48 protein-coding genes (1 of these 48 only partly in view) are annotated in these 57,671 nt (G+C 65.1%); 16 read left to right on the top strand and 32 right to left on the bottom strand.

Translation table 11 applies throughout. The features are described from left to right. Both AC3WN8_RS03905 and AC3WN8_RS03900 read left to right on the top strand, forming a co-directional pair. Positions 1 to 1,523 carry the 3' portion of an LVIVD repeat-containing protein gene (locus tag AC3WN8_RS03905; RefSeq protein WP_492668074.1) on the top strand. It extends 244 nt beyond the left edge of the window, so the window shows 1,523 of its 1,767 coding nt (coding positions 245–1,767); its start codon lies off the left edge, out of view; it ends in the stop codon at positions 1,521 to 1,523. A 37-nt stretch (positions 1,524 to 1,560) separates the two neighbouring features. Then, the gene (locus tag AC3WN8_RS03900; protein WP_492668073.1) at positions 1,561 to 2,511 is read left to right on the top strand and encodes a discoidin domain-containing protein; all 951 of its coding nucleotides are present in this window, start codon (positions 1,561 to 1,563) and stop codon (positions 2,509 to 2,511) included. A 98-nt stretch (positions 2,512 to 2,609) separates the two neighbouring features. Here AC3WN8_RS03900 and AC3WN8_RS03895 read toward each other — a convergent pair whose 3' ends face one another. From AC3WN8_RS03895 to AC3WN8_RS03845, 11 genes are all read right to left on the bottom strand, one after another. Further along, complete coding sequence (locus AC3WN8_RS03895) at positions 2,610 to 3,737, bottom strand: alpha/beta fold hydrolase (protein ID WP_492668072.1); 1,128 nt, start codon at positions 3,735 to 3,737, stop codon at positions 2,610 to 2,612. Between the two features lie 78 nt (positions 3,738 to 3,815). Further along, a complete protein-coding gene (locus AC3WN8_RS03890) occupies positions 3,816 to 5,027 on the bottom strand; it encodes a diguanylate cyclase domain-containing protein (protein WP_492668071.1) in 1,212 nt (403 codons plus the stop codon). A gap of 236 nt (positions 5,028 to 5,263) precedes the next feature. Continuing rightward, the gene (locus tag AC3WN8_RS03885) at positions 5,264 to 7,222 is read right to left on the bottom strand and encodes a serine hydrolase domain-containing protein (RefSeq protein ID WP_492668070.1); all 1,959 of its coding nucleotides are present in this window, start codon (positions 7,220 to 7,222) and stop codon (positions 5,264 to 5,266) included. A 166-nt stretch (positions 7,223 to 7,388) separates the two neighbouring features. Then, the gene (locus AC3WN8_RS03880; protein ID WP_492668069.1) at positions 7,389 to 7,565 is read right to left on the bottom strand and encodes a hypothetical protein; all 177 of its coding nucleotides are present in this window, start codon (positions 7,563 to 7,565) and stop codon (positions 7,389 to 7,391) included. After that, the gene (locus AC3WN8_RS03875) at positions 7,562 to 7,732 is read right to left on the bottom strand and encodes a hypothetical protein (protein ID WP_492668068.1); all 171 of its coding nucleotides are present in this window, start codon (positions 7,730 to 7,732) and stop codon (positions 7,562 to 7,564) included. Before AC3WN8_RS03875 ends, AC3WN8_RS03880 begins: the two co-directional genes overlap by 4 nt. Positions 7,733 to 7,918: 186 nt before the next feature. Then, positions 7,919 to 9,328: an amidohydrolase family protein gene (locus AC3WN8_RS03870; protein WP_492668067.1), complete on the bottom strand. Its 1,410-nt coding sequence runs from the start codon at positions 9,326 to 9,328 to the stop codon at positions 7,919 to 7,921. A gap of 30 nt (positions 9,329 to 9,358) precedes the next feature. Next, positions 9,359 to 10,771: a CapA family protein gene (locus AC3WN8_RS03865; RefSeq protein WP_492668066.1), complete on the bottom strand. Its 1,413-nt coding sequence runs from the start codon at positions 10,769 to 10,771 to the stop codon at positions 9,359 to 9,361. 98 nt (positions 10,772 to 10,869) lie between these two features. Beyond that, positions 10,870 to 11,889: an alpha/beta hydrolase gene (locus tag AC3WN8_RS03860; protein ID WP_492668216.1), complete on the bottom strand. Its 1,020-nt coding sequence runs from the start codon at positions 11,887 to 11,889 to the stop codon at positions 10,870 to 10,872. Between the two features lie 57 nt (positions 11,890 to 11,946). Continuing rightward, a complete protein-coding gene (locus tag AC3WN8_RS03855; RefSeq protein ID WP_492668065.1) occupies positions 11,947 to 15,228 on the bottom strand; it encodes a TonB-dependent receptor in 3,282 nt (1,093 codons plus the stop codon). A gap of 75 nt (positions 15,229 to 15,303) precedes the next feature. Further along, positions 15,304 to 16,281: a FecR family protein gene (locus AC3WN8_RS03850; protein WP_492668064.1), complete on the bottom strand. Its 978-nt coding sequence runs from the start codon at positions 16,279 to 16,281 to the stop codon at positions 15,304 to 15,306. After that, a complete protein-coding gene (locus AC3WN8_RS03845; RefSeq protein WP_492668063.1) occupies positions 16,278 to 16,820 on the bottom strand; it encodes an RNA polymerase sigma factor in 543 nt (180 codons plus the stop codon). The genes AC3WN8_RS03850 and AC3WN8_RS03845 overlap by 4 nt, the downstream gene beginning before the upstream one ends. Positions 16,821 to 17,132: 312 nt before the next feature. Here AC3WN8_RS03845 and AC3WN8_RS03840 point away from each other — a divergent pair, with 312 nt between their 5' ends. From AC3WN8_RS03840 to AC3WN8_RS03815, 6 genes are all read left to right on the top strand, one after another. After that, the gene (locus AC3WN8_RS03840; protein ID WP_492668062.1) at positions 17,133 to 19,772 is read left to right on the top strand and encodes a winged helix-turn-helix domain-containing protein; all 2,640 of its coding nucleotides are present in this window, start codon (positions 17,133 to 17,135) and stop codon (positions 19,770 to 19,772) included. A gap of 150 nt (positions 19,773 to 19,922) precedes the next feature. Further along, entirely contained in the window at positions 19,923 to 22,148 is a 2,226-nt protein-coding gene (locus AC3WN8_RS03835) for a TonB-dependent receptor (protein ID WP_492668061.1), read from the top strand. A 16-nt stretch (positions 22,149 to 22,164) separates the two neighbouring features. Next, positions 22,165 to 24,231 (top strand): hydantoinase/oxoprolinase family protein, encoded by a 2,067-nt coding sequence (locus tag AC3WN8_RS03830; RefSeq protein WP_492668060.1) that lies wholly within the window; start codon positions 22,165 to 22,167, stop codon positions 24,229 to 24,231. After that, a complete protein-coding gene (locus AC3WN8_RS03825; protein ID WP_492668059.1) occupies positions 24,228 to 25,907 on the top strand; it encodes a hydantoinase B/oxoprolinase family protein in 1,680 nt (559 codons plus the stop codon). Before AC3WN8_RS03830 ends, AC3WN8_RS03825 begins: the two co-directional genes overlap by 4 nt. A gap of 33 nt (positions 25,908 to 25,940) precedes the next feature. Next, positions 25,941 to 27,083 carry a pepsin-like aspartic protease gene (locus tag AC3WN8_RS03820; protein WP_492668058.1) on the top strand — a complete coding sequence of 381 codons (1,143 nt, stop codon included), beginning with the start codon at positions 25,941 to 25,943 and terminating at the stop codon, positions 27,081 to 27,083. 42 nt (positions 27,084 to 27,125) lie between these two features. Then, positions 27,126 to 27,944 carry an avidin/streptavidin family protein gene (locus AC3WN8_RS03815; protein WP_492668057.1) on the top strand — a complete coding sequence of 273 codons (819 nt, stop codon included), beginning with the start codon at positions 27,126 to 27,128 and terminating at the stop codon, positions 27,942 to 27,944. Between the two features lie 136 nt (positions 27,945 to 28,080). On the opposite strand, the gene AC3WN8_RS03810 is transcribed toward AC3WN8_RS03815, so the two are convergent. Then, complete coding sequence (locus tag AC3WN8_RS03810; RefSeq protein ID WP_492668215.1) at positions 28,081 to 28,977, bottom strand: NAD(P)/FAD-dependent oxidoreductase; 897 nt, start codon at positions 28,975 to 28,977, stop codon at positions 28,081 to 28,083. 146 nt (positions 28,978 to 29,123) lie between these two features. Between AC3WN8_RS03810 and AC3WN8_RS03805 the strand changes: the two genes are divergently transcribed. Beyond that, complete coding sequence (locus tag AC3WN8_RS03805; protein ID WP_492668056.1) at positions 29,124 to 29,597, top strand: Rrf2 family transcriptional regulator; 474 nt, start codon at positions 29,124 to 29,126, stop codon at positions 29,595 to 29,597. Between the two features lie 6 nt (positions 29,598 to 29,603). On the opposite strand, the gene AC3WN8_RS03800 is transcribed toward AC3WN8_RS03805, so the two are convergent. Next, the gene (locus AC3WN8_RS03800; RefSeq protein ID WP_492668055.1) at positions 29,604 to 30,887 is read right to left on the bottom strand and encodes an MFS transporter; all 1,284 of its coding nucleotides are present in this window, start codon (positions 30,885 to 30,887) and stop codon (positions 29,604 to 29,606) included. A 154-nt stretch (positions 30,888 to 31,041) separates the two neighbouring features. Between AC3WN8_RS03800 and AC3WN8_RS03795 the strand changes: the two genes are divergently transcribed. Together AC3WN8_RS03795 and AC3WN8_RS03790 are read left to right on the top strand one after the other, a co-directional pair. Then, entirely contained in the window at positions 31,042 to 31,578 is a 537-nt protein-coding gene (locus AC3WN8_RS03795) for a DUF4269 domain-containing protein (protein ID WP_492668054.1), read from the top strand. A gap of 88 nt (positions 31,579 to 31,666) precedes the next feature. Beyond that, positions 31,667 to 32,107, top strand: a complete 441-nt coding sequence (locus tag AC3WN8_RS03790; protein ID WP_492668053.1) for a hypothetical protein — start codon at positions 31,667 to 31,669, stop codon at positions 32,105 to 32,107. 60 nt (positions 32,108 to 32,167) lie between these two features. On the opposite strand, the gene AC3WN8_RS03785 is transcribed toward AC3WN8_RS03790, so the two are convergent. Continuing rightward, entirely contained in the window at positions 32,168 to 32,731 is a 564-nt protein-coding gene (locus tag AC3WN8_RS03785) for a GrpB family protein (protein ID WP_492668052.1), read from the bottom strand. A gap of 218 nt (positions 32,732 to 32,949) precedes the next feature. Between AC3WN8_RS03785 and AC3WN8_RS03780 the strand changes: the two genes are divergently transcribed. Then, positions 32,950 to 33,645, top strand: a complete 696-nt coding sequence (locus AC3WN8_RS03780) for a cysteine hydrolase family protein (RefSeq protein WP_492668051.1) — start codon at positions 32,950 to 32,952, stop codon at positions 33,643 to 33,645. Position 33,646: 1 nt separating this feature from the next. On the opposite strand, the gene AC3WN8_RS03775 is transcribed toward AC3WN8_RS03780, so the two are convergent. The 7 genes from AC3WN8_RS03775 to AC3WN8_RS03745 form a co-directional block, all read right to left on the bottom strand. Further along, the gene (locus AC3WN8_RS03775) at positions 33,647 to 34,639 is read right to left on the bottom strand and encodes an alpha/beta hydrolase family protein (RefSeq protein WP_492668050.1); all 993 of its coding nucleotides are present in this window, start codon (positions 34,637 to 34,639) and stop codon (positions 33,647 to 33,649) included. Between the two features lie 99 nt (positions 34,640 to 34,738). Continuing rightward, complete coding sequence (locus tag AC3WN8_RS03770; RefSeq protein ID WP_492668049.1) at positions 34,739 to 35,110, bottom strand: hypothetical protein; 372 nt, start codon at positions 35,108 to 35,110, stop codon at positions 34,739 to 34,741. Between the two features lie 161 nt (positions 35,111 to 35,271). Continuing rightward, positions 35,272 to 35,961: a LuxR C-terminal-related transcriptional regulator gene (locus tag AC3WN8_RS03765; RefSeq protein ID WP_492668048.1), complete on the bottom strand. Its 690-nt coding sequence runs from the start codon at positions 35,959 to 35,961 to the stop codon at positions 35,272 to 35,274. A 230-nt stretch (positions 35,962 to 36,191) separates the two neighbouring features. Next, on the bottom strand, positions 36,192 to 36,446 hold the full coding sequence (locus AC3WN8_RS03760; RefSeq protein WP_492668047.1) for a hypothetical protein: 255 nt from the start codon (positions 36,444 to 36,446) through the stop codon (positions 36,192 to 36,194). Between the two features lie 157 nt (positions 36,447 to 36,603). Beyond that, positions 36,604 to 37,881, bottom strand: a complete 1,278-nt coding sequence (locus AC3WN8_RS03755; protein WP_492668046.1) for a dicarboxylate/amino acid:cation symporter — start codon at positions 37,879 to 37,881, stop codon at positions 36,604 to 36,606. A gap of 7 nt (positions 37,882 to 37,888) precedes the next feature. After that, a complete protein-coding gene (locus tag AC3WN8_RS03750; RefSeq protein WP_492668045.1) occupies positions 37,889 to 38,533 on the bottom strand; it encodes an O-methyltransferase in 645 nt (214 codons plus the stop codon). A gap of 37 nt (positions 38,534 to 38,570) precedes the next feature. After that, entirely contained in the window at positions 38,571 to 39,065 is a 495-nt protein-coding gene (locus tag AC3WN8_RS03745; protein WP_492668044.1) for a GNAT family N-acetyltransferase, read from the bottom strand. A 115-nt stretch (positions 39,066 to 39,180) separates the two neighbouring features. On the opposite strand from AC3WN8_RS03745, the gene AC3WN8_RS03740 reads away from it, so the two are divergent. Continuing rightward, entirely contained in the window at positions 39,181 to 40,311 is a 1,131-nt protein-coding gene (locus AC3WN8_RS03740) for a zinc-binding dehydrogenase (protein WP_492668043.1), read from the top strand. Positions 40,312 to 40,384: 73 nt separating this feature from the next. On the opposite strand, the gene AC3WN8_RS03735 is transcribed toward AC3WN8_RS03740, so the two are convergent. The 3 genes from AC3WN8_RS03735 to AC3WN8_RS03725 form a co-directional block, all read right to left on the bottom strand. Then, complete coding sequence (locus AC3WN8_RS03735; RefSeq protein WP_492668042.1) at positions 40,385 to 42,898, bottom strand: TonB-dependent receptor; 2,514 nt, start codon at positions 42,896 to 42,898, stop codon at positions 40,385 to 40,387. A 101-nt stretch (positions 42,899 to 42,999) separates the two neighbouring features. After that, complete coding sequence (locus AC3WN8_RS03730; RefSeq protein ID WP_492668041.1) at positions 43,000 to 44,037, bottom strand: FecR family protein; 1,038 nt, start codon at positions 44,035 to 44,037, stop codon at positions 43,000 to 43,002. Further along, on the bottom strand, positions 44,034 to 44,540 hold the full coding sequence (locus tag AC3WN8_RS03725) for an RNA polymerase sigma factor (protein WP_492668040.1): 507 nt from the start codon (positions 44,538 to 44,540) through the stop codon (positions 44,034 to 44,036). Before AC3WN8_RS03725 ends, AC3WN8_RS03730 begins: the two co-directional genes overlap by 4 nt. Before the next feature lie 212 nt (positions 44,541 to 44,752). Between AC3WN8_RS03725 and AC3WN8_RS03720 the strand changes: the two genes are divergently transcribed. Continuing rightward, complete coding sequence (locus AC3WN8_RS03720) at positions 44,753 to 45,535, top strand: GntR family transcriptional regulator (protein ID WP_492668039.1); 783 nt, start codon at positions 44,753 to 44,755, stop codon at positions 45,533 to 45,535. 35 nt (positions 45,536 to 45,570) lie between these two features. On the opposite strand, the gene AC3WN8_RS03715 is transcribed toward AC3WN8_RS03720, so the two are convergent. From AC3WN8_RS03715 to AC3WN8_RS03680, 8 genes are all read right to left on the bottom strand, one after another. Continuing rightward, entirely contained in the window at positions 45,571 to 47,559 is a 1,989-nt protein-coding gene (locus AC3WN8_RS03715) for a cellulase family glycosylhydrolase (protein WP_492668038.1), read from the bottom strand. Further along, positions 47,556 to 48,425, bottom strand: a complete 870-nt coding sequence (locus tag AC3WN8_RS03710) for a phytanoyl-CoA dioxygenase family protein (protein ID WP_492668037.1) — start codon at positions 48,423 to 48,425, stop codon at positions 47,556 to 47,558. Before AC3WN8_RS03710 ends, AC3WN8_RS03715 begins: the two co-directional genes overlap by 4 nt. Next, on the bottom strand, positions 48,422 to 49,240 hold the full coding sequence (locus AC3WN8_RS03705; RefSeq protein WP_492668036.1) for a phytanoyl-CoA dioxygenase family protein: 819 nt from the start codon (positions 49,238 to 49,240) through the stop codon (positions 48,422 to 48,424). The genes AC3WN8_RS03710 and AC3WN8_RS03705 overlap by 4 nt, the downstream gene beginning before the upstream one ends. Further along, on the bottom strand, positions 49,237 to 50,040 hold the full coding sequence (locus AC3WN8_RS03700) for a phytanoyl-CoA dioxygenase family protein (protein WP_492668035.1): 804 nt from the start codon (positions 50,038 to 50,040) through the stop codon (positions 49,237 to 49,239). The genes AC3WN8_RS03705 and AC3WN8_RS03700 overlap by 4 nt, the downstream gene beginning before the upstream one ends. Before the next feature lie 77 nt (positions 50,041 to 50,117). Then, positions 50,118 to 51,488, bottom strand: coding sequence for an MFS transporter (locus AC3WN8_RS03695; protein ID WP_492668034.1), 1,371 nt, complete (start codon positions 51,486 to 51,488; stop codon positions 50,118 to 50,120). Then, a complete protein-coding gene (locus AC3WN8_RS03690) occupies positions 51,485 to 53,026 on the bottom strand; it encodes a carboxylesterase/lipase family protein (protein WP_492668033.1) in 1,542 nt (513 codons plus the stop codon). The genes AC3WN8_RS03695 and AC3WN8_RS03690 overlap by 4 nt, the downstream gene beginning before the upstream one ends. Beyond that, positions 53,023 to 53,931 (bottom strand): hypothetical protein, encoded by a 909-nt coding sequence (locus AC3WN8_RS03685; RefSeq protein WP_492668032.1) that lies wholly within the window; start codon positions 53,929 to 53,931, stop codon positions 53,023 to 53,025. Before AC3WN8_RS03685 ends, AC3WN8_RS03690 begins: the two co-directional genes overlap by 4 nt. After that, positions 53,918 to 56,173 carry a TonB-dependent receptor gene (locus tag AC3WN8_RS03680; protein ID WP_492668031.1) on the bottom strand — a complete coding sequence of 752 codons (2,256 nt, stop codon included), beginning with the start codon at positions 56,171 to 56,173 and terminating at the stop codon, positions 53,918 to 53,920. The genes AC3WN8_RS03685 and AC3WN8_RS03680 overlap by 14 nt, the downstream gene beginning before the upstream one ends. A 148-nt stretch (positions 56,174 to 56,321) precedes the next feature. On the opposite strand from AC3WN8_RS03680, the gene AC3WN8_RS03675 reads away from it, so the two are divergent. Both AC3WN8_RS03675 and AC3WN8_RS03670 read left to right on the top strand, forming a co-directional pair. Beyond that, positions 56,322 to 57,032, top strand: coding sequence for a phytanoyl-CoA dioxygenase family protein (locus tag AC3WN8_RS03675; protein ID WP_492668030.1), 711 nt, complete (start codon positions 56,322 to 56,324; stop codon positions 57,030 to 57,032). Then, positions 57,029 to 57,671: family 1 glycosylhydrolase (locus AC3WN8_RS03670; RefSeq protein WP_492668029.1), on the top strand; the 643-nt coding region annotated here is incomplete at its 3' end. The genes AC3WN8_RS03675 and AC3WN8_RS03670, both read left to right, overlap by 4 nt.

The raw sequence follows: 57,671 nt of genomic DNA, 5'->3' as shown, positions 1-57,671 counted from the left end.
TGGCGACGCCGCTGACCAATGATGCGCCGGCCTTTCCCGGACAGCTGACGCATTGGGATCAGAAAAGCTACGCGAAGAACGTCAAGGTTCTCGCTTTCTACCCCCATGTCACGTCGCCCTGGCATGCCTGGGCGAATGTCGCCGATTTCGGCGGGCGCCGATATCTCTACACACATGATCGCGACTATCTGCGGATCCTCGACGTCACCGATCCGCGCAAGGCGAAGATCGTCTTCTCCGAGGGCGGCGTCTGGAGCAAATCCGGATCGGGCGAGGAATTCGACGCCGCGAACGTCAAGAATTATCTCGGCGGCGCGACGATCGTGTGGAGCAAGGCGCTCGGCAAGAATGTGATCGTCGCATCCTACGAGATCGGCCGCTTCGGCATCTTCGAAGACAAGATGCGCCAGCCCGACAAGGTCGCCTCACTGCGCAACTATAATTCGCTCAAGGGCTTCAAGGTCTTCGCGATGAATGGCCCGCTGCCCGACCAGTGGGAATTGCTGGCGACGCGGACCACCGATTACAAGCATCCCGATGCGCCGATCGGCCAGCAGCAGGGCTCGGGCTCGCTCGATGCGCCGGCATGGTCGGGCGGCAAATATATGATACTCTCCTCCGCACCCGACGACAGCTATGCCCTCACCGAATATCCCGATTATCTGCATTCGCCGGGCTTCCAGCTCTGGGACATGTCCAACCCCGCCGATCCGAAATTCGTCTCGCAGATCGCGGTTCCCGGCCAGATCGCGGGCGACAAGGCGCATGAGGCGGCCTATCTCGCCAATCCGCGCGCGGGCAATCGCACTTCGTGGATGGGCTCGCGCAATCCGCTGTTCCTGCCGAAACCGATCGAGGATGGCGGCAAGCTCGGCTTTGGCGGCATGGGCGGCCTCGGCTTCTACAGCTTCGATCTCGCCGATCCCGCGCAGCCCAGGATGCTCGGCCATCTGAGCGTGCCGCCGAGTTTCGCCGGCACCGAATTCGATAATGTCGATGTCAGCCAATATGATCGCACCGGCTTCGTCTTTTCGAACGGCTATCCGATGAATGCGAGCTGTTTCGAACCCTATAAGGACATTTATTCGATCGATGTCCGCGATCCGGCCAATCCCAGGGTGGCCGCGAAATTCCCGCGGCCGACGCCGCCCAAGGGCGCGGGCTTCACCGATTATTGCCAGCGGCGCGGCAGTTTCGGCCCCAAGCGGTCGGGCGGCAACGGCCAGCCGCTTCATGGGCGGCAGGGCGTGGTCCCCTATGCCTTTTACAATGCCGGCATCCAGATTTTCGACGTCAAGGATCCGGCGAAGCCCAGGATCGCGGGCTATTTCGTGCCGCGTTTCCCGACCGCCGAGGAACTGCCCGAATATACGTTCGAGAACACGACCTTCGCGGTCTTTACCGAATATGACCGCAACATCATCTGGGCCTTTTCCACCAACGGGCTCTACGCGCTGTCGACACCGCTGCTCGGCGCGCCGAAGGCTGGGATGCCTGCGAAGATCTGGCCCGAACGCAAATAGTCGCGGCGGTCGCGCTGCTCATTTGAGAGGATTATCGATGCGGAACCATGCCCTGTTCGGTGCACTGCTGCTGTGCGCCGGCTGCACCTCGCAACCGGCCAATACGCCGGACAAGCCGGCGTCGGAACCCGAGCCGAACAATATCCTGCATATCACCGCCGGTGGGATCGCGATGGCGGATACGGGAGAGGCGAAGCGCCATTGGTCCGAATTCTCGATCAATCTCGTCGACGGCAGCCAGGGCTATGGCTGGATGTCCGAAAAGACCGTGACCTTTCCGCACGAACTGAAATTCGAACTGACCGGCCCCGGCAAGATCAGCGGCTTCGCGCTCGATTCCACCTTCGCGCCGGTCGCGCGCGAGGATGGCAGCGCGTCGGTGAGCGCGGAGGGCTCTCCGGTCCGTCGCTTCACCGTGCTGGGCGCCACCGCGTCGCCCGACGGCCCTTATTTCAAGATCTATGACGGCGAAGCGGCAAAGGACCAAAGATCGCGTTTCACGCTGAAGACACCGATTTCGGCGCGCTGGATCAAGCTGGTGGTGAAGGATAACTGGAATGGCGGCGGCCAGACCCGCCTGTCCGAATTCGAGATTCAGGGTGAGCTCGAAAGCCGCGGTGCGGGCGGTGTCGCCGATGTGAGCGGCTATTATACCCATGAATATGGCCCGATCCTGCTGCGCCAGGACGGCAACCGGATCCATGGCTGCTACAACAATGGCAATGGCCAGCTGGAGGGGGTGATCTTCGGACGCATCATGCGGCTCGGCTGGTATGAAGCGAGCGGCAACAGCATCGGCGCTGCGACATTGGTCGCGGCCAAGGATCAGCTCTACGGCTTCTGGTATCGCGAGGGCGGCCGCATGGGCAGCCCGTGGAACGCCGCCAAGGTCAGCGATCTCGCAAAGGCGGATCTGGGCACATGTCGCGACAAGCTTTATCCGAAACCGTCACCGGCGGTGGCGCAGGAGCAAGTCCGGCCGTCCTAGAGTCGACCCGGTTCAGGTCGAACCGGATCGACTCTAGATTTCCTTTGTCCTCCGTGATTTCCGAGTCGGCAGGTGATTCCACCTGCCTCGAAATCACTCTAGATACGCCCGCAATCGCTCGGCGCCGGCCGGCCGGCGAAGCGCGCGTCGATCCAGTCGAGCGTGACGCCGGCCGTGTCGGCTGCGCTGGTCTCATGCCCTTTGCCGACGATGTCGATGAAATGCACCGTCGCGTTGTTCCGGCAGAGCTTTTGCGCGAATGCGCGTGTCGTGGCGGGGCCGACGAGCACGTCCTTCGGGTTCTGCGCGATCAGGAACGGCACGCCATAGGGCCGTGCGGCCGGGCTGTTCTCGCGCGCGAGGCGGGCCCAGGGCTGAATGCGGCCGAGATCGACATTCTTCAGGTCGCGGCGGAGCACGAGCACGCCAAGCGCGGTTCCCAGCTTCGGTTTCTGGCCGATCTCGATGCAATTGTTGCGGGCAAGCCGGGTGATCACGCCCTGTGTCGACCGGTTGCCGAGCGTCGACAAGGGGGCGCCGAAATGCTGCGACCAGCTATAGGCGGCGAAGGCGGTGAGGAAGGCGCGGATCGACGGATCGCTGCCCGATGTCAGATTCTCGACGAGATCGGTCGCGGGCGCCGCGGCTGCGACCCCGACCAGTTTCAGGTCCGGCGCATAGCTCCGGGCAAGTTGCCCGCTCCACAATGCGGCATGGCCGCCCTGTGATTCCCCCCAGACGGCAAAACTATTGCCCGCCGCAGCATCGCGGATCCCGCGCGCGGCACGGACCGCGTCGAGCACCGACCGGCCCGTGCTGACGCCAGCGAGATAGCCGTGCGGCATTGCGCTGCCGAGGCCAGGATAATCGGGCGCGACCACGGTATAGCCGCGCTGGATCGCATCGCTCAGTCCCGGCGTCGCGGTAAAGAAATTGCGGCTGAGCGAGGGCGTGCATTTCTGCACGACGCCCCATGTTCCATGTGCCCAGGCAAGCACCGGCCGGGGGCGCGGCGGGGCCGCCTGTACCGGTGCGATGACCATGCCGGTCACCTCGACGGGTTGCCCGCGATCGTTCGTCGTCCAGTAACGGACGCGCCATGCCCGCGCGCCCGATGGCGCACCGGCAACCGGTTCCGCGCCGGCAAGCGTGCCCGGAGGGGCGGCAAGCGCGGGTATTGGGGCAACGCTCGTCAGCAACAGGGGCATGAGAAGGAGAATTCGCATCGCAACCTCCATGATCGGGCCTCGACCCTAACATAAGTACATCGGAAACGAGTGCGCCACGCCAGTGGAACATCCCGTTCAGGCGCTGCGCACGGTAACCGCTTCGTCCGGTGTGCAGAAATGGAGCTGGGCCTTGCCGCCGCGCTTCGAGCGGTAGAGCGCAAGGTCGGCGCAGGATGCGAGATGCTCGAGATCGAGCCCCTGTTCGGGCGCCATGGCGATACCGACGCTGACCGAGATATGCATGGTCTCTCCGTCGATCTCATAAGGCGCGCTCAGCCGCTTGATGATCCGGCGGGCAAGCAGTTCGGCTTCGCTGCCTTCGGTGATACCGCCCTGGACGACGACGAATTCGTCGCCGCCCATGCGTGCCACCGTGTCGGTTTCGCGCACCATCGCGGTCAATCTGGACGATACTTCCCTGAGCAGGGCGTCGCCGGCGGGGTGGCCATGAATGTCGTTGATCGCCTTGAAACCATCGAGGTCGAGGAAATGCAGCGCGAGCTGTCCCGACGATTGTGCGACGGGCAGGATGCTCTCGTTGAAGCGTTCGCGCAGCAGCAGGCGATTGGGAAGGCCGGTCAGCGCATCCTGTGTCGCCAGCTGGGCAAGGTCATGCTTGGTCGTCAGATGCTCCACCGCGGAGCGATAGAGATGGCCGACGGTGTTGAGACTGAGCGCGGTGACCATCGCCACCAGCAGCGCTTCGATCGCGAACAGTTCGGCATGCGCGGGGGTGTCATGACCGCTAGTTGCGTGCAGCGCTAGGCTGACGACGGTCGGTACCGCCGCCAGCAATACGCTGATCACGCAGATCATCGGCCGGATCGATATGCGGGAGACGATCCCGGCGCAGAAGCTGAAGACGAGGCTGACCGCGATCAGATGCTGGATCGGCGCGTGCGACAGGAGGACGCGAACGCTGAACGCGGCGAGTAACAGCGCGGACAGATAATTGCCGATCGCGTATCGGCGCTCCCATATGCGAAGTTCGTCCACGGTCCAGCGGCGGGTGTGACGGCGATAGCCGGTGATGCTGACGAAGCGGGCGGCGGTCACCACCGTCGCAGACAGTGCGATCAGGATCAGGGTGATGTCGTTGAACCGGTAGCCCAGAAATGCGGCGACGCCGATGAAGGCGGCACCCAGGGCGACGACGGGAAGCCGCATTTCGAACAGCATGTCGATCAGTTCGCGATAGACGGCATCCGGGATCGGCATCTGCGGACCCAGCCAGTTCCGCCTGGAGATACGCGGCGGAGCAGAACGACGGTCTGTGGGGCTCGTCATGCCGAAATCCTAGCGCAAAGCGGTTAACGACCCGTATCCCGATCACCGAAATCGTCGGCTTTGCAGAGACATATCGCCTGGGTGGGGCCGATTGTTCCGATGAGTCCTGCGAACGTGCGATGTCAGTGCAGGTGACGCGCGGCATGCCGTCATGAAGCTCATGAGCGACGCTTCGATGCGCATAGCGATCATGGGGGCGCCGGGGTGCGCGACGGAATCGCGCACCCCGGCGGACGTCATTGTTCGATGCCGATATGGATCAGGTGGAATGCCAATGCGCCCCACAGCACGATCAGCGCGGCCAGCGCGATGATCGCGCTCCAGGTGATCGACAGCTTCGATCCGCTTTTCCGGGCCAGCCACAGCCGGGCAAGCGCGAAGCCGGCAAGACCGGGCAGCAGGATCACTGTCGCCGCCTGCAGCGCATAGACGCCGCCGCCCATGGGCTGGCCGCGCATGTTGGACAGGAAATTGAACCAGATGCCGAGCGTGATCAGGCTCGCCGCCGACAGGCTGGCGACCGAGCGCTGGACGCCGAGCGTACGGCCCGTCGCGACGGCGCGCTGTGCGCCGTAATAGCGCCGCTGCACCCAGCCAATCGGCCAGGCAAGCGCGGCGAGCAGCAACACCACCAGGCTGGCGATCAGCGCGGGGCGCAGCCAGCTCGTATTCTCATACCATGGCACGCGCATCGCGACCGAGGCGGGGAAGCTTTGCGCGATCATCGTCACCCGGCCATTCTCGGCCTTGGCGCTCATCACTTCGTTGGTCTCCGCGTTGCGCCACAGCAGCGGGCCGATATTGACCCATTGATCGGGGCCGCCGCCCACGTTCAGCCAGTTCGGGGCCTTGAGCGACCCGTCCTTGTCGGCGGTCACCACCGATTGGGAGAAGAAGGTGAGCGCCTTGCGCAGTCCGCTGTCGTACCGGCGGCTGGCGACATAGGTGCCGGCCATCGCCTGGGCGTCGGCGATCGCCTGCGCCTTGTTGAACGGCGGGTCCTTGGGGGCCGGCGCCGGGAAATAGCGGCGCATGAACTCGGCGAGGATCGCTTCGCGGATCGCGCCCGTCGCGCCCTCGCGCCCGGCGCTGTTCATCGAGATGTAGAGCCCCGCCTTGGCGTCGGGGATCAGCCACATGCCGGTATGGAACCAGGCCGTGTCACCGCCATGCGAGATGATCCGCCGGCCATGGTTGAGCACTTCGATAAAGCCCAGCGACATGGCGGGGACGCCGGGAAAGATGTGCAGCGGCGAATTGTGCATCTGCCGTGCGGTTTCGGGGCGGAGCAGCCCCTGGCCGTCGTTCAGGTGCGCGATCATGAATTTGGCGATGTCGGGCGCGCTCGCGCTGCCCGATCCGGCGGGCGGCAGCGTGACGATCTCGAACGGCTTGGCCGATCCGGACGCCTTGTCGTATCCGGTCGCCATGAAGGGCTTGAGGTTCGCCGGCAGCGGCTGGCGCATCGTCGTATGCGCCATGCCCAGCGGCCCGAAGATATGCGCTTCGAGATATTCGTCGAAGGGCTGGCCGCTCACGCGCGCGACGACATAGCCGGCAAGGCCCGTCGCATAGTTGGAATAGGCCGGGGTCGTGCCCGGCGGGAAGATCCGCGCCGGGATCCACTCCTTCAGCTTGTCGCCGAGCGGCGGATAGCTGGCGGGGGCGGGAACGATCAGCCCGCCGCTCGCTTCCTCGAAACCCGCGGCATGGCTCATCATCAGCCGCAGCGTGATCGGCTTGCCCTGATAAGGTGGGATCTTGAAATCGAGATAGGTGTTCACGTCCGCATCGAGATCGACCTTGCCCTGCTCGACGAGCTGCATGATCGAGGTCCAGGTGAACAGCTTCGACATCGATCCGGGGCGGAACAGGGTGGTCGCGGGATCGACCTTCCGCTTGGATTTCAGGTCGGCATAGCCATAGCCCTTTTGCGTCAGTACCTGGCCGTCCTTGACGACCAGCACGACCGCGCCGGCGACGTCGCCGCGCTGCAATGCATAGGGCACGAAGCCGTCGAGCCAGGCATCGACATCGGTCTTGTTGAACGCGCCCGTGTCCGGCACCGCGGGCATGGCCCCGGGCGGGGACTGGAGTTCGGCGGGCGTCCGTTGCTTGGTGTCGGGCACCTGCGCCACCACCGCGCCGCCAATTGCCGCCGCAGCGGCAAGGCCGCCAAGCCATCGTTTCAGCATATTGCTCCCCTTTTCCATTGTTCGAAAAATTTTTCTGAACGGGAGCGTCATGTTCGGATTGGAGAATGTCAAGACTATTGGGGTAGAGTGCGCAAATGGGCCATAAACGGACCGGCCCGTGCCCGTCGCGCGCCGCGATCGGACGGGCGGCTGCGAGTCGCCGGGGTCAGTGCCCCGGGTCGCCGACGGGCTTTCGCGCGGCCAGGCGCAGCCAGGTTTCGGCGGCGGCGACATGGATGCGGGCGCGGTGGGGCAGCGTCTCCGCCTCCGCACTGCGCATCGCTTCGCGTGCGCGCTCGATCAGGACATCGCGGGTCTCGCGGACCGGGGTGCTCGCGGTCATCCGATCACCGGGTTCGGCGTCGGTGCCGCTTCATATTGCGCGCGTCGTTCATATTCGGCCGCAATGCGCGCATGCGCCTTGCTCGCGCAGCTATCGGTCGCGGTCTCGGCCCGTTCGCGCTCCTCGCGCGCACGTCTGCGGAAATAGTCGGGACTCTCTTCGATCATTTTCGTCTCCATCGCGGCCCCCCGCTTCAGAGTATCGTTCAGATCGGATTCGCACATATGCGGGCGGCCCATCCAGAGCCCGGCACCGCCCGATTGATGTGCGCTTCTACCCCGGAACGGATGCGGCGTCATTGACCTCGATCAAGCCGATGCGACAATCCGGTAAGCGCGAGCGACAAGCACGCCCTATTGCACGGCCGGCAACGGTTTCGGCGCATGTGCCGGCGTATAGAGGTGGCCGCCCTGCAGCATCAGCCGGCCGTTGACGAACGCCGTCGTCACTTTGGTCAGCGCATCGAGATCCTGATCGGGATTGCCGTCCACCACGATGATGTCGGCCAGTTTCCCCGGCTCGATCGTCCCCAGCCGATCGGCCATGCGCAGGATCTCGGCATTGGTCCTGGTCGCCGCGACCAGTGCCTCGCTGTTGCTAAAGCCGACCTTCACGAAGCCCTTGAGCTCCTCGATATAGGCATGGGGCATATAGTCGATCCAGTTGGTGATCAGGTCGGTGCCGACGCCCAGCTTCACCCCGGCCTTCCTCATCTTGCGCAGCATGTCGAGGATCGTCGTTTCGTTGAGTTCGAAGCGGCGCGACGTCGATCCGAAATAACCGCCGCTGCTGCGCTGGATGATGCGATAGGGGACAAGCGTGGGGACGGATGCGATGCCGCGCTTCGCCATCAGTGCGATCGCCGCGTCGGAACGGGGCAGGGGATGCTCGATCGAATCCACTCCGGCCTTCACCGCCATGTCGATATATTGCGTCTCGGAATCGACGGTCACCGGCAGGCCCAGCGAATGCGCCTCCGCCACCGCCGCGTCGATCTCCGCTTGCGAATATTCGCTGGCCAGCTTGATCAGGTCGGCGCCCTGCTTGAACTGGATGCGCACGGCTTCGCGCCAGCCATCGGGCCCCGACGCCTCGCGCACAGCATCCATCGGATTGGCGGGCCCCTTGTTGAGTGCGGCGCCATGGCCGCCCGTCGCGGTGATCAGCTGGCCCGCCGCGAACACGCGCGGGCCGGCGATGCGACCGGCGGCCTGCCATTGCTTGAGCAGGAAGGGCGCGTCGCCATGCGACGCGACGTCGCGCACGCTGGTGACGCCCGATTGCAGGAAGATGCCCATGCGCCAGATGCCGCGCAGCGCCGAATCCGCACCGCTCGAGACCGCGGCGCCATAGCCCGCATCGAAGCGTTCGACATAAGTCAGGTGGGTGTGCAGGTCGATCAGCCCGGGCATCACCGTCTTGCCGGTGATGTCGTAGACCACGGCGTCGGCGGGCCAGTTGCGCTCGCCCGCCTTCAGCACCGCCACGATCTTCTTGCCCTGCACGACGATCGTGGCGGGTCGCGCCGCCGCGCCGGTGCCGTCGAACAGCCGCCCGCCGACCAGCACGAACGATCCCTTGGGCGCGTTATAGTCGGTGGGAACGGGGATACGCAGCACATCGTCCGAGGTCGGCACCGACGGTGGCAGATAGGCGCTGCGATCGTTGATCGGCGGTGCATCGGGCCCGCCATTCTGCGCCATGGCCGGGACCGTCGCCAGTGCCGTTGCCGCCAGCATCAGGCGGAGCATCATCCTCGTCATCCCATTTCCCCTCTTGTGACGTGTCGGACGTCAGTCCGCGCTCAGGCGGATCAGGCCCACGCCGTTCTCGATCGCGATCTTCGTGCCATAGTCGGCGGACAGGCGCTGGAGCCGCTCCAGGATCCTTTGGCCGATCTTCTTGCTGGCGGTCCTGGGCACGCCGCGCGCCGCGCCGGTCAAATCGACGCCCAGGTCGATCGGATAGAGCCGGACTTCGCTCGCCTTGCCGCGCGCATAGCCGATCTTCGCGACCACGGCCTCGTAGAAGCGCGGATCGGCGAAGCTGCGCGTGTTGCGCGACTGCAGCAATTCGGGAACCGTGGTGCCGACCGGGTCGACGCCGAACTGGTCGAACACGTCGGCCGGCAACTGGTCGAGCGAATTGTTCATCATCGCGAAGTTGCCGAGTGAGTAGAAGATCACCTTGCCCTTATAGATCTCGATCCCGCGCAGCTGGTGCGGGCCGTGGCCGACGACGACGTCCGCGCCGCTGTCGATCATCTTGCGCGCCATCGGCTGCGCGAAATCGGCGGGTGCCTCGCTCTCGTTGTTCGGCTCGTGATTGTGGAGCGAGAAGATGGCGAGATTGCCGTTCTGATGCGCCTGGCGCACCGCCGTCATGTTCGCCTGCTGGTCGCGCTCGTTGATCTCGTAGCTATAGCTCAGCTTTGCCGGCGCACCGTCCCGCGCGATGTAGCGATTGCCCATCAGCGTCACCGGCTTGGCCGGATCGGTGCCCGCGATCGTGGCGAGCACGCGCAGATGGTCGGGCGAGACCAGGCCGCTGCGGATCGTGCGGATCGCGTTCACGCCCGGCCGCCCCGGCACTTCGCCCAGAGGATCGGATGCGCGCGACATCGGTGTGAAGCTGGTGGCGGCGGCGACCAGCCCGATGCGGCCATGCGCGGTATCGAGATAGCGCGGCGCGCGCGCGGCGGTCATGCTGGCGCCGGTGCCCGCATGGACCAGCTTCGCGGCGTCGAGATGGTCGAGTGTTTCGGCCAGCCCCTCCGCGCCCCAGTCGGTGGCGTGATTGTTGGCATGGCTCAGGATATCGAAGCCCATCGCCGCCACGTCGCGAACCGTCTCCGGCGCGGCGAACAGCCAGGTGCCGCCCGATTCCGCCTGGGGGCTGCCCTTGAAGCGCGTCAGGTCGATCGCCGTTGTCTCGAAATTGCCGAACGTGACATCGGCGCCCCGCAATATCTGAAGAATATCGGGGGCCTGGCGTTCGAGCGTCGCCAGCATCGGGCGCAGATAGATGATGTCGCCGGCCAGCGCGAGCGTGAAGCCGTCGGCGATCGGTGCGGCGGGGACGGGTGTCGGCACCAGCGGTGCGGAGGGCTGCTGCGCGGTCACGGGCGTCGCCAGGGCAGCCAGCAGGATCGCCGCAACGGCAGGACGGCCCGACACGATGCCGGCCGACGGCAGATATTTTCTCATCAATGCACCCCGTTGGCGACCGCTGACTCGGCCCGAGGGGAAACTGCAATCCTGATTGGAAAATATCAACTCGAATCAAGGGCATTTCGGGTCGACGTTCAGCGCTGGAACGCGAATTCCACTGCACGGCCGATGGCGGGCCAGACCGAGATGCCATGGCCCTGATCGGCAAAGAGCGCGAAATCGTCGACCTCATAGCCCGCGGCACCCTTCACCGACTGGAGCCGCGCGGACAGGTCGCGTGCATTGCCGACCATATTGGCGCGCGCGATCGCCGCGTTTCGTGCGGGAATATCGGCGGGCGGCAACGCCCTTGGTAGGCTGCTTTCATTGCCGCCCATGGTGATCAGTATCCGGGGCGTCGCCTTGCCGGCCTTTACCGCCGCGACGAAGCCGGCTTCCCCGGCGAGCACCGAACGGTTGTTCCACCAGATCGACGGGCTGGCGATGATGAAGCTGCGATAGGCCCCGGGGGTGGTGAACAGCGCGCGCAGCACCGCGAGGCCGCCGAGTGAATGGCCGAACAGCGCCTGGTTCGACGTGTCGATCGTCGTCATTGTGGCGATGCGCGGTTTCACGTCGACCTCGATCGTCTTGAGCAACTGATCGAGCCCGCCGACATCGCCGGATGCGTAGGGCGCGGGACCGGACCCCGCCTGCGCCGCAATCTCCGCATCGGTGACGGGCAGGGTCAGATCGTACATCCGCTCGCGGACGCGGGCACGGCTGACGGGATCAAGTGCCGCCTGCGCGGTCGATGGCGGGCCATGGCGGGTGTCGGACTCCGCGCCGAATTCGGGACTGTTGGGATAGCCGATGCCGACAACGACCACGTCGGTGGCGTTGCCGTTGATCCGCACCGCTTCGGCAGTGCTGCCGAAATAGCTGTTGCCGTCGAAGATATAGAGGACGCGATACCCCTTGGGCGGGGCCGGGCGAAACGGCAGCGCGACATTGATCCGGTAACGATGCCCGTTCACCGATGAGACGAAATCGATCGCGCGGCTGTTGGGGATGGCCACTTCGGCGGGTTGCGGTGGGGATGGTGATGGCGCCTGGGCGACCGCCGTCGCATGCCAGACGGTCGCGATCAGGATCAGTTTCGCCCACTTCATCATTGTCACTGCCATTCTCACCGAAAAAAGGGGGAAGGCATCGACGCCTTCCCAACGGGATCAAAAATTGATTTTGGCGCCCGCATAGAAACTGCGGCCGAAGATATCGTAGACCGAGCCGGCGCTCGGCGTCTGGCCGGTGAGCGAATAGGGCGCCTGGCGGTCCGCGATATTGTTGACGCCGCCATAGAGGCTGAACCGGTCGTTCACTTCAAAAGCGACGCTGACATTGTGGTAGAACACATCCGGATACCATTTCACCGGATAGACGTCGGCGTTCAGGGCGGGCTGGCCCGCATAGGCATGCTGGGTCTCGTAGCTGGCGAGCGTCATCTTGCCGACATATTGCATCTGATAGCCCAGCTTGAACGGCCCGATGGCATAGTCGGCGATCAGCAGTCCCGCCCATTGCGGATCGCCGAGCTCGCTGAGCTGGCGGTTCGGCCGGCCGGGCTCGTTGACGAAAGTGTAGTTGTCGAGCTTCAGCACATGGGTGGCGAGCATCTTCAGCGAGAGGCGATGGCCGTTCTCGAAGCGATGCACATAGTTCAGTTCAAAATCCAGGCCGCGCGTCTTCTGCTTGGCGAAGTTGAGCGGGGAGACGCGGATACCGTCCGGAACCGAGAATCTGCCGTCGGACTGCCGCTTCACCAGCTTGCAATAGGCATTGTCCAATGTCGCGGCGTCGTAGCAATTATAGAGAATGTCCTGCGCGCCGACGCCGGCGAGCAAGTCGTCGACCTTGATGTCGTAATAGTCGACGGTGAGCGAAAGGCCCGGCACGAACCGCGGCTGGAGCACGACGCCCACGGTCAGCGACTTGGCGGTTTCGACCTTGAGATCCGGATTGCCCGCGCTGATCGCGGGGCTGGGCTGGCGCCGCGCCAGATCGTTGACGAAATTGTCGGGAAGGCCGGCCGCCTTGCAGTTGATGGCGCGGGTGCTGCTGCCCGAATTGACATAGAGTATGTCGCAGGGATCCTGCACGGTCTGATAGGCCGTGCGCACCGGCGCATAGAGATTGGCCAGTGTCGGGGCACGAACCGATTGCGAGTAATTGACGCGCAGCCGGATGTCGGCGACCGGCGCATATATGGCGCCGAGATTATAAGCGAAGACGGTACCGGCGCTACTGTCATAGTCGGATATCCGGCCGGAGGCCGAGACCGTCAGCTGCTTCGCGAAGCGCGTGTTGCGGAGCAGCGGGAAGGACAATTCCCCGAACACTTCCTTCACCGCAAGCGCGGGCGGATCGAAGTCCGGTCCGCCGACGCCGAAGAATTGCAGCTGCTTTGCGGGGCCGTCATAGGCGGTGAACGCGGTTTCGCGCCGATATTCGCCGCCCAGCACGAAATCGACCGGTCCGCCGGGCAGTTCGAACAGCTGCGACAGATCTCCGGCGACATAGGCGGTCACGTCGAATTGACCGGTCCTGATCCTGCGGCCCGTCGTCTCGGTGACATAGTCGAGCGCGGCCGCGCTCGCGACGCCGCGTCCGAACAGGTTGAGCGGGGCGCAGGCCGGATCGTCGTTGGCGGTATTGCCGTCGGCGTTGACGGCGCAGACGATCTGTCCGGATGCGTTGGTGACGGCGTTCAGCGCCCTGAAGAGATTGGGGATATAGAGGCTGTCGGCAAAGACGGCGGAACCGCGAAACGCGCCGTAATTCGCCGCCACCTCATAATGCCAGTCGCCGTTGAAATCGCCTTCGACGCCGGCGACGACCCGATAGACGTCGCGCTGGCTGGACTCGCTCCGCTGCCCGATATCGATGTTGAAGCGCTGCACCGCGAAGGTCCCGGTCGCCGCGTTGGAGCAGAGGCCGATCGCCTGCATGGTCGACAGATTCTGCGACGACAGGAACGGGTTGTTGCAACGCAGGTCATAGGGCGCGGCATCGCCGGCAAAGCCGCCGAGCGACGCGATCAGCGACCCGCTGAAGAAGCTGGGCTGGGTCGCCGAACTGCCCGTGGTGTGGACATATTTGGCTTCGATGAAGGGCTTGAACGCGTCCGATACGTCGAAATGCGCAAGCAGGTTCGCCGAATAGCGGTTCTGGCCGGAGGCGATATTGCCGTTATTGATCTCCGTGGCGCCATAGCCGCCGATGGTCGCATTGCTGCCGCCGCCGTTCAGGTCGCGAAAATCGACGGTCGGATTGTTGACGGCAAGCGATCCGTCCGGTCGGAACATATAATATTGGGCATAGCCGTTCGCGGTGCATCGCGCGCGATTTGCGCGATCCGCCGTCCCGCAGACGGCCGTCAACGTACCGCCCGCCGAACTGACCGTGCGCAATCCGTGAAAGAAGCCGCCATCGGCGATGCCGTCGCCGGCGGCCGGTTCGCCGACGGTCGAATCGACGAGCGCCCAGCCGCTATAGCCGTCATAATAGCCGGTCAGGCCGGGGCGATCCTGGGCGCGCAGCACGTCGGTATGCGCATATTCGAGCGACAGCGCGATATTGCCGCGGCCGTCGGCGAAATTCTGGCCACCGGTCAGCGCGGCATAGTAGCTGCCACGATCGCCGCGGCTGGTGTTGCCCACCCGCACATTCGCCTTGAGCCCTTCGAACTTGCGCTTGATCACGAAGTTGACGACGCCGGCAACCGCATCGGAGCCGTAGATCGCCGAATTCCCGCCGGTGACGATGTCGATCCGATCGAGCAATTCCATCGGAATGGTGTTGATGTCGACCGATGTGTCGCCGGGAATCGAGCTGACATGGCGGCGACCGTTGACCAGCGTCAGGGTGCGGACCAGGCCGAGGCCGCGCAGGTCGAGGCCATTGACGCCGGCCGTGCCGGGCACGGAGCCCGTCCATGCATTGTTCTGATTGAGCGTGGATCGCAACGCCGGGAGCCGGTCGAGCGCGTCGCCGAGCGTCAGGCTGCCTGCCGAGGGAAGCTCCTCGGCGGTCAGCGACGTCACCGGCGCCGGCGCTTCCACGCCTTTCTGGACGATGCGCGAACCAGTGACGACGATCGGATCGTGCGTCTGCGCATCCTCGTCGCCATCGGGGCCGCCCACTGCCGCCGAGATCGGCGTTTCGGGAATGATCGCATAGGTTTGCGGACCGGTCATCCGGGCGCGCAATCCGGTGCCCGCGAGCAACCGCTCGAGCGCCTGCGCCGCCGTCATCGTGCCGCGCACGGGATTGGTGCGTTTGCCCCGCGTATCCTTGCGCGCCGAGATCAGCTGGATATCGGCTTGTCGACCCAGCGCCTGGAGCCCCTCGGTCGCCGGCTGGGCCGGCACGTCGAAGGTGCGTGTCTGCGCGATGGCTGGCGTCGCGATCGTGATGGCTGCGATCGCGGTCGCGATCATGAGGCCGTGTCTCATTTCAGTCTCTTCCCCCGAACGGCGCGCCTTGTGCGCGCCTGTCGATGGGTTGAGTCGGCGACCGTCCCATTTCCTTCACGGAACCGTCAAATTTCCGCTCGACGCCCGGCCCAGGCGGATTTCGCCGGGGTTCGACAGGTCGACCGGCACGTCGAGCAAGCCTTGGATGGCTATGGCGAACCCCTCCGGATCGTTTGTCCGGAACATCCCGTCCACCTGCTGGCGCGCGAGATCGGCATCGGCGATCACCAGCCGCCGTGCATTGTAGCGGTTGAACTCCGCCACCGCCTGGTCGATCGTGGTGCCGACCAGGTCGATCTTGCCGCTGCGCCATGCAAGCGGCCGATCGATCGCGTTGCCCCCGGCGATGTCGACGACCGGGCTGCCGTCGCGAACGAAGCCGCCAAAGCCCGCGGCGATCCGCCTGCGCACCTGTTCCGAGCCGTCCACCCAGGCCTCCACCACACCCTCGGTGACGATGATATCGACGCCCTCGGCGCGGCGCCGCACCGAAAAGGCGGTGCCCACCGCGCGGACGCGGACATTGCCCGCCTCGACCACAAAGGGCCGGGCGCGATCCTTCGCCACCTGGAACCAGGCTTCACCGCGCTCGATCGCCACGCGCCGTGTCGTGTCGGTCATGGCGATGTCGAGCGTGCTGGCGGTGTTGATCGCGACCGCCGATCCGTCCTCCAGCGGCAGGCGCCTGATTTCGCCCAGTGCGGTGTCGTATCGGGCCGGCCTGCGGAGAAACACGAACATCCCCGCGGCCGACGCCGCGATTGCCGCGCCGCCGCCGGCGAGCAATCCACGCCGGCTCCAGCGCCGCGTTTCGGGCGCGATGTCGGCGGGGGCGGGGGCAAGCGCATTCTCCGCGGAGATCCAGGCCGCCTGTGCCTGGAGCAGCGCGCCTTCGCGCCGCGGATCGCTGCGCATCCAGCGCTCCAGCGCATCCTCGTCCGCCTCGCTCCAGTCGCCCCGGTCCATCCGCGCGACCCAGCCGGCGGCTTCCTCTGCGATTTCGGTCGCGCTCGGGCGTGTCGTGCCCGTCATGTCCGCTTCTCCTTGCCGGCTCTTCCGGTTCTTCCGGCCGTCGGGGCTTCCGCAGCGCTTCCGATCGCCGACCATGACTGGACGATGGCGCGGACGCCCCGATGGACCAGATTCTCCACCGTGCCTTCGCTGACGCCCAGTTCCGCCGCGATCTCGCGTTGGGAAAGGCCCTCGATCCGGCGGAGCTCGATCGCGCGGCGCGTGCGTTCGGGCAGCGCCGCCATCATCGCGTGCAGCCGGGCATAATCGATCCGGGCGCCGACCTCGCGTTCGGGGCCGGCGGCCGGGTCGACCACGGCCTCGATCTCGGCGATCGTCTCGAACTGGACGACGGGCATCTGGCGCAGCCGCCGCACCAGCAGGTTGCGGACCATCGAGAAGAAATAGGCGCCGGGTTGCGTGATGTGATCGACCGCGTCGAGCGCGGAGAGCCTGCAATAGGCCTCCTGCACCAGATCGTCGGCCTCCGCGTCGGACACATGGGCGCGGCGCAGCCAGGCGCGCACGCCCGCTTCGTGCGGCAGCACCGATCGTGCCACCCACGTCGCCCGCACGTGCCGCGCTTCCGTCCGGTGCCCGCTCGTCCCCAGTCCTTCCCGTGTCGCCGGACGGCCCGATGCCGTCGTCATTCCTCCCCTTGAGTCGGTCGTGCGGCATTTCCTTCAACGGCGCGCGAAAAATCTTTCGGGAAGCCGACGGGGCATTGCCCGGTGGCGCCATGTCGGCGAGTTTCGCCCGCTTCCCCTTCGATCGCGATCGCGTTAGCTTCCGCCGCGCACAGCATGGCCAGAACCAGACCCGATACCATCCGATCCGAACCAGAGCCGCCAACGGCTCCGCCGGTGGGGAAAATGCGCCCACCGCGCCAGCGCATCGTCGCGTCGGTGCGCGAGGCGTTGCTGGGGGAGCTCGACGCGGCGCTGGGTGCCTTGCTTACCATCGCCCAGTCGCCCGCCGGCTTTGGCAAGACGACGTTGCTGGGGCAGTGGTTCGAACGGTTGCGCGGCCGCGACGGGATCAAGGTCGCCTGGCTCAGCCTCGACGAGGATGATGGCGAGGTCACGCGCTTCCTGGCCGATCTTGCGCTTGCGCTCCAGGCGGCGGGGGTGCCGGTGGAGCCCGGTGCGACCAGCCAGGCGCCATCGTTCAGCGAAGCCGCCTATCGCCGTGACGCGCTGCGTACTGCGATCGAGCGTGAACCCGGCACCACCGTCATCATCCTCGACGATTATCATCGCGTGCGCTCCGCCGAGGTCGACGAGACCGTCAATCAGCTGATCCGCGGGGTCGCGTCGGGGCTGCATATCGTGATCAGCACGCGCGACCGGCCCGACATCCGCGTCGCCGACCTGGAGGCGCAGGGCCTGGTCGCAGCCGTCGACGCGACGATGCTCGCGCTCACCATCGACGAAGCGGCGACGATCTTCGAAGGGCAGCTCGACGTCGACGATCTCGCGACGATCCATGCGCGGACCGAGGGCTGGGCCGTCGCGCTGCAACTGGCGAAACTCTGGCTCGATCGCGACCGCAGCCGCGGCAGCCGGATCGGTGCCTTTGCCGGGCATAGCGATGCGATCGGGCGCTATCTGCTCGAACAGGTGCTGGGCGATCTGGAACCCGCGCTCCAGGATTTCCTGGTCGAGACCTCGATCCTCGACAGTTTCGACGCCGATGCCGCCAATGCGATCCGCGGCCGCGACGACAGCCGCCAGGCATTGGCCGAACTCGCACGGTTCGAAGCGCTGCTGATCCCGCTCGACGCGGCACGGCGCTGGTTTCGCTATCACCATCTGTTCGGAGACTTTCTGCGTGAGCGGCTGCAGCATGATATGGCGCGCGCGACCGCACTGCATCGGCGTGCCGCCGCGCGCTTCGCCGATGCCGGAGACACGCTCCAGGCGGTCAAGCATGCGCAGCGCGGCGGCGATCTGCGCGCCGCCATCGATCTGGTCGGCCGGGCCGGCGGGTGGGAGATCGTGCTGCATCAGGGCATCGGCTTCGCGCGCGGGCTGATGGCGCTGTTCGATCCGGCCGAGATCGATCGCGAACCGGCGCTGCTGCGCGTCCATGGCTATCTTTTGCTCAAATATGGCGAGGTCGACGAAGCGCGGCGCTGCATCGATCGCGCACGGGCGCTGGCCGCCGGCCAGGGCGACGAACATGGCGCGCGCGACGATGTCATTCTGGGCGCGCTGCTGCGCACCTATGCCGATGAAGTGCATGATGCCGACTGGATGCCCGCGCTGGGCTCGCAGATCGCGCATCTGACGCCGCACGACCATCTCGGTCGCGCGACGCTGCATGCGGCGGTCGCGGTGGGTGCGCTTGGCGCGGGCGATTTCCCGCTGGCGGAACGCGCCAGCGATGCGGGCATCAAGGCGATGGAGACCGCCGGCTCCGCCCTGGGCGCGACCTATTGCCAGTTCCATCTGGCGCAGAGCCATTTCTATCGCGGCGATATCGAGACGGCTGAGGCGGCGTTCCGCGCCGCGCTGGTCACCGCCGAGGAGAATTACGGATCGGACCGCGCGCTCAAGGCGGTCGGCAACAGCCTGCTCGCGCATGTCCTTTATTGGCGTGGTGCGCTCGACGAGGCGCGAAGGCGCGTCGAATCCGCTATCGACGCATTGGAAGCGCATGACAGCTGGCTCGACATATTGTCGGTCGCCTGTTTCACCGCGGTCTCGCTGGCGGTCGACCGCGGCGCCGTGGACGAACTCGCGACGCTGCTCGACCGGACTGAGGCGATGGCGCGTGCGCGGGGGCTGCCCCAGCTTTCCGCGCTGGCCGACGCGTGGCGGCTCGAGGCGCATGTCGCGTGCGGGGATATGGAGGTCGCCGCGCGCTTCGCGGCGGATCGTCAGCTCGATGCCATTGTCCGCCGCGCTGACGATCCGGGCGAGTGGCGCACGCGCACGACAGCGGGCATCGCGCTTGCCCAGCTTCATCTGCGCAGCGGGCAGGCATCGAAGGCGCTGCAGATACTCAAGCCGCTGCGCGATGCCGCAGCGCGTCAGCGGCGGGCGCTCGATGTGGCGCGGATCGATACGCTGCTCGCCTGCACCGCACGTCTGCGCGGCGATACGCCGGCGATGATGGCGAGCATCGTCGGCGCGCTCGATTATGCCGCCGCGCGCGGCGTGCCCCGCGTCGTGACCGGCGTCGTGATCGAGATCGACCCGATGCTCAACGCGGTGCTGCGCGCCGGCGGCACGACGCTTCCCGATCCGCTTCGCGTATATGCCCGGCGCCTGCGCCAGTCGCTGCCCGTTCAGCAGTCCGCGACCGGGGAGTCATTGTCGAGCCGCGAACTCGCCGTGCTCGGGCAATTGTGCGTCGGGCGCTCGAACAAGGATATCGGTCGCCAGCTCGACCTGTCCGAGAACACCGTGAAATTCCACCTGAAGCGCGTTTATGAAAAGCTCGGCGCGCATTCGCGTTCGGCCGCGGTTTCCGCGGCGATCCAGCGGGGCCTCATCCGCATCGATTGATCGCGGCGACTACCCGTTCGGGTAGGTGAAGGCGCCGCGTCGCGACTGACCACCCGTCCTGATCTCCGTCGCCCGGGCATTGCGCATTGCGCCGGGACCGCATTGCCACGCAGTTTGCAGTCGACACAAAAACAGGGGGGAAGCCACGACATGGCACGACGGACACTCGCTTATCTTCTCGGCGGAACGATGCTGATCGGCGGCACGACGCCCGCGCTCGCGCAGTCCGAGGCATCCGCGCAGGACGCGCAGGCGACGGAGGATCGCGGCGGCGATATCGTCATCACCGCGCGCTATCGCGAGGAACGGCTGCAGGACGTGCCGATCGCGGTCACCGCATTCAGCGAGCAGCAGATCACCGATGCGCGGATCGACCAGGTCGGCGATTTCATCGGCCTGACCCCCAATGTCACCATCGCCCAGTCCGAAAGCTCGGGGCTCAGCGCGATCTCGATCCGCGGCATCACCCAGGTCCGCAATTCGGAGGCGCCGGTCGCGGTCGTCGTCGACGGCGTGCTGCAGAACAATCCGCGCCAGTTCGCGCAGGAATTGTTCGATGTCGAACGGATCGAGGTGCTGCGCGGGCCGCAGGGCGCGCTGTACGGTCGCAACGCGACGGGCGGGGCGATCATCGTCACCACCCGCCAGCCGCGCAACGATTTCGAGGGCCATGTCCGCGCCGGCTATGCGACCGGCAAGGAATATCTGCTCGAAGGATCGGCGAGCGGCGCGATCGTCCCCGATAAATTGCTGTTCCGGTTGGGCGGTCGCTATGTCGATCGCGAAGGCTATTTCCAGAACATCACGGTCGGCAAGAAGCAGGATCCCTATCGCGATTTGTCGATCAGCGGATTGCTGCGCTGGGAACCCGGCGCCGGAGTGACCGTCGATTTGCGCGGTTCCCTGTCGCGCACGCGCGGCGGCGCGCTCGGCTTCCGCTATCAGCCGGCGAACCTCGCGGCCGACGGCAAGTCGCTCAACGCAGCCAATCCGTTCGATTTCAGCCGGGCCGATGCCAATCTGGTCGATCGGACCTTTTATTCGACCAATATCGGCCGCGACGTGCGCGACATCGACGACATCTCGCTCAAGGTCGATGTCGATCTCGACTTCGCGACCCTGACCGCGATCTCCGCCTATAACCGGCTGGAGGAATTCGTCGCCGGCGATCAGGTGCCCTATACCGCGTCGCGCAACATTTTCGGGCTGGACGGCACCCAGACCCAATATATCGACATCACCGCCTTGAGCCAGGAAGTGCGGCTGACGTCGAAGTTGAGCACGGGGCTGCGCTGGATGATCGGCGCCTATATCCTCGATTCCGACCGCTTCGTCTCGACCACCACAGGCTTCGACAGCGGGACGGGCATAGAGCGTGTCGAACATGGCCCGCGGCCGGCGGGCGGGAGCAATCCGACGCTGAGCTTCTTCGGCGACGACAATGACAACCGCAACTATGCCGGTTTCGGCAACATCGCCTATGACATCGTCTCGGGGCTCGAGCTCAACCTGGCGCTGCGTTACGACAAGGAGACGCGTCGCCAGACCGTCTCGCGGTTCAACACGGGTGGGGTGCCGGGCGCGATCAACCGCGCGAGCTTCGACAAATGGCAGCCGCGCGCGTCGCTTTCCTATCGGCCGACCGACGATATCAACCTCTACGCCACCTATGGTGTCGGTTTTCGTTCCGGCCAGTTCAACCAGAACGGCACTGCCGCCGCGGCGCTGGCCGCCGGCCTTGCCGGCGTGTCCGACCGTGTACCGCAGGAAAACACCCGCTCATTCGAAGCCGGCGCGAAGCTGCAATTCGCCAATGGCCGGATCCGGCTGGACGGCGCCGCCTTCGACACCCGCGTCACCAACCAGCAATATTTCGTCTTCATCGGCGCGATCGGCGCGCAGGTGCTGGTGCCGATCGATCGTGTCCGCCTGACCGGCTTCGAGATGCTGGCGACCGCCAATCTCAAGGGCGGCCTCTCGGCTTATGCGGGCTTCGGCTATACCGACAGCGAGATCCAGCGTTATGCGGTGACCCCTGCCGATATCGGCAACCGGGCACCCTATGTGCCCAAGACCACGATCAATCTCGGGGCGCAATATCGCACGCCGATCACCGATTGGCTCGGCCTGTTCGCGCGCGCCGATTATCGCCGGCTCGGCAAGCAATATTGGGATCCCGAGAACACCACCGCGCGCTCGAATGTGAGCCTGGCGGACTTCCGGCTCGGCGTCGAGGATCCGGGCGGCAAATGGACGCTGACGGGTTCGGTCGAGAACGCTTTCGACCGCGTCTATAATTCCGAATATGTCCTGGGCGGCTTTTCCCATGCCGCGGCGCCGCGGGTGTGGCGCCTCGACCTGCGCTATAATTTCTGAGACCGGCGCAAATTCGATGACCATCAAGCTCAGAGTAGCGAGCGATGTCGGCGGCACGTTCACCGATCTCGTCTGGTATGCGGTGGACGACGAGACGGGGGAGACCGGGGCGGTTCACGCCGCCAAGGTCGACACCACGCCACCCGATTTCGAGGATGGCGTGATGGCGGGCCTCGCCAAGGCCGGTATCGACCTGGGCACGGTCGGTTTCCTCGCCCATGGCTCGACGGTGGTGATCAACGCGCTCACCGAGCGCAAGGGCGCCCTGACGGGGCTGATCACCACCGCCGGCTTTCGCGACGTGCTGGAGATTGCGCGCGGCAACCGGCCCGACCTGTTCAACTTCAACTTCCGCAAGCCGCCGCCCTTCGTCGAGCGCCATTTGCGGCGCGAAGTGGGTGAGCGGACCGATGTGGCGGGGAGGGTGGTCCGCGCGCCGGATCTTGCCGATCTCGACGCAGCGGTCGCGCATTTCCGGGCCGAGGGCGTAGGGGCGGTCGCGATCTGCTTCCTCCACGCCTATGCCAATCCCGACAATGAACGGGCGGTCGCGGCACGGTTGCGCGCGTTGATGCCCGAGGCGTCGGTGATCGCCAGCCACGAGATCAGCCGCGAATGGCGCGAATATGAACGCAGCTCGACCACGGTGCTGTCCGCCTATGTCGCGCCCGTCGTCGAGCGCTATGTCGGGGCGCTGGAGCGCAAGCTGAACCGGGCCGGCATGGCGGGCGCCCCCTATATCATGCAGTCGAACGGCGGGGTCGCGACGGTCGCTGCGGTCCGGCGCAATCCGATCACCATGGTCGAATCCGGCCCGGCATCGGGCATCTTCGCAGCGGCGGCGCTCGGCCGCCTGATCGACGAGCCCGAATTGCTGGTGCTCGACATTGGCGGCACCACCGCCAAATGCGCGCTGATCGAGGGCGGCGAGGTCAAGGTCGCGACCGATTATTATATCGAGCGCGATCGCCGCCGCCCGGGCTATCCCATCCAGACCGCGGTCGCCGAGATCGTCGAGATCGGCAATGGCGGCGGATCGATCGCCTGGGTCGATGATGGCGGAAAGCTGCATGTCGGCCCGAAATCGGCGGGCGCCCGGCCGGGCCCGGCCGCCTATGGCCGCGGCGGCGAGCAGCCGACCACGACCGATGCCAATCTGGTGCTGGGGCGGATCGATCCGGCGACCTTTGTCGGTGGTGAGGTCACGCCCGACTGGGACGCGATCGACCGCGCCTTCGCGCCGCTCGGCGAACGGCTGGGAATGGACAAGGCGCAGCTTGCCGCGGGCATCGTCCGCATCGCAAATGCCAATATGGTCAATGCGTTGCGGCTGGTCTCTACCAACAAGGGGCATGATCCGCGCGACTTCGCGCTGATGGTCTGCGGCGGGGGCGGGGCCATGCACGGCGTCGCGCTGGCCGAGGAACTGGGCGTCCGCCATGTCATCGTGCCCGTCAATTCATCGGCCTTTTCGGCCTGGGGCATGTTGCTGTCGGATCTGCGCCGCGACTATCTCCAGACCCATGTCATCGACCTGAAGCACGGCGTCGAGGCGCGCGTCGAGGCCCTGTTCGCCGCGCTGGAAGCGCAGGCGGTCACCGATTTCGCGGAGGATGGCGCCGATGCGGCGCCGCGTTTCGAACGCTTCGCCGACATGCGCTATCAGGGGCAGGAGCATACGGTGAAAGTGCCGATGGCCGATGGCGGCCTGTCGGGGCTGATCGACCGGTTCCATGCGCTTCACGAGAAACGCTACACCTATCGGCTCGACAGCGGTGTCGAGATCGTCAACGCGCATCTGATCGCACGGATCGACGTGCCCAAGCCGGCATTGCGTGAGCGCGCGGTAACTGGCGTCGGGCTCGACGCGGCACGATTGGGCACGCGCCACGTGTCGTTCGACCGTCACGGCGATCATGACGCGGCGATCTATGACGGTCTGATCCTCGAGCCCGGCATGGGCTTTTCCGGGCCTGCCGTGGTGCAGGAACCATCGGCGACTTTGGTCGTGCCGCCCGGCCACCGCGTCTCGATCGACCGCTTCGGCAATTATCATGTCCATCTGGGCGAGGGGGCAGCGTGAGCGTGCAGGACGATCCATTCACGATCGAGATCATCCAGGAGGGGCTGGTCGCGATCGGCGACGAGATGTTCGCCGCGCTGATCCGCACGTCGATGAGCCCGATCATCTACGAAACCACCGATTTCGCGGTCGGCGCAACCGATGCGGCGGGCAATCTGCTGGCGCAGGGCAATGGCGTCACCGGCTTTCTCGCGACGCTCGACACCGCGGTGCAGAGCACGCTGATCCATTATCCCGGCCCCGACGATGTCCGCCCCGGCGACGTCTTCATCACCAACAGCCCCTATGAGGGCGGCGGCACGCATCTGTCCGACGTCGTCATCCTGCTGCCCGTCTTCCATGGCGAGCGGCTGATCGGCTGGACGGTCAACAAGGCGCACTGGACCGAAGTCGGCGGCGCATTCGCCGGCAGCGCATCGACCCAGTCGACCGACATCTTCCAGGAAGGGCTGCATTTCCGTTTTCTCAAACTCTACGAGGAAGGGAAGATAAACCGCGGTATCGTAGAGATTATCCGGGCGAATGTGCGGTTGCCCGATAGTACGATCGGCGATCTCCATGCCGGCGTCGCCGCGTGCCGCGTCGGAGCGAACCGCATGCTCGAACTGGTCGACAAATATGGGCTCGACCTTGTCCTGCGCGCGATGCGCGAACTGCTCGACTATGGCGAGCGGATGACTCGCGCGGCGCTGACGCGGCTGCCCCAGGGCGTGTTCGAGGCCGAGGATGTGATCGAGGAGGACGGGCTGGGCGGCGGCCCCTTTGCGATTAAGGTCAAGGTGACGATCGCGGGCGATCGGATGGTCGCCGATTTCACCGGCACGTCGGTACAGGCGCCCGGTCCGATCAACACCAGCTTTGCGGGGCTGGTCACCGCGGCGCGCTGTGCGTTCAAGGCGGTGACCGATCCGCAGATTCCGGCCAATGGCGGCTGTTTCCGCGCGCTGGAGGTGGTCTGCCCGCCGGGCACGATCCTGTCGGCGCAAAGTCCGGCGCCGGTTTCGGTCTATTATGAATCGATGATCGCCGCGATCGAGGTGATGTGGCGCGCGCTGATGCCGCATATGACCGATCGCCTGCCCGTCGGCCATACGCGCAGCGTCGGCGCCACCTTCATCTCGGGCATGCATCCGCGCACCGGCGAATTGTTCGTGATGGGCGAGCCGCTGCTCGGCGGCTGGGGCGCTTCGGCCGATGCCGATGGCGACAATGGCCAGTTCTGCTGCGGCAATGGCGAGACTTTCAACATCCCGATCGAACTGGCCGAGAGCCGTTACGGCTTCGAGATCGACCGTTACGCCTTTCACGACGATCCCGGCGGCGAGGGCCGGTTCCGCGGCGGCAAGGGCGTCGTGCTCGATTACCGCATCACCGCGGAGGAGGCGTTCCTCACCTTTTCCTCGACGCGGACGGTCTCGCGCCCCTGGGGTGCCGCGGGCGGGCATGAAGGATCGCATAATGGCGCGTTGGTATTCCGCGCCGATGGCTCGCAGGAGCCGCATACCATGGTGACCGGACTGCGTGTCGCGAAGGGCGAGACGATCCGCGTCATCACCGCAACCGGGGGGGGCTACGGCCCACCCGCCGACCGTCCACACGCCGATATAGAGCGTGATCTCAAGAACGGGTTCATCACACGGGGCCAGGCCAGGGAGGTGTTTGGACGGCCGGTGTGACGGCGCGTCGATTCCAACAGAGGGAAGAGGATAATGACGGATCCACAGGTTCCGACAGGCGGCATTTCGTTCGACATGCAACGCGGCCCCTATCAGAATAACGGCGCGAGCCCCTGGTATACCCAGACGACTCTGGGCACGCCGGGCCAACCGCTGAAATTCGCGATCGACACCGGCACGAACATGGTCTGGACCACATCGACGCTCTGCGCGCCGACCAGTTGCCAGCATTATAGCGGCGCGCGCTTCGACTATCAGAAATCGTCGACCTATTCCTGGGTCGACTGTATCGATGTCGACTTCAGCTTCGGTCCCTGGGGCACGATGAAGGTGGAGACCGGCAAGGACCTGCTGGCCTTGCCGAACGGCAGGGCGCTGCCGCTGGTCCTGTATCTTTCGTCCGAATATTCGGGTTCGCAATTCGCTCAGCTCGACTGGGACGGCGGCATCGGCATTCCATCGGGCAGCGCGTACAAGCAGGGCGATACCAGCTTCATCGTGCAGGACATGATGAATGCCGGGATGATTTCGCCCACCTATCCCTTTGTCTGTTTCGACTGGAATCCGTCGACGTCGAAGGGATCGTGCCTGATCGGCGGTGTCGATCCGGCCAAATATATCGAGGGCGAGGGCATTTTCCTGCCCTGGACGCCCTATGATCAATTCCCCGGCGTCGAATATATCTGGACCGCCAACCTCAAGGGCTATTTCGTCGGGAATACGCAGGTCGCCGGCAACGTCCAGTTCGCGCTGGATTCCGGATCGTCGCAGTTCAAGGGCGACGACGACATCATGAATCAGACGCTCGCGCTGATCAAATCCCAGGGCAATCCGCTGGTGCGGATGGCCTTCCCCAATGGCGGCGCGATCACCATCCCGCCAAATCTCTATAATGTGACGATCCAGGCAGGCCCCGATCAGGGCAAGACGCTGCCGCAATTCCAGCCGCTCGGCCTGAAGGGGCTGGTCCTGGTCGGCTCGGTCGTGATGGAAAGCTGCTACACCGTTCACGAATATCGTGTCGTCCAGTGCGGCGGCAACCGCTTCTCGCTGGCACCCGTCGGCATGTGGGTCTTCAACAAGCCCGGCGGCCCCAAGATCGTCACGCCACCCTCGGAGGGGATCGGCCGCACCTTCGGCGAACGCGAAGTCGTTCGCGGCAAGACCATGGCATAGCCACCGATCCAGATTCTTCACATCATATCTGAGGAAATCGACATGACTCTCGTAGGTACATGGCAAAACGAATATGGATCGCAGATGGTCCTCACCCAGCTCGACACCAATCTGGTCTGGGGAAATTATTCCTCCACGACCGGATCGACGGGCAAATATATGGTCATCGGCTATCAGCAGCCCGGCAATCCGACACCCCAGGCCGGCCAGGCCGTCGCGCTGGCGATCGAATGGCATTCGATCGTCGCCGGGCAGGGCGATCCGAGCTGGAACTGGTCGTCGGGGCTGAGCGGCCAGATCAGCATCGAGAACGGCAAGGAATCGCTGGTCCTGGCGCATGCAATGGTCGCGAGCAGCAATTTCCCGGGGCTGGCGGCCGCGGGAACCTATATCGACAAGCTCACCTATTTCCGCACCGCGACCGATGTGCCGGACGCGGATCCGCCGCGCCCCGTGCTCGATGCGCCGATGGCGGATCCGCTGGCGGGCACATGGCGCAGCGACGACGGTACTTTGCTGCAGATCGAGGTCTATCCCTATACCGGTTCGCTCTTCGGCTGGGCGCAGGGAAAAATGTACTGGAACGGCAGCACATGCCCGATTGAGGGCGTGACCGATATCAATGCGCGGTCGAGCGGGCTTACGCTCCAGTCGACTGCGATCACCGGCTTGCCCAGCCTGCCCGGGCCGGCCGTCTCGCTTGCGGGATGTCTGGATCTGACCAGCGGCCGACTGACGATGACCAATTTCGCCAGCCTGTCGACCGCGCCGAACGCGACCTATGTCCAGACCACGGTCTCGCAGAAGATCTTCGTCCGGACCGGGGATGCGAGCGAATTCGACAAGCTGGCTGCTGGCTGAAGGTGCTCCTTCATTAGATAAGTTTTCAGGATATAGAATTATCTGATTGAAAATACGATATCATTCCGGCGCAGGTTGGAGTCTCGGGCGCCAGTCCAGAGAGTCCGGCTTTCGCCGGAATGACGATCATGAAGGCCTATGCTCCGCGCACAAGCGACTGATGCGCGCCGACACCGGCCATCACGCCGAAGGCCGAGGCCAGCGTCGCATTGTGCATCGGGCTGGCCGCATCGCCCGCCGCATAGACGCGGGGCACGGAGGTCGCGCCCCAGGCATCGACCCGGATATAGCTGCCCATCGGTCCGTCCTCGAACGCGCAGCCGAGTTGTTCGGCGATCGGGCTGGCCATGCGCGTCCTGGGCGCGGTGAACACCGCCTCGACCGGCACGGTACGGCCATCGGCCAGGCGGACGGCGGACAGGGTCGGGGCGTGGCCGAGCAATTCGACGACGGGGCTGCGCTCGATCGTCACGCCGCGCGCGGCGAGCAGCGCGAGATGCTCGTCATCGGGCTCGAAACTGCCCTGGGTGAAGTAGGTGGCCGGCCCCCAATCGGGGATCAATGCGGCCTGATGCGCCGACATCGGATGGTTGGCGATGATGCCCAAAGGCCGATCGCGCACTTCATAGCCGTGGCAATAAGGGCAGTGGAGCACGGTCGCGCCCCAGCGCTCGCTCATACCCGGTATCGCGGGCAGTTCGTCGACCAGGCCGGTCGCGAGGATCAGGCGGCGCGTGCGATGCGCCTGTCCGGTGGCGAGTATGACATGCAGGACGCCGCCATCGACGCGCGCCGCCTGGGCTTCGTCATGTGCGATCTCGACCGTGGGATAGGCAAGCAGCTGGCGCGTGGCTTCGCGGACGATCGCCTCGGGCGCCTGTCCGTCCTGGCCCAGGAAACCGTGCGATGCTTCGGCGAAGCGGTTGCGCGGCAGGCCGGAATCGACCAGCAGCACGCGGCGGCGCGCCCGCGCCAATTGCATTGCGGCGGATTGGCCGGCGAAGCTGCCGCCGACGATGATGACGTCATGGATCACGCAAATCTCCCGTTCCGGTCGGGAACAACGAGGTGGCCCGACTCACGACACTTATGAAGTTGCGTATTGCATCGATTTTAGGATTTCGCAACATCAAGAGTTGCGTGTATGCTGGCGGACAGGCGAAAGTGATGGAGGCCGGAATGCAGCGGGACGGGCGCTTGTCGCGAATGCTCCACGTCCTGATCCATATGGATCGGATGGAGGGACCGGTGACCTCGGAAGTGGTGGCGAAGATGCTCGGCACCAATGCCGTGGTCGTTCGCCGGACCATGGCCGGGCTGCGCGACGCCGGCTATGTCCGCTCCGAAAAGGGCCATGGCGGCGGCTGGACACTCGAACGGCCGCTTGCCGCCATCACCATGCTCGACATCCATCGCGCCGTAGGGGAGCCGGGCATTTTCGCGATCGGCCCCGCCACCGACATGCCCGAATGCCTGGTCGAACAGGCAGTCAATGCCTCAATGGCCGATGCCTTTCGCACCGCCGAGGCATTGCTGATCGCGACATTGGGGCGCGTGACGCTGGCCAATATCGCAGCCGATTTCGATGCGCGTTTCCGCGCGCTGGATGCGGATGGAGACTGTGCGACGAGCCGCGCCGCGTCCGCCGCCTGATCCCGATCAAGGCGTCGTCGCTGCCTTGGTCCGGCGACTGGTCAGTGCCAGCAGTCCGGCCGCTGCCAGCCCGGCACCAAGCGCGACCATTCCGCCGGCATAGCTGCCGGTACGGGCGTGGAGCCAGCCGACCGCGACCGGGCCGACATAGCCGCCGAGATTGCCGATCGAATTGATCAGCGCGATTCCGCCGGCTGCCGCGGTGCCGGTCAGCATCGCGGTGGGCAGCGTCCAGAATACCGGCAGCGACGCGTAGATGCCGATCGCCGCGACGGTGAACGCCGCCATGGTTAGCACCGGATCGGTCGAGATCGCGCTGACCGCGAAGCCCGCCGCGCCGACAAAGGTGGGAATGGCGAGGAAGAGGTTGCGCTTGTCCGATCGATCCGAGCGTCGCCCCCAATAGTGCATCGCCAATGCGCCGAGCGCGAACGGCCCCATGCTGACCAGGCCGACCTGGAAGGTCGAAAGGTCGCCGAGCGACTTGACCATTTGCGGTGCCCAGAAACCGAAGCCGTACAGCCCGATGACGAGGCCGAGATAGATCAATGCAAAGCGCCAGACCGCGCCGCTCATCAGCCCGTCGCGCAGCGAGGCGTGCGTCGCCTGCGCGCCCTCGCGCTCGAGCACCGCTGCCAGCCGGGCGCGCTCCTCGGGGGAAAGGAATTTCGCGTCTCGCGGCCCGTCGGGCATCAGGAACAGCACGGCGACGCCGAGCAGCACCGCGGGCAGCCCCTCGACGATGAACATCGTCTGCCATCCCCTGAGCCCGAACAGGCTGGTTTCGAGCAATGCGGTCGACAAGGGCGCGCCGAGCGCGCTCGACAACGGGATCGCGATCAGGAAGCCACCCATGACGCGGCCGCGCGTCTCCTTGGGAAACCAGTAAGTGAGATAGAGGATCATGCCGGGGAAGAAGCCCGCTTCGGCGAGGCCGAGCAGGAAACGCAGGCACCAGAAGCTGACCGGGCCGGTCGCGAACGCCATCGATGCCGAGACGATCCCCCAGCTGATCATGATCCGCGCGATCCAGCGCCGCGCGCCGACGCGCTTCATGATCAGGTTCGACGGCACTTCGAAGACGAAATAGCCGAGGAAGAAGATGCCCGCGCCGAAACCATAGGCGCGCGCGTCCAGGCCGATATCCTGGTTCATCGTCAGCGCCGCGAAGCCGACATTCACCCGATCGAGGAACGACACGAAATAGAGGAGCGCGAGAAAGGGGATCAGCCGCCGCGCGACCTTTGCCACGATCGCCCGCTCCGCGGCATCCAGGCCGGTATCCGTCATCATTCCCTCCCGATGCGAGCGGCGTCACGGCCCTCTGCTGCGTGCCTGTGTAGGGGGCTTGTCGATCGGGCGGCAAGCCCGGGCTTTGCCGAACGGCAGAAGCTGTTGACTGTCAGGGTGGCGAAACCGGGCCGCGATCGGATAAGCACCGATCATGGCGCGGCCAGACTATCTCGAGGCGATCCGGAAGTCGCGCGTGCTGGAGGTGCTGGCCGGGTTCGACCCGCACGTCGCGGGCACGCCGCCGCTCGGGCTCGACCTGCCGAGCAGCGATATCGACATTCTGTGCCATTGTTCCGACGCGGCGGTGTTCGCCGGGACATTGTGGGACAATTTTCGCGACGCCGACAGCTTCTCGATCCGGCAATGGGTGGGGGAGGGACGCGCGATCGTCGCCGGCTTCGAGATGCATGGCTGGCCGTTCGAGATATTCGGTCAGGCGGTCGCGGTGACGGAACAGGACGGCTGGCGCCATTTCCTGGTCGAACGGCGCCTGCTTGCGATGGGCGGGGAGGGGTTGAGGTCCGCGATCATGCGGGCCCGTCATTCGGGCGCGAAGACCGAACCTGCCTTCGCGGTCGTGCTGGGATTGGCGGGCGATCCCTATCGGGCATTGCTCGATCTGGAGATTTTGCCGGACGATGCGCTCGCGACTGTCGTCGAGATTGCGGGATTCGGTGTGGCCGGGTGAATCGCGAGACCTGCTTCACCGCTTGTCGATCAAGGTGGCGAGTGCGGTTGCCCTGGAATAGGATGTCTCGAAGCTGGAACGGATGCTCATGACAATAAAGGCAGGTGAGTACGAGACGTTGAGGGCATGGTCTGCCAAATATATCGAGCATATGATGCCATTCCTGGTCGACATGCCTCCCGAAGTCCATCCGATCATCTGTCTGGATGCGATGGCGCTGAAATCGGCGTCGCGGGCTCGTCAGGGATTGGCGATGATGATTGGCGATTTCATGGAAGATGCAGATCGCCTCCCACAGGAAGATGTCGCCAGACTGGATGCGATCTTCAGTGCGGAGGGGCTTTCAACATTCTCGGCCATTCGTCTCCGTTTCATGAAAAGGATCGCGAAAATCCTCAGCCGTGGCGTCATCCGCTCAGAGGTCGAATATTATGCCGTGAGAAACGTCGTGGAAGGCACGGGCATCGGGGCCGATCAACAGCGCCTCTGGGATTTGCTAGCGGATTTCGAGCGAAAAACCGTAATCTAAACACTTCCTGGAAGAACTGTTTCGGAATGTGCGCCATGTTGTCGTTGACGCTAAGCGCGTTCAGTCGCTGGCAGGTTCCCGCCACGACATGTTTTCCGCCCATAGGTTCGCGCCGGCCATGATGATGTCGAACACGGGGTCCTTGATGTCGTAATAGGCATCGGCGTCGTTGGGGAAATGCCGCGCCAGATTGCGTTTGACCGCTTCATAGGCTCTCGCGGCATCGGGGTGCGCGCGCAGATAGTCGCGGCACAGCAGCGGATAGCGCTGGTTGAAGCGCCCGCTTTGGCGGACATGGAGATTGGCGGGGCGCTGCGATGCCTTGAAGAACAGCTTCGACAGCTCCTCCTCGGGCAAGTCGATGCCGGGCGGAGAATGATCCTTCAGGCCCAGGCGCGTCGTGAAGCCGGCATCGCCAAAGGCCGCGATATCGACATCGGCGAGATCGTCGACGGTCAGCTGGATGTCGATCACGTCCTTCGCCGACAGGCCCGGGACGGCGGTGGATCCGATATGATGCAGGCGCGACCGCGGCGGCGCGATCCCGCGGAGGATCGCGGCAAGTCGCTGATAATCGGCCGGCCAGTCAGGCCGATAGTCGATGATTTGGATCGGAGAGGTCATTGGTGCCCGCTGTAGGTGGGAGAGGGGCGAGCCGCAACGTCCTCACTCCGCAACGCGCGCCCAATGACCCGTCATATTCAGGATATAGCCAGCCACATTCCCGCCCCAGTAGAGTCCGGCCGGTCGGACGGCCCCAGCGGCCCAGCGACCGGCTTTGCCGATACCGGGTTCTCCGGCGTTCCACGGACCGTCGAAGCCCGGATCGGCGTGAAATAACGATGGAGCGGGTGAGGATGATGATCGCGGCGAGACCCTTCGACTTTCCCTATGACGGGCGGCTGGATCCGGCAAAGACCGCGCTGCTCGTCATCGACATGCAGAATAATTACCTTGCCGAAGACGGTTATTTCGCGCGCAAGGGCTATGATCCCGCCCCGCTGCGCGCGATCATCCCCGGCGTGCGCCGGCTTGTCGCCGCGGCCCGGAACGCCGGGTGCCGCATCGTCTGGACCCGGCAGGGCAATCGGGCGGACCTGGCCGATGCCTCGCCCTACGACCTCTGGCGTGCGAACCGGGCAGGCATCGCACTCGAAAGCGGGGACAATGCCGCGTTGCTGCGCGGCAGTCCGGGGTTCGATATCGTTCCAGAACTCCGGCCGGGACCGGGCGACATCATCGTCGACAAGACCGCCAATGGCGCATTCTACCAGACCGACCTGGAACTGGTACTGCGTGCCCAGGGGATCACGCATCTGCTGTTCAGCGGGATCACCACCGATGTCTGCGTCCACACGACGCTGCGCGAGGCGGTCGACCGGAAATATCAGTGCCTCACCGTCGAGGATGGCTGTGCGAGCGGCGACGCCTATGCGCACGACGCGGCCATCCATATGGTGACCGTCGAGGACGGGATCTTCGGCACGATCTCATCGATCGACGCGGTCGTTGCCGGGCTGGAGCAGGGATCGCCTTGATTTATTTCCCCTTGACCCAGTTGGCGAGCAGATCGGTGAACGCGGCTGCAATCGGGCGGCGTTCGCCATATTCCTCGGGGCGCATCTTGCCCGATCCCGCCTGCATCATATGGTTGAGATCGGGCAGCAGGCGACGTGTGACGGCGGGATTATCGCCAAACGTCTTCGCCCACCCCTCCCATTGGAGCGGGCCGACCAGATAGTCGCGCCCGCCCTGCACGATCAGCACCCGCCCGCCATTCGCGGTGAGGGCGCCGATATCCGCGACCGGATCGAAGGCAGCAAGCGAGCGCCAGTACCAGAGCGGATGGCGGAGCACTTCCGCATCGTTCTTCTCCGCCGGGTCGTCGATACGGCGCGCCTCGGCCGCGGTCTTGCGCGCGCCTTCCGCGGCGGCGGGGTCACCGGGGTTGAGGCTTTCGACATAGCGCGCCTGATCGACGATCATCGCGCCCGTCGTCTGGAAGCGCGTGGCGCCGCCACTGACCAGGATCGCGCCCGCCAAGCCGCCGTCGCGCGCGATCCGTGCCACCATCGCGCCGCTGGCGCTGTGCCCGGCGACATAGATGCGGGCCGTATCGATTTCCGGCTGATCCCGGAGCGCGGCGACAGCCGCACGGGCGTCGTCGATCCATTCCTCGGCAACCGTGGCGTGGCTGCCACGCTGGCGGAAGAGGTCGCGGTGCGCCGTGGTGCGCTTGGCGTGCCGCACGCTGGCAACGCCGCGCTGCGCAAGCGCCCAGGCGGTTTCGCGGAATATCTTGTTGGGGCCGACATCGGCATCGAGCGTCCCGGGGCCGAACCCATGGAGGAGCGCGACCGCGGGCACTTTTCGTTTGTCGGTGGGCAGGGTGATCACCGCCGGCACGGCCCATATGCCTTCGCCGAGCATGACGGCGCGCTCGATGACGCCGGAAGGCGGCCCGGCCGGCGCGTCCTGCGCGGCGGCGGGCAAGGCGAGAAGAGTGAGCAACAATGCGAGCAGGGATTTCATCGCGATCTCCTTTTCGGCCATCGTGCCTGTGATATCGGCGGCGAGGCCGCCAGTATCCCTGCGACGGGCGTATGAGATTTTTCGACCGGGGAAAGCGCGCTATGCCGACGGCCAACCTTCGGGGGAAATTCCCTTGCCGGTAACGCTGATCAGCGCCTCGTCGAGCCTCAGCGCGGCACTGTCCTGCTCGAGCGCTTCGGCCAGAACCAGAGCCGCGACAATCAGGTCTTCGAGTTCCGATATCGAGGGCGTGCACGCGGAAATTTCCGTGGGGTGGGCCTCCAGCGATTCCGTTCGATTGTCGAGAGCGGCACCCGCCTGAGATCTGCCGATCTCGATCCGCACGCTGCCGAGTGCCTTGGCAATCTGGTTCCAGATCAGGGCGTCGCCATAGTTGGTTGCGCCTTGAAGCGCCGTGCGAAGCGAGGATTGGATCATCGTCAATGTGGAGATCGAAGGGGTGACGATCAAATGCCAAGCTTTCAGCGTTATCGCCCTTATTGTGTTGGCGTGAGCGCGCGGTGGTACTGGGATTTTTACGAGGCCTCGGCGCGAATCCGCGCTGTTATTGACAATCCGATCGCCCCGCGTGCTTTAGGGCGATGGCGCCTTCGACAAGGTTTTGCCGGCGTTCAGAGCAGCCCATTGCGAATTGCGGTGGTGGTCGCGTGAACCTTGTTGGAGGCGCCGAGTTTCCGCACCGCGTTCTTCAGATGGAACTCGATCGTGCGCCGGCTGAGCCCGAGGATCACCGCCGTTTCCCACGCGGTCTTGCCGACGCTGACCCATAGCAGGCATTCGCGTTCCCGCTCGCTGAGTATCTGCGCGTCCGAGTCCGATGGTTCCGGGCGCTCGGCCCCGTCCGCTGCCGGCGCCTGCGATGCTTGCGTCGTCGGCAATGCGATGCCGTCCCTGTCGGCGCGGGATTCGGTGATATCGGTGATGCAGCCGACCGCGCGTGCGCCATTGGTTGCCTGGTCCCGGGTCAGGCAGGCGACCGATCGGAGCCAGCGTATTTCTCCATCCGGCCTGATGATCCGGAATTCGGCATGGTAACGCTCGTCGTTCGCGATCAGGCCCGATACTTTTTCGTAATCGATCGCGGTCGCGGCATCCACATCGTCGGGATGGATATGGCGTCTGAAGTCCGCGATCGAAGTGATCGGCGTCTTCCGGGAATCGAGCCCCAATATTTCATACCAGCGTGCACTGCAGAACAGCTCGTCGGTCTCGAGGTCATAATCCCAAAGCCCGGCACCCATAGCCCTTAACGAGAGCGACAGCCGATCATATTCTGCCTGGAGAGATGTCTGGTCGGACATCGTGATACACCTCCGAAGGGCAGAGTGCTGAACTTTACCAAAGTCCGCAACGGGTTGTTATGCGAACGCTGCGCCTAGAATGATTAGGCGTTCGATAGACTCATCGAACGACTTGAAAATCGCGGTAGAACAAAACATCCAGAGCAGTGATCCGCTTTCGTCGGATCACTGCTCTAGACGTTATCGCAGCATTCGCACAATCTTTTGTGATCGCGTCAGGCTGGCCGGTGTCAGTGCGGCTGTCCATCCAGCGGGCGAACCTCGATACCGCGATCGGGCGCGATCCCGACCCGCCTGTCGGTGCAGGTGCATTTATATCCGGTCTGGCCGGCCTTGTTGGTGAAGGTGCTGGTCTCGCAACTGGTGAATTTGTTCGACAGTTGCTTCTGGGTACAGCGACCGCCGGTCACGACCGTGGCGGCCTGGACGGCGGTCGACGCGCCGATGGCGAAGAGCGCGGCGGAATAGAGCATAAGCTTGTTCATGATGACCTCCTGGACGTCCGTTGACGATCGCGCTCGATGAGCACGAACGGAGGTGTGGCAGCTTCCGGAGAGTGCGATTGTGATCGCTGTCACATGGCCGGCATCGGCCGTGTCGGCATCGCCGATCCGGGGACGGATCAGCGCGATGCGCTCACTTTCAGGGTTCCGCTATTTCCGGCGCCGCCGTGTCGCTGCCCGGCGGCGCGACGATCGCCGCGGCGGTCACGTCGGCCGTCACATTGGCGACGGTGCGGAACATGTCGGGGATGGTGTCCACCGCCAGCAGGATCGGCAGAAGCTCGATCGGTGCGCCCAGCGCCATCGCGGTGGGCGTCGCCGCCGCGAAGAAGCTGACCACGCCCGGCATGCCGAGGATGGTCAGTGTCGAGAGCACGGCGATCGGAATCGCGATCGCGATCTGCAGCGGTGCGACCTCGATCCCCGCCATCCATGCCAGTGCCAGCCCGAACAGCAGTGATGCCGACGGCGCCGTGATCTTGAACACGGCGACCGACAGCGGCAGGATCACCGCCGCGTCGCGCTCCGCAATGCCGATGCGTCCGGCGCTCGCCAGCATCGCCGGCAGCGTGGCGATCGACGATTGCGTGCCCGCCGCGACGGCCTGGGCCGGTGCCATGGCGCGCGCGAAGCGCCACAGCGGCACGCGCCCGGGGCCGAGTGCCAGCAGATAGCAGATCGCGGTCAGCACCAGCGCGACGACGATCTGGATGATGATATAATGGCCGAGCGCGAGTGCCGCGCCGACCCCGGCAGTTGCGCCGATCACCAGTGCCAGCGCGAAGATCCCGATCGGCGCGGCGCGCAGCACCCAGCCGACGATGACGATCATCGCGTCGGCAAGCCCGCGGAACGGTGCCAGCGTGGCTTCTGCCCGCGTGCGTTCGACGCGGCCGAGCGCGATGCCGAGGACCAGCGCGAAGACCACCACCGGCACGATGGCGCCTTGCGCCGCGGATGCGACGACATTGACGGGCATCAGCGCGGCGATCGCTTCCGCGGTCGAGGGGATCGCCGGTGCCGCCGCTGCCGGGATATTGGCGCGCAGCGCGGCGACCACATCGGGCGACAGCGGGAACATGTGGAGCAGGGGCGGGACGATCAGCGCGGCGACGATCCCGGCCATGAACAGCAATGCGACGAGCACCAGCGGCAGGCGTCGTCCGATCCGCCGGTCGGCATGATCCTCGGCGGTCGCCAGATCGGCGACGCCGGTTACCACCAGCGCAAAGACGAGCGGTACGATCGTCATGCGTAGCGCGTCGAGCCACACCCCGCCGATCAGACGCGCGACGGCGATGCCGTCGGGTCGGTCGCCCGCGGTCGTCGATCCCGCCGCAAAGCCGAGGGCCAGCGCGAGCATCATCCAGCCGGGGCCCGGAATCCGTGTCGACAGGCGACGGAGACGTGCGATCATGTCCGGATCAGAGCTTGTCGTTGCCGGCGGTCCAGCGGACCGAAAGCTCGATCCCGCTGCCGATCGGCAGCAGCGCGGATTCCAGTTCCGGCAGTGCGCGGACGGCGTCGCGATATTTCCGGACCTCGACGCGGGCGGCGACGGGCTCGACCATATTGTCGGCCACCACGATCGCTTCCTCCGACAGCTTGGGCAGGAACGCCTCCAGACAGGGTATGTAGAGATCCTTCCAGATATCGAGCAGCACGAGATCGAAGGGGCCTGGATCGTCGCCGATCATCGCCACCGCATCGCCCAGCCGGAACTCGACGACGTCGGACAGTCCGGCGCGTTCGATCATCGCGCGGGCATGCGCCTGTTTGTAATCGGCCAGATCCATCGTGATCAACGTGCTGCCGACCTGGCGGGCCGCATCGGCGAGGATGAGCGTGGAATAGCCGTAGCTGGTGCCGAGCTCGAGTATCCGTGCCGGGCGCTTCGCCAGGATCAGGCTGTGCAGGAAACGGCCGGTATCGGGCCCGATCGGCAGCAGGAATTCGTCGATATGCGCGGCCACGGCACTGCCGAGCGTCGCCATCCGTGCCTGATCCTCGGCCGCACGCCGTTCATACTCGACAAAGACCGCCGCAACGGCCGGATCCGAAAAATGCACTGTCTGCCCTCCCACAATCGCGGCGCGAGACTGCAACTCAAAACGCGGGGAAAGCAAGCACGCGCTTCAGAAAGACCGTCCCGGCAACCGGCGTTTCATAATAGGGATCGACCGGCTCGAATCCCATCGCACGGTAAAGGCGCTGTGCGGCCGCCATGTCGGGCAGCGTATCCAGCCACATTTCGCGATAGCCCATATCGCGCGCGGCTTCGATCAGCGCGTCGACGAGACGGCGCCCGAGACCCAGGCCGCGCCCGGCCGGAGACACATAGAGCCGCTTCATCTCGCATCGCCCCGTCTCGTCCATCGGGCGCAGGGCAACGCAGCCCAGCGCCGCGCCATCGGCATTGCGCGCAAGCAGCAAAGTGCCGCGCGGCGATGCATATTTGCCGGGCAGCGACGCGAGCTCATCGGCGAAATCCTGATAGGTCAGATCGACGTCGAGCGACGCTTCATAGGCGCGGAACAGCGCGGCGACGGCGGTGAGATCTTCGGGCGTGCGAGCGGGGGTGATCGATATGCCGGCGGACATGGTTCGCTCATGCCAGCGTTCCAGCCGCCTGCCAATGATCCGCGCGAGTTTGCGCGGACATGGTAATGACGTATGGAGACGGGTAGCAATTCGAGACTGATTGATGGAGACGGATATGACGGACGCGTTCGAGGGATTGGAAATCCGTTCGCTGGTGACCGAGGAAGGCGATCTTCGGTTGAGCCTGGAAAGCGTTGCACTTGCAGAGCCGCAGGCCGACGAAGTGATCGTCGAGGTCCAGGCCGCGCCGATCAATCCTTCCGATCTCGGCCTGCTGCTCGGGCCCGCCGATGTCGCGACGATGCGCGCGGGCGGTACCGCCGAGCGGCCGGTGCTGACGCTGACCATTCCGGAGCGGCGCCTGGGCGTCGTCCGGGCGCGGATGGGCGAATCGATGCCCGTCGGCAATGAGGGCGCGGGCGTCGTCGTGCGGGCCGGCGCGGACGTCGCGGATATGCTGGGCAAGACCGTCGGTATGCTTGGCGGCGCGATGTACACCCAATATCGCAAGCTGCGCGCGCGCGACTGCGTCGTTCTGCCCAAGGGGGCGAGCGCCGCCGATGGCGCATCCTTGTTCGTCAATCCGCTGACCGCGCTCGCCTTCACCGAAACGATGAAGGCCGAGGGGCATAGCGGGCTCGTCCATACCGCCGCCGCATCCAATCTCGGCCAGATGCTCAACCGCATCTGCCTGGCCGACGGCATTCCGCTGGTGAACATCGTGCGCCGCGACGAGCAGGCCGCGATCCTGCGCGAGATCGGCGCCGAATGGATCGTCGACAGCAGCGCACCCGATTTCGAGGAGAAGCTGGTTGAGGCATTGGCGGCGACGGGCGCCACGCTCGGCTTCGACGCGATCGGCGGCGGCAAGCTGACCAGCCAGATCCTGCACGCGATGGAACTCGTGGCGAGCCGCGGCGCGGCCTATAGCCGTTACGGATCGAGCAGCCCCAAACAGGTCTATATCTATGGCATGCTCGATACCGGCCCGACGATCCTCGACCGGAATTTCGGCCTGTCATGGGATGTGGGCGGCTGGCTGCTGACGCCGTTCATGGCAAAGGCCGGGCCGGAAGTGGTGGGGCGCATGCGCCAGCGCGTGCTCGACGAACTCAAGACCACATTCGCCAGCCACTATACGCGCACCATCGGCCTCGCCGAAGCGCTGCAGCCCGATGTCGTCCAGGCCTATCAGGGCAAGGCGACGGGCGAGAAATATCTGATCGATCCCAGCAAGCGGGGATGAACTGCGGAGCGGAGCCCATAGGTGCAAATGGGCTCCGCTCCGATGCCGGTCCCGGCCGCGGCGCGGTCTTGTTTCAGAAACGTGCGGTTGCGCTGAGGCCGATCGTGCGCGGCTGGATGATCGCGATATAGTTCGGACCGGCGAAGGGCGAGGAGAAGGTGGGCGCGAGCATCTGTCCGCGAACGTCGAACAGGTTGCGGAGATAGAGCTGGACGTCGATCGCATCGAGCCTGAAGCCCGCACGCAGATCGACCGCGACATAGTCGGGCAGCCGATATTGGGTGAGGCTGGTGCTGGCGTCGAAGCTGGCGACGCGATTCGATGTGAAGCGCACGGTGGCGCCGACCGATGGCTGCAACATGCTGTCCCGCATGACATAGTCGGCGGCGACGCTGGCGGTGAATTTCGGCACATTGGGCAATGGGTCGCCCTTTGACCCGCCGAGATCCACATCGTCTTCGGCGAGTTTCGCATTCTGATATGCAAAGGCGCCCGTGAAGCTCACGCCTCGCGCCGGACGCGCGATCAGCGTCAGTTCCGAGCCGTATATGTCGGCATCGCTCTCCGCATTGGTAATGACGCCGATCCCGTTGCGGGCGGCATTGATCTGCATGCCGTTCCACCGGATGTGATAGCCGGCGATGTCGATCGCGAATTTTCCGTCGCTTGTGGTCGCCTTGAGGCCGATCTCATAGCTTTTCAGACGATCCGCCCCGAATGTCGGATCGCCGAAGGGCTGACCGGTCGTGGGATCGTTGGCGATGAGATTTGGTCCGCCGGGGCGATAGCCCGTCGCGTAACGCACATAGCCGGTTGCCCGATCGCTGAAATGATAGCGGGCATTGGCGAGGTAAGTGAAAACGCCCTCATGCGAAGATCGTTTCGGCTGCGAGCCGACGAAGAAGCCCGAACCGATCTGCTCGGCCCGCTGATTGTTGCGGGCATAGCGAATGCCGCCCGACACATCGAATTTGGGCGTAAAATGATAGGTCAGGTCGCCGAACGCAGCGATTTCCTCATAGACGGTCGGCACCAGCCCATCGAGGAAGATGTTCGGAAAAGGCTGGCCGGTCAGGTCGAAGGGAGAAAATCTCTGCCGGCTGGCCGATTTTTCATGGGTATAGAATCCCCCCACCAGCCAATCCAGATCGTTCGATCCGGTGGAGGCGAGGCGCACTTCCTGGGTGAATTTGTCGGTGGTCACGTCCACCGGCACGCCGACCGCGCCGATCGGAAAACCGAAGGATTGCAACAATCCGGCGAAGCGCCCGGAGCCGTCGAGCACATAATGCGTCCGGGCCGCCTGAAAACTGGAAATCGAGGTGAGTTTTGCCGGACCCAGATCATAGTCGATCGTGCCGCTCACCAGCCTGAAACGCTGTTCGAAAGGCTCGGGAACCAAGCGTCGCTGGTCGAGCGACCCTGTCACCGGCCTGCGGTCGAAATCATAGTCGGCGTTCCCGATCCCGGCGCGCGAGATATTCTGGAAAAAACCCGTGAGCCGGATGCTGAGCGCATCGCTCGGCGTCGCCAGAACGTCCAGCCTCGCGCCATAAACCCGCGATCTGTTGACGTTCTCGTCGCCGAGCGGGAGATTGTCGATATAGCCGCCGTCGCGCGAATAGAATCCGCTGGCACGAACGGCGAGCTTGTCCGTGACGATCGGCAGATTGATCGCGGCCGCGCCATTATAGTTGATGTCGCCATGTCGCGTCGCCGACAGGCCGGCCTGGACATCGATGGCTGCGGCATGCGTGTCGGGTTTTTTGGTCGTGTATTTTATCAGCCCGCCCATCGTGCTGGCGCCATAGAGCGTGCCTTGCGGCCCACGCAGAATCTCGACCTGATCGATGTCGAACAGGCCGACGTCCAGGGCGAGCGCAAAGGCCTTGGAATAGGCGCTGCTCGAACCATAGGGGACGTCGTCGACATAGACACCGACAGTGGAGCCGCCATCGCTGTTGGTGTTGACGCCTCGCAATGAAACCTGATTTTGGCCGGCACCGCTGCTTTGAAAGCTGAGACCGGGGATCGTGTCGGCAAAGTCGCGAAACTGGGTCTTGCCGTTTTTTGCCAGGCTGTCGCCCGACAGCACGGACACCGATTGCGGCGTGTCGATCAGGCGCTCCTCGCGCTTTTGCGCGGTCACGATAATCTCGGCGCTCTCGTCGTCGGCTGGCGTCCGTCCGGTGGCTGCGCGTGCAGCAGATTCCGATGGGCCCGTCTCGACCGCGGCGGGCCGCATCCCTCGCGGCGCTTCCACGATCAGCACGCCCGCGCGCCCGATCCGCATGGTGAAGCCGCTGCCCTGCAGCAATTGGCGCAGGCCACCCTCGGCCGAGTGCGATCCGTTCAACGCGCTGCTGCGCGCATGTCGGGCTTCGCGGCCGTCGAAGACGATCTGACGCTTGGTGGCGCGGCCGAAACGGGCAAGGGCGTCGGCCAGATTCTGGGCCGGGATCTCGAACCGGTAGGTCGCGGCCTGCGCCATCGCCGGCATTGGCAGCGCGAACAGCGCGGCTGCGGCGCTCATCGTGGCCGTGCGTGCGGCCGATCGCCGAAGCCGCCTGTTGTGATCGATCGCCATATCATCCCCCATTTCCGGGCCGCTTGTCGGCCGCCTCGAAAGGAAGACGCGGGTGGTCACGAAAGATTCATCTGCCCGACGCGCATTTTTCGCATTCGGGCTCAGCGGCCCGCCGACACCAGCAGGATGTCGCCCTCCGCCGATCGCACCGCCTTGACCGGGAACACCGCGGTGACGCCCTCGACGAAGGCGTCGATATCGCCGCCCTGGAACTGTCCGCTGATCGGGATGCGTGCGTCTGCCGCGCTGCCGACACGCAGCTTGGCCGTGCCATAGCGATTGACGCGTTCCACGGCGATGCCGAGCGGTTCGTTGTCGAACTCCATCAGTCCGCCTTCCCAGGCGAGCGAGCGGCCCGCATCGATCGTATCCAGCCGTGCGAGCGGCCGGGTGGCGGCGATCACCATTTCCCGCCCGGGCGTCAGCAATTGTTCTGCGGTGTCCTGACGCCGGCCGATGCGGAGCGGTCTGGGTTCGTCCGCGCGGCCGCTGATATCCATCACCGCGACGCGCCCTTCATAGAGGACGACGCGGACCTGGCCCGACAATTGCTCGACGCTGAACTGCGTGCCCGTGGCGATCACCATCCGGTCGCCGGCCTGGACCGAGAAGGGGCGCAACGGATCCTTGGCGACGACGAATTTCGCGCGGCCGGACCGAAGCCATAATTCCCGTCGATCGCCGAGATAGCGCACATCGACCCGTGTCGAAGCATCGAGCGACAGCGTCGATCCGTCGGCCAGCGCGACCACGCGGCGCTCACCGACACCGGTCTGGTAGGTCGCTGGGGAGAGATGCCACCAGATGCCGGCACCGACGAACAGGATCAGGCACGCCGCGAGCGCGGCATAGCGCCGCCACCCGCCGACACCGGCCCAGCGCCGTCGGTTCGCGCGCGTCACGCTTTCCAGCGCATCGCCGCGCATCACGATCATCTCTGGTGAGGATCCGCGATCCTCGATCGCATCCCAGGCGATGACGGTCCGTTCGAACAGCGCGGGGTGCGCCGGATCGGCTTGCAGCCAGCGATCGAAGGCCGTCTGCTGTTCGGGCGCAAGCGGCCCTTCGGCGATGCGCAGGCACCACCAGGCCGCGGCCTCGCGCGTCGCGTCCGATATATGGCCGGCGCGCGCGCTCATTCGTCCTCCTCCAGCCTTTTGGTGAGATGCGCCACGGCGCGGATCAGATGCTTGTCGACCGCGCTGACGCTGATGCCATAGCTGTCGGCGATCTCGCGTTTGCGCATTCGTTCCAGGCGGAAAAGCAGGAGGATCTCGCGCGATCGATGCGACAGTTCGGCGACGGCGCGCGCGACATGGCCCAGCCGCTCGCGCCCCTCCAGCAGGCGCAGCGGATCGACATAGTCGGCGTGCGGCGCCTGATGCTCGGCATCGATGCGATGCGCGTCGCGGACCTGTTGCCGGCGATAGCGATCGCGCAGCAGGTTGGATGCGATCCGGAAGATATAGGCGTCCGGCCGCTCCATCTCGTGCGCCGGCAATTCGATCAGGCGCAGCAGCACATCCTGGGTCAGATCCTCAGCCTCTGCTGGGTTGCCGATGCGGCGCACGAAGAACGCGATCAGCGCCGGGCGGAATCGCCGCCCGAGCGTGACCATGTCCTGTTCCGCGCGTTCCGCCATCCGTCATCCAGCGAACCCTGCCGACACGGCGCCGGCATCCCTTTGTCCTAGACGCACGAGATCGCGGAACATACATCGGAAAATATCGCGCTTCGACGTGTCGGCAATTTTCCGGCGCACTGAACCTGCGCCGCGGCAGACGGCAGCGATCTTTCGAACATGCGCCGGATGTCCTAGAGAGATCTGGCAGGAAACGAGGTGAACAGGACGTAGTGACGACCAGCACGCCATCCATATCGACATTCCAAGACGCCAGCGTCGCATCGCCCGTCGATCCGTCACTCAGCACGTCCAAGGCCGCGGCCTATTGGTTGCGGCGCGATATCGTGCGTGGGGTCTTCGAGCCGCTGGAGCGCCTGAAGGTCGAGCAGCTCGTGAAATTCTACGGCGTCGGCCACAGCCCGGTGCGCGAAGCGATCATCCTGATGTCCGAAAGCGGCCTGGTCGCACACGAGCATCTGAAGGGCTATCGCGTGGCCCCGGTCTCGCTGGCGGATTATGACGATGTGCTCGCTACCTATCAGCGGCTTTACAAGCTGGCGATCAGCGTCGCGATGGATGTGGGCGATGAGGCGTGGGAGGAGCGGGTGGTCGTCCAGCTCCACCGATCGTCCAAGGCGCAGGTGGTGCTGCCGGGCGGCGACGACGAGGCGCGCGAGAAATGGCAGCGCGCCTATTGGGAATTCCACGGGCAACTTCTTTCCGGCTGCGATTCACCGCTGATGCTCAAGCTGCTCGGCGATATCGGCTTCCGGCTGGAGCGCTATGTGAACCTCTTCGGCGATCTCGCCAGCGACCGCGGGCGTGATCACCATGCCGAACATCGCGAGATCGTCGACGCACTGGTTTCTCGCGACAAGGATCGGACGCTGGCGCTGATCGACCGCTATTTCGCGATCGGCCAGCCGATCCGCAATTCGATCATCGAGACGCTGCGCCGCCAGGAAGCGACGCGGCGGCCGCGCCGGCGTGCAGCGGCGGTGGATGCGAACTGACGAAGGACGGGCCACATCGTCACCCTGAACTCGTTTCAGGGTGACGATGCGGGTGTTCCCGGCTCGATCGCCAGCCAGGCCGGGCCGGAGGCCAATGCACGAACCGTGACGCTCTGTCGTTCCGGCGACTGTTCCAACTCGCCCGGCACCCCTTCGAACCGGACAATGAAGCCCTGCGGGTAATGAATGTGCGGCACATGGATCTCGGTCGCGCCGCCGATCGCGGTGTCGGCGGTGAAATCGATGCGGAACGATCGGGTCGCGCGATCGAAGCGCATCGTGCCCAGCCGCCCCTGGATGCGCCGCGCATAGGGGCGGCTGAAGCCGGCCACTGCCCGCCCGCCCGATAGTGGACCGGCGGAATCGTCCTGCTGGTCGCGCGAGAAGATCGAGAGATCCTCCTGATTCCAGCCATCGCCGATGCGCAGGTCGTTGCGGTTGGATGCGGTGTAGTTCCACTGGGTGCAATGCAACCCCAGCGCGTCCATGGCGTCGTACATCAGCGACAGCGCCGCTTCATGCTGACCCCATATCCCGTCGCGCTCGCCCCTGGCCCAGCGGGCATAAGCCTCCCCCTCCGACAGGTCGTAGGGAATGCCGAACTCGCCGATAAGCGTGGGCGCACCGCCGGGAAAGGCATCGGCTTCGCTGGCGAGATCGGCGAGCTGGGCGCGATAGCGTGCGCCGATGGCGTCCAGCCCACGCTCGGCAATGCCCGTCATCACATCGTGATGGTTCTCCGGATCGAAGCGTTTCAGATAGAGCGTGCCGATATCGTACCAATGGCTGGCATTCACCGTGCGTTCGGGCAGGTCGGCGGGAAAATTGCGGCCGGAGATATGCGCGAACGGATCCATCTCCGCGAAGATCGACCAGTCGGGCTGGTGGCGACGGATCGTGGTGGCGACCTTGTGGAAGAAGGGCGCGAAACCGTCGCGCGGCATCGTCAGCGTCCGTCCGTTCGCGATGCGGAAATGATCCTCGTCGAGCGGCACGGCGGCGCCCCGTTCGATGCGATAGGCGCCGGCGCGTTCGAACGGGCATGAAGCATCGTCGCGCCAGATCGTCACGCCGTCCGGATTGAAAATGCGCGTGCCGGTGGGCACCGCCGCACCATCGGCATTACGCGTCAGCACGGGCACGGTCACCGCCAATCCCTGCGCCATCGCCAGCGCGTCGAGCGGCGCCAGCGCCGGACCGACGCGGGGGCGGTCGGGACGGGCTTCGCTGGCGGCAACGTGGCGATAGCTCAGCGCCTCGCCCATCCAGCCCAGGCCCGGTTCGTTGAGCGTGTCGAAACCGATGACATTGGGCATGTCGCGCAATCGGCGTGCGACCTGGTCCATCGCGCCCAGATAGCGATTCTGCAGGAAGTCCTGGACGTTCTCGCCCTCGACCATGAAATCGGGCGTGAACAGCCGGCCGCCCCAGAACAATGTCCACATGATGCCGTTGGCGGGCAGGCGGTAATTCGATCCCCAACTCATCTGCGGATAGGCGGCCTGCAGCGCTTCGTCGCTGCCATAGTCGTAGCGCGCTTGCATGACATGCGCGGCCCCGGCCGCGTCGAAGCGCGTGAAATCGAGCCCGACCGCGTCGAAGGTCCAGCCCGGCGCGCCGTCGCCGCCCGACATGCGGCTCCATACGTCCTGATGGAAATCGACGAAGACATGGAGGCCATGCGTGCCGGCCAGCCGCGCGACCTCGGCGAAATAGTCGAGATAGTCGGCGTCGTAGAGGCCCGGGCCGGCATGTTCGACCGCTTCCCAGGTGGTGAGCAGCCGCAGCGTGTTGAAGCCCCAATCGGCGATGCGGCCGAGATGCTCGTCCGCCTCGTCGAGCGGAAAGGGCCGGCCGACGAACGAGACCGACCGATGATCCGAGAAATCGCTCGGAAACTGTGTGCCGCCATCAGGCCAGGGCACTTTGCAGTCGCCGCCCAGATTGACGCCGCGCATCATCATCTGGCCGCCGGCCGCGTCGAGGAACAGGCCGCCATGCTGGCGAATGCGCGCGATGGTCATGCGCGTTTGGGGATGATGCCGAGCCGCTCGGCGCGCTCGCGCCATTCGAGCCCCGCCTCCGGCCATGGCTCCGGCTCGGGCAGTCTTCCGTTGGGTAATGGCCAGGTGATCGGGGTGGCGCCGCCGTCGATCACCGCGCCCTTGGCGATGCCGTCACGATCGACCGAGGGATGCGCGCGTTCGCCGCCGCGATGCGATCCGTCGGCGAAATAGATGGCGGTATAGACGCGGCGGGTGCGGTCGGACCGGTTGGCCTTCGCCATGTGCACCGTATAGCCGTGATGGAAGATGACGTCGCCGGGCGCGCAGGGGATGAAGATAGGCGGGGTGTCCGCGAATTTCTCCTCCAGCCGCTTGCCATCGCCCGGCGTGCCGAAAATGTCGATGAACTCGGCCTCGCCGCGATGCGATCCGGGCACGTAACCCATGCAGCCGGTCCGGTCGTCCGCGCCGTCGAACGGGATCCAGACGGTCGCGGTGTCGGTCTCCGCGATCGGCCAATAGGGCTGGTCCTGATGCGCTTCGGTCTCGCGTCCGCCGGCTTCCTTGTAGAGCGCCTGATCGTGCCATAGCCGCACGCGCTTCGCGCCGAGCAGGGCCGCGGTCAGCGCGCCGATCTTCGGATGGAAGGTGAGCGGGCGGATATCGGGAAAATCCTCCCAGACATATTGGCATTGCAGGAAGGATTGTTCGTAAGGGCTTTTTTCGTCGAGCGAGCGGGTATCGCCGGCCTTGCGCGCCGCCACCGCCGCATCGACCGCCGCGCCGTGGCGGGCGAGCTCCTCGGGCGAGAGCACGCCGGGAACATGGACGAAGCCGTCGCGCTGGAATGCCTCGGCATAGCGCGCCAGATCGGCTGCGGTCATGCCCGTTCTCCGTCTTTCAGGATCGCGAATTGCCGGCTGGGCTCGGTCTGGGGCACGCGGCTGCCATCGGGCATCACCGCCTCCGCGCCGTCGGGCGCATATTGCAGGATATAGGCCTTGCGCACGGTGCCGGCGCGCAGGTTCGGGCCGGTGCGATGCGGGGCGAGCGAGGAAAAGACGATCACGTCGCCGCGGTTCGCAGGGGCGGGCACCGCATCGGGCGCATCCTCCAGGCATTTGAGCCCGATCGGCGTCACCCAATGTTCGAGCGTGCCGAGCCGGTGCATGCCCGGGGCGATCCAGGGGCAGCCATTCTCGACATCGACATCGACCAGCGGGATCCAGAAGGTCAGATATTGCTGGGGTTCGACAAAGGTATAGCCATTGTCCTGATGCCAGGGGAATTCCTGCGGCCGGCCCGATTTCTTGTAGACCGACTGGTCCCAGTACAACCGGACATCGTCGCCGATCAGATCGTGGCAGATATCGGCGATCGCCGGATGCGCCGCGAAATCGCGCAGAACGTCCGATTTGGCGACGATATGGCCGGTGAAGGTGATCGCATCCGCCGACGAGATCGCGTTACGGCCTTCATTGGCGCGCAATTGCTGCTCATGCGCCTGTTCCAGCGGGTCGATCGCGGTTTCCACCGCGTCGAGCTCGGCGGCGGTGAAGACGTTGCGCAGCACGAAAAAGCCCTGGGCGTCGAACTGGTCCTTTTCGGCCGGGCTCAGGCGGCGCAGCCCGGCATCGGACGCCTCCTCCCACGAGAAATCGCGGTTGCGGGGATGGATGCGGTGGGCGGGGAAAGTCATGCGGCCTCGGCGGATTTGCGGCGGACGGGGATCCAGCGGTTGACGGGGGCCAGGCTGGCGGCGGCCTCGGCGCTCACGGGGCGGGTGCCGGCGCGGCCATAATGATAGACCATGGCGGCGCGGCGCTCGTCGGCGACATTGTCGGTCGACATGTGCATCAGATAGCTGTGGAAGAAGAGCACGTCGCCCGGCTCCATCAGCGCGGGCTGGCGCGCGCTGTCGTCCTGGTCGACGATCTCGGTATAGGCGCGGTTCGCGGCGGGGCGGCGATCGGGCACATGGTCATGGATCGGCCCGGTGTGCGATCCGGGCAGCACCCACAGGCAGCCATTGTCCAGCGTGGCGCGGCTCAGCGCCAGCCATACGCCGATCTGGGGCTGGCGGTCGAAGCGGAAATAATAGCTGTCCTGGTGCCAGGGCTGGCCGATCACGCCGGGATTCTTGAAGATGAACTGGCTCTGGAAACAATCGATGTCGGGGCCGAGCAGCCCTTCGACGACATCGACGATCGCATCGCTTTCCGCGACCGCGCGCGACAGCCCTTCGGCGTGGCAGTTGAATACCTTGGCGATCCGGTCCTCGGGATTGACCGCGCTCGGGCTCGGCGCCTTCTCTGGGAAGATCGCGTAATTGGGGCCGGCCGCGTAGATCGTCTCGCCAGGATGATCCTCGGGCGGGTTGGCGCGGATCCGCGCGATCACTTCGTCCTCGACCGCCTTTACATCGGTTTGCGGGATCAGCCCGCGCAACACGAAGAATCCCTGGTCATTCCAAGCTGCAAGGCGCGTTTCGGCATCCATCGCCCTCTCCTTTACGCCTTTCTATAATATGTAATCAGATTCGAAAAGCCAATTTTCGATCAATTTTTGATCAAATGCTAATCATCGACTGAATCTGATGATGCGGCCTGACGACGCGCGGCGAGCTTTTCGACGATCGCCTCATGGTCGCCGCGGCGGATCGGGTAGAAAAGCATCGCGAGCCCGGCCACGATCATGCCCGCGCCGGGCAGCCAGATCATGATCGCCTTGATGCCCGCCAGCGTTTCGGGCGTCTGCGGGGCGTTGGCGACATAACCGACGGAATCGAGCAGCCAGCCGAACAGCCCGGCGCCCACCCCCAGCGCCACTTTCAGGAAGAACTGGAACAGGCCGAAAATGAAGGATTCGGTGCGCTCGCCCGTCATCCATTCGCCATATTCGACGGTGTCGGGCAGCATCGACCAGAAGGTGAGCGCCAGCCCGAGCGATCCCATGCTGCTGGCGACCAGCCAGATCGTCATCGGCCAGGGCGTGTCGAATTCGTGCGTGGCGAAGATCGCGAGCATGACGAGATTGAGGATGATCCCGGCGAACCAGGCATTGCGCTTGCCGATGAACTTGGTGATCCACACCCAGGCCGGGATCGCCACCAGTCCGACCACCGACATGCCGATCAGCGCGGGCCGCGATGCGGCTTCGTTGCCGAGATAATATTTGAAATAATAAAGCACCGACTTGCCGAGCGCGACCGAGCAGACAAAGGCCGAGACGGTGGCGAGGATCAGGATCCAGAAGGCGCGGTTCTTCTTGAGTGAGCGCCAATAGCCGCCAAGGTCGAGTTTGACGTCCATGACGGCGCTTTCGGGCGGTTCGCTGGTGATGCGATAGACCAGGGGATAGATCGCGGTCGCGACCACCGCGAACACCGCCGCCGCCCAGGTGAAGCCCTGGGTCGATCCGCTGCCGCCGAACCAGCCGACCATCGGATAGGTGAAATAGACGATGGTGAGCGCGGCGAGCACGCCGAAGACCATGCGATAACCCGCGATGGTCGAGCGTTCGTCCGAGCTGTCGGTCAGCCGCGCATTGAGCGAGGTATAGGGGATGGTGACCACCGTATAGGCGGTGCGGAAGATGATGTGGGTGGCGAGCATCCACATGACGAGCCCGGTGCCCTCGAAGGGCGGACGCCAGTAAAGCAGGATGAAGGACAGGCCCAGCGGCACGCAGCCGAACAGGATATAGGGGCGATAGCGGCCATAGCGGCTGCGCGTGCGATCGGCGATGCTGCCCATGACCGGATCCTGCAGCGCGTCGACGATGGAGGCGATCATGTAGATGAGGCCGGCGGTCGCGGCAGGAATGCCCACCGCATCGGTGTAGAAGAACAGCAGGAAGATCGAGACGCTCTGCCAATAGAGATTGCTGGCGTAGTCGCCGAGGGTGAAGCCGATCTTCTTCGCGGTGCTCAGGCGATGCGCGGTCATGGTCTGGCCTCTCTCGCGCGGCGCGCGGTCATGATGCGTTCGACGGCGTCGAGCCGCGCGGCGTCGCGGTCGTGCGTGGCCGACGCGCTGCCGTCACGGAACAGCAGCAGTGGATCGCCGGGCCCGGCGCGCGGCCAGGCAGGCAGACCGGAGCCGTCGGGCGTGCCGGTCTTCGCGAAATTGGTCCAGTAATCGCCGATCAGCCGCGCGGTCTCACGGTCGGCGGGGGCGGCATCGGCGGGCAGGGTGCCGAACAGATAGGCAAGTTCGGAAGCGTGATTGGCGCCTTTGCGCGTCGTGCGCTCTGCCTCCGCGACATGATCGAACAGGTAGCGCCAGGTGGGCGCGCCATGCGCATGCATGATCCGTGCGAAGCCGCGCGCCGCCTCTCCGAAGAAATAATCATCGATCAGCGCGGGGGCGGGGGGATCGCCATAGGTGCGGGTCAGATCGGCAAGCTCCGCCGGGGCGATCTGGCCCCGGATCAGCCCCATCAGCGCGGGCGCGAATGCCTGCTGGCTCAGTTCGGCGCCGGTCGAACCGATGATGAAGGGGATGCGCGGTACCTTGCCCGCCGCGAAGCGCGCGACCGGATCGTCGATCACGCTTTGTCCGTCGATGATCGGCCCGTTGAAACGATCCGGCTGGAGATCCCACATGGCGAGCCCGCCCTGGACGACATCGGCGGGGGTCGCGCGCAGCGCGGCCATATCGGCCTTGGGGAAACCGGCCTGCGTTGCAAAGGCGGTGCCGGCTTTCTCGCCCGATATGCGCGTCGGTCGATCGACGGCGAGCCGCGCATAGGGTTCGCGATTGGCGCCCGACTGGACGATCGCCTTGTGGAACAGCCCTTTGGCGAGCGGCGAGGCCATCAGGAAATCGACCGCCGCGCCGCCCGCCGACTCTCCGAAGATCGTGACATTGCCGGGATCGCCGCCAAATGCGCCGATATTGGCCTTCACCCATTTCAGCGCCGCGATCATGTCGAGAAAGGTGAAATTGGCGTGCGGTTTGCCGTTTGCTTCGGCGGTGAGCGCGGGATGGGCGAAGAAACCGAACCGGCCCAGCCGATAGTTGAAGCTGACCAGGATCACGCCGCGCCGCGCCAGATTGGCGCCGTCGAGTATGGGGGGTGTGCTCGATCCCGCGACGAATGCGCCGCCATGGATCCAGACCATCACCGGCAGCTTGCGTGCGCCCTTCGGCCGCCAGAGATTGATCGACAGGCAATCCTCGCCCATCGGCTGCGACGAGGGCGTCTTGTCCCCCTCGAAGCGGACCTGCGGGCAATCCTTGCCGAACTCGACCGCCTTGCGCACGCCTGCCCAATGCTCGGCGGGGGCCGGGGGGCGCCAGCGCAAGGGGCCCACCGGCTGCGCGGCATAGGGGATGCCGACAAAGGCGTCGACGCCGTCCTGCGATCGCCCTTCCAGCGTGCCCGCCGGCAGCCGGGCCGTGATCGGCGCGCCGTCGATCGAACGGGCGTTCAAAGGGGTCATGAACAACAGCAGCGCAAGCGGGGCGAGCCAGCGCGTCAATGCATGCCCGATCGGGCATCGCCGACATTTGCCCCAGCCTCGGCAAAACATTGGCGCGCGACATCGATCAGAAAGGCGGATTCGGTCCAGCGGTCGCTTTCCTCGCGCCAACCACCGTCGCCGTCGGGGAGCATCTTGGGATAGAAGGCGCGCGCGGGCAGCAACTCCGGATGGACCGCGAAATAGTCGCCGGGCCCGGCGTCGCGCAGAAAACCCTCGAAGCTCGCAGTCCACATCCGCCGATAATAGTCGAGATGCCGTTCTTCGGCAGGGTCGCTCGCGGTCAATTGGCCGAACGCGTTGGACGAGACGCGCAGATGCATGAAGCGCGTACGCTCGAACACCGGCCGCATCCGTTCGAACTTCATGTCCATGTCGCCATAGGTCAGTTCGTGACCGATATACCAATGGCCGAAATCGCCGTTGAAGCGAAGCTCCGGCAGGCATTCGACCAGGTCGAGCGTGCGTTTGATATCCTGCGTCATCGTCGCGCGGTGCGTTTCCAGATAGATGGGATGGCTGAGCACCTGGGCGATATCGAGCATCGCCTCCGCCAGGCGCATCATCTCGTCGTCGCTTTCGAAGCCGTCTCCAAGTTGCACCGTCGAACAGTCGCAACCGGCGTCGCGCCAGAACTGCGCCTGTTCGCGCATCTGGCCGACGTCGCGGAAGATGCGCATCAACCCGGTCGGGATCAGCCCCGCATCGATCGCCGCCTGGGGCTCGAGCGTCTGGATCGCTTCATAGCCCGCCGATTTGAGCGCGGCATAGACGGTGGCACGGTCGCCGCGCGGCCCGGTGGACCAGTCGGGCAGTTCGGCGGGCGTCAGGAAGCTGATGCCCGCCAGCAGCCGTGGCGCGCTTGTGCTTCCGTCGTTGGTGTTGCCCGGTTCAGAATGCGACATCGAAGGCGACGCCGATGATCCGGCGGGATTCATAGACGCGATACTGATTGAGCGTGCCGTTGGTGGTGTTGAACGCAAAGGTCCGGAATTTCTCGTCGGTCAGATTCTTGCCGAAGACCGAGACCTTCCAGGCATCGTTGATGTCGCCCAGGCTGATCGCACTGCTCAACAGGCCATAGCCGGGCTCGATCGCGTCGGCGGCGTTGGGAAAGCCGATGACCTGTTTCGAGCGGTAATTATAATTGAGCGTGCCGCTGAGCTTCAGATCCCCGCCGATCGGCTGGGCATAGTCGGCGCCGATGTTGAACGCCCATTTGGGCGCGAACGGCAATGGTGCGCCGGTCAGATCCTGGACGCCGCCGATACAACCCTGCGCGGCGGATTGTCCGCCAGCGCAGGGCGCCCCCGGGAACTTGCCCCATTTGGCATCGGTATAGGCAACGCCGCCGCTCAGGTAGAAATCCCTGTCCTTGATCGGCCGCCAGCTCAGCTCGGCCTCGAAACCCTTGGTCTTGGCGTCGCCATTGGTGAGTGGGAAAGTGAGCGCGATCGGGTCGCGGCTGGCGGTCTGGTAACCCTTGATGTCGGCATGGAAGCCGGTGAGGTTGAGGGTCAGGCCGGCATCGGGGAATGCGGTGCGCAGGCCGAGTTCGTAGCTGGTCGGCCGTTCCGGTCCGACCGGCAGCAGCGCCTGGACCGCGATATTGCTGTCGAAGCCGCCGCCCTTATAGCCGCGCGTGACCGACGCGAAGGCCATGATGTCGGGGGTGAAATGATAGTCGGCGCCCAGCCGCCAGGTCAGCGCATCGTGCTTGCCGCGCACACGCGCGCTGTCGGTCGCCAGCGTGATCGTGTCGGTGCGGCTTTTGCCCACTGTCTGCTTCTCGGTCAGCCAGCGCGCGCCGAACGTCAGTGTGAGCCCTTCGATCGGATGCACGTTCGCCTGGCCGAATGCCGCCATGTTGCGCGTCGCGACGTCGACATAGACTTCGCGGTTGAAGAAAGGGAGGAAGAACAGTCCAGGGAAGAGCTGGCGCGTGAATGAATCCACGGTCTGGCGGAAATAATAGAGGCCGGCGACATAATCGACGACGCCTCCGGTCGGCGATGCGAGACGCAGTTCCTGCGAGATCTGATCCTGGTCGTGCTTGCCGAAATTGATGTCGAGGAAATTGTCGGTCGAGGAATCCGAGTCGAGCCCGTCGAGCGTTTCGAAGCCGCGCCATGCGCTGATCGAGGTCAGGGTGTGGCCGCCGCCGATCTCGTAATCGAGCTGGAGCGAGGTGCCATAGCTTTTGACATTGGCGAAGACGTCGCCGTTGATCGTCTGGAACTGATTGCCGCGCCCCGGATTCATGCCGAGAATGGCGATTGCCGGTGCTTCGAAGAAAAATGGCGCGGTCGCCGGCGGTCCGGGGGTCGCGAAACGCTGCACCGTCCAGATGCAGCAATTGGCGTCGCTTTTCCAATAGTCGCCGATCAAAGTCGCGCGGAGCTTGTCCGATGGCTGCCATTCGAGCTTGCCGCGAAAACCATATTCGTCGCGATTGTTGAAGCGGCGCCCGTCGGGAAGATTCTTGATATAGCCGTCGCGAACGCTGCGCCGGCCGGAGATCGAAAAGCGCAGCGTGTCGGAGAGCGGCCCCGACAGATAGCCATAGGCGTGGATGTCGTCATTGGGCCGGGCGGCGCTGATCCCCGCACGGAATTCGAGTTTATCCGACGGCCGGCGCGTGACGATGTTGATCACCCCGGCGCTGGCATTCTTGCCGAACAGGGTGCTTTGCGGGCCGCGCAGCACTTCGATGCGGGCGATGTCGGGCAGGTCGACCAGGGTCGCTCCGCTCTGGCCCATCACCACGCCGTCGATGACATAGGCCATGCTCGGCTCGATCGTTTCCGACGAGAAGGTGTTGGTGCCGATGCCGCGGATGAAGAAGCCGAAATTGCGCGGGCCGGACTGGGCGGGTGAGACCAGGCCCGGAACGACATATTGCAGGTCGGTCGCGGCGTTGAGCTGAAGCTTGTCGAGCGTTTCGCCGCCGACGACGGCGATCGAGATCGGCACGTCCTGCAGCGCTTCCTCGCGTTTCTGCGCGGTGACGATGATCTCGCCGGTGCGCGCTGCATCCTCGTCGCCGGTCTGCTGCGCATAGGCCGGAATCGCGAAACCGCCGCCGGCGCCGATGACCGAGAGCGAAAGAGCCAGCGCCCCGAAGGCACGTCCACTGCACCGTCCCATGATCCCTCCTAATGCTCGCCAACTCTATATCGATTGGTCGAATGTGCATAAATTCTATCTAATTCTTGATTATGTCAACGGGTTCGATTTAGTCTTGGCGCAAATATGAGGGTCGCCTTCGTCATGAAGCCCCTCCGGTGAGAGGAAGATGATGGAATCTGCGGCGATCGAGCGATTCAGGCGGGATGGTTTCCTGGTCATTCCGCAACTGACCGACGCCGGCACGGTCACCGCGATCGGCGCAATCTACGACGATATGCTGGCGGGCAGGATCGACGTTTCGGCCACGGACAATCCGCTTGGGCGAATCACCCGGCAGATCATGCTGCCATCGGCCTATCACCCGATCTTCCGTGACAATCCGGCGCTCGACGCGGCCCGCGAGATCGCAAAGGGCCTGTTGGGCGTCGACGCGCCGGTGCCGATCTTCGACATGCTGATCTACAAGGAGCCGGGGCAGGCGGCGACGACGCCCTGGCATCAGGATTTCTCCTATTCGCAAATGCCCTTCGCGCCCGCGGGATCGGCCATTCCGGCCGATCAGGTCGTGCAATTCTGGCTCGCGCTCGACGATGTCGATGAGGAGAATGGCTGCATGCATTTCGTGCCCGGCGCGCACCAGGCGCCGATGCTCGAACATCATATCGCGGCGGGCGATGCGGATTACAGCCAGCGGCTGCTGGCGATCCGTGACGAGAGCCAGCTCGATCTGGCCAGTGCTGTCGCCTGTCCGCTGCGCGCGGGCGGCGCCACCGTCCATAATTACGGCACGCCGCACTTCACCTCGGGCAATCGCACGACCGATCGCCGCCGCCGCGCCTATATCTTCAACTTCGCCAATCCGGCGTTCCGCAAATGAGCGCAGCATTTCCCGCGGGGTTCCGCTGGGGCAGCGCAACCGCGGCGCATCAGGTGGAGGGCGGCAATTTCAATTCGGATTGCTGGGCGCTCGAACATGCGTCGCCATCGCTGTTCGCCGAACCTTCGGGCGACGCGGTGGATCATTATCATCGCTTCGCCGACGATATCGCTATCGTCGCGTCGCTCGGGCTCGACACCTATCGCTTCTCGATCGAATGGGCGCGGATCGAGCCGGAGCCGGGCATTTTCTCCAACGCGGCGCTCGATCATTACCGGCGCTGCATCGAAACATGCCTGGCGCATGGCGTCGCGCCGGCGATCACCTTCCATCATTTCACCCAGCCGCGCTGGCTGGCGCGGCTCGGCGGTTTCGGCGCGCGCGATTTCCCCGCGCGCTTCGGCGATTATTGCGATCGCGCGGCTCGCGCGCTCGACGGCATGGCGTTGGCCTTCACGATCAACGAACTCAACCTGCCGATCATGGCCGGCCGTTATTTCCAGAGCCGCGTGACGCCCGCGCAGCGCGCGGCGGCGGAACAGGCGCTGGGCGCGCCGCTATCGGCCTTTTTCCTGTTCGCCGACGATGCGGCGATCCTCGACAATGGCCGCGCGGCCCATGCCGCCGGGGGGGGGGGGG

This window comes from Sphingobium sp. FW305-3-2-15-F-TSA7 (genome assembly GCF_058787155.1).
Note: the sequence above shows the minus strand (reverse complement) of the source record. Positions and strands in the feature narration are given on the sequence as shown.

What these genes read in the sequence shown, in the direction of transcription:
- AC3WN8_RS03900 (WP_492668073.1), top strand. Translation starts at nt 1,561, where the DNA reads ATGCGGAACCATGCCCTGTTCGGTGCACTGCTGCTGTGCGCCGGCTGC.
- AC3WN8_RS03895 (WP_492668072.1), bottom strand. Translation starts at nt 3,737, where the DNA reads ATGCGAATTCTCCTTCTCATGCCCCTGTTGCTGACGAGCGTTGCCCCA.
- AC3WN8_RS03890 (WP_492668071.1), bottom strand. Translation starts at nt 5,027, where the DNA reads ATGACGAGCCCCACAGACCGTCGTTCTGCTCCGCCGCGTATCTCCAGG.
- AC3WN8_RS03885 (WP_492668070.1), bottom strand. Translation starts at nt 7,222, where the DNA reads ATGCTGAAACGATGGCTTGGCGGCCTTGCCGCTGCGGCGGCAATTGGC.
- AC3WN8_RS03880 (WP_492668069.1), bottom strand. Translation starts at nt 7,565, where the DNA reads ATGACCGCGAGCACCCCGGTCCGCGAGACCCGCGATGTCCTGATCGAG.
- AC3WN8_RS03875 (WP_492668068.1), bottom strand. Translation starts at nt 7,732, where the DNA reads ATGATCGAAGAGAGTCCCGACTATTTCCGCAGACGTGCGCGCGAGGAG.
- AC3WN8_RS03870 (WP_492668067.1), bottom strand. Translation starts at nt 9,328, where the DNA reads ATGACGAGGATGATGCTCCGCCTGATGCTGGCGGCAACGGCACTGGCG.
- AC3WN8_RS03865 (WP_492668066.1), bottom strand. Translation starts at nt 10,771, where the DNA reads ATGAGAAAATATCTGCCGTCGGCCGGCATCGTGTCGGGCCGTCCTGCC.
- AC3WN8_RS03860 (WP_492668216.1), bottom strand. Translation starts at nt 11,889, where the DNA reads ATGATGAAGTGGGCGAAACTGATCCTGATCGCGACCGTCTGGCATGCG.
- AC3WN8_RS03855 (WP_492668065.1), bottom strand. Translation starts at nt 15,228, where the DNA reads ATGAGACACGGCCTCATGATCGCGACCGCGATCGCAGCCATCACGATC.
- AC3WN8_RS03850 (WP_492668064.1), bottom strand. Translation starts at nt 16,281, where the DNA reads ATGACGGGCACGACACGCCCGAGCGCGACCGAAATCGCAGAGGAAGCC.
- AC3WN8_RS03840 (WP_492668062.1), top strand. Translation starts at nt 17,133, where the DNA reads ATGCGCCCACCGCGCCAGCGCATCGTCGCGTCGGTGCGCGAGGCGTTG.
- AC3WN8_RS03835 (WP_492668061.1), top strand. Translation starts at nt 19,923, where the DNA reads ATGGCACGACGGACACTCGCTTATCTTCTCGGCGGAACGATGCTGATC.
- AC3WN8_RS03830 (WP_492668060.1), top strand. Translation starts at nt 22,165, where the DNA reads ATGACCATCAAGCTCAGAGTAGCGAGCGATGTCGGCGGCACGTTCACC.
- AC3WN8_RS03820 (WP_492668058.1), top strand. Translation starts at nt 25,941, where the DNA reads ATGACGGATCCACAGGTTCCGACAGGCGGCATTTCGTTCGACATGCAA.
- AC3WN8_RS03815 (WP_492668057.1), top strand. Translation starts at nt 27,126, where the DNA reads ATGACTCTCGTAGGTACATGGCAAAACGAATATGGATCGCAGATGGTC.
- AC3WN8_RS03805 (WP_492668056.1), top strand. Translation starts at nt 29,124, where the DNA reads ATGCAGCGGGACGGGCGCTTGTCGCGAATGCTCCACGTCCTGATCCAT.
- AC3WN8_RS03800 (WP_492668055.1), bottom strand. Translation starts at nt 30,887, where the DNA reads ATGACGGATACCGGCCTGGATGCCGCGGAGCGGGCGATCGTGGCAAAG.
- AC3WN8_RS03795 (WP_492668054.1), top strand. Translation starts at nt 31,042, where the DNA reads ATGGCGCGGCCAGACTATCTCGAGGCGATCCGGAAGTCGCGCGTGCTG.
- AC3WN8_RS03790 (WP_492668053.1), top strand. Translation starts at nt 31,667, where the DNA reads ATGACAATAAAGGCAGGTGAGTACGAGACGTTGAGGGCATGGTCTGCC.
- AC3WN8_RS03785 (WP_492668052.1), bottom strand. Translation starts at nt 32,731, where the DNA reads ATGACCTCTCCGATCCAAATCATCGACTATCGGCCTGACTGGCCGGCC.
- AC3WN8_RS03780 (WP_492668051.1), top strand. Translation starts at nt 32,950, where the DNA reads ATGGAGCGGGTGAGGATGATGATCGCGGCGAGACCCTTCGACTTTCCC.
- AC3WN8_RS03775 (WP_492668050.1), bottom strand. Translation starts at nt 34,639, where the DNA reads ATGAAATCCCTGCTCGCATTGTTGCTCACTCTTCTCGCCTTGCCCGCC.
- AC3WN8_RS03765 (WP_492668048.1), bottom strand. Translation starts at nt 35,961, where the DNA reads ATGTCCGACCAGACATCTCTCCAGGCAGAATATGATCGGCTGTCGCTC.
- AC3WN8_RS03760 (WP_492668047.1), bottom strand. Translation starts at nt 36,446, where the DNA reads ATGAACAAGCTTATGCTCTATTCCGCCGCGCTCTTCGCCATCGGCGCG.
- AC3WN8_RS03755 (WP_492668046.1), bottom strand. Translation starts at nt 37,881, where the DNA reads ATGATCGCACGTCTCCGTCGCCTGTCGACACGGATTCCGGGCCCCGGC.
- AC3WN8_RS03745 (WP_492668044.1), bottom strand. Translation starts at nt 39,065, where the DNA reads ATGTCCGCCGGCATATCGATCACCCCCGCTCGCACGCCCGAAGATCTC.
- AC3WN8_RS03740 (WP_492668043.1), top strand. Translation starts at nt 39,181, where the DNA reads ATGACGGACGCGTTCGAGGGATTGGAAATCCGTTCGCTGGTGACCGAG.
- AC3WN8_RS03735 (WP_492668042.1), bottom strand. Translation starts at nt 42,898, where the DNA reads ATGGCGATCGATCACAACAGGCGGCTTCGGCGATCGGCCGCACGCACG.
- AC3WN8_RS03730 (WP_492668041.1), bottom strand. Translation starts at nt 44,037, where the DNA reads ATGAGCGCGCGCGCCGGCCATATATCGGACGCGACGCGCGAGGCCGCG.
- AC3WN8_RS03725 (WP_492668040.1), bottom strand. Translation starts at nt 44,540, where the DNA reads ATGGCGGAACGCGCGGAACAGGACATGGTCACGCTCGGGCGGCGATTC.
- AC3WN8_RS03715 (WP_492668038.1), bottom strand. Translation starts at nt 47,559, where the DNA reads ATGACCATCGCGCGCATTCGCCAGCATGGCGGCCTGTTCCTCGACGCG.
- AC3WN8_RS03710 (WP_492668037.1), bottom strand. Translation starts at nt 48,425, where the DNA reads ATGACCGCAGCCGATCTGGCGCGCTATGCCGAGGCATTCCAGCGCGAC.
- AC3WN8_RS03705 (WP_492668036.1), bottom strand. Translation starts at nt 49,240, where the DNA reads ATGACTTTCCCCGCCCACCGCATCCATCCCCGCAACCGCGATTTCTCG.
- AC3WN8_RS03700 (WP_492668035.1), bottom strand. Translation starts at nt 50,040, where the DNA reads ATGGATGCCGAAACGCGCCTTGCAGCTTGGAATGACCAGGGATTCTTC.
- AC3WN8_RS03695 (WP_492668034.1), bottom strand. Translation starts at nt 51,488, where the DNA reads ATGACCGCGCATCGCCTGAGCACCGCGAAGAAGATCGGCTTCACCCTC.
- AC3WN8_RS03685 (WP_492668032.1), bottom strand. Translation starts at nt 53,931, where the DNA reads ATGTCGCATTCTGAACCGGGCAACACCAACGACGGAAGCACAAGCGCG.
- AC3WN8_RS03680 (WP_492668031.1), bottom strand. Translation starts at nt 56,173, where the DNA reads ATGGGACGGTGCAGTGGACGTGCCTTCGGGGCGCTGGCTCTTTCGCTC.
- AC3WN8_RS03675 (WP_492668030.1), top strand. Translation starts at nt 56,322, where the DNA reads ATGATGGAATCTGCGGCGATCGAGCGATTCAGGCGGGATGGTTTCCTG.